We start from the raw sequence: 56,158 nt of genomic DNA on the forward strand, positions 1-56,158 counted from the left end.
CCCCGCGCCTTCCTGCGCTTCGCCGGCACCGACGGCAGCCCGCGCGGCGTCGTCACCGGCCTGAGCGCCAAGCGCGGCTCCGTGGCCGTCCGCGGCCGCGCAGTGGACACCGACGCGGAGACCAAGGGCGTGCAGATCCGCGTCAAGGTCACGCAGGGCCGTCGCACGTGGACCCGCACGGCCACCCGCACGAAGCTCGGCTTCTTCCACCGCTTCTCGGTGCCGGGCCTGCGCAAGGGCGCCGCGGTCGTCAAGGTCACCGCCCTCGACGCGCCCGGCACGCGCGGCACCACCCGCACCCTGCGGACCAGCCGCGTCACCGTGCGCTGAGCCCGCCGCGAGCGGCACGCAAGGGCGAACCTGCCACCAGTGCTGTCACAATCACGTGACGCACGCCACAATCAGTCCATGACCTTGCAGCGTGACGTCGACGTCCTCATCGTCGGAGCCGGCCTCTCCGGCATCAACATGGCCTACCGGATCCAGCAGGCCTGCCCCGGGCTGACCTACGCGATCGTCGAGCGACGCGACCGGATCGGCGGGACGTGGGACCTGTTCCGCTACCCCGGCGTCCGTTCCGACTCCGACTTCTTCACCCTCGCGTTCCCGTTCCGCCCGTGGCGCGGCAAGGACGCGATCGTCGACGGCGACCAGATCCTGGAGTACCTCGAGGACACGGCCCGCGAGGCCGGCATCGACCGCCACATCGCCTTCGGCCGGCGCGTGGACTCGGCCGACTGGTCGTCGGTGGACTCCCGCTGGAGCGTGGAGGCGAGCGGCCCCGAGGGCCCCGAAACCTGGTCGGCGCGGTTCGTCGTGGCGTGCACGGGCTACTACGACTACGACTCCCCCTACGATCCTGGCTTCGCCGGCGTGGAGGACTTCGACGGCACGCTGGTGCACCCGCAGTTCTGGCCCGAGGACCTCGACCACACCGGGAAGCGGGTCGTCGTGATCGGCAGCGGCGCGACCGCCGTGACGATCGTGCCCGCGATGGCCGAGACCGCCGAGCACGTCACGATGCTGCAGCGCACCCCGAGCTACCTCCTGGCCCAGCCGAAGGGCGACCCGATCGCCGACGTCGTGCGGAGGATCGCGCCCCCCACCGTGGCCCACCACGTGGTGCGCACCAAGAACATGCTGCTGCAGTGGGCGCTCTTCCAGGCGTGCCAGCGTGCGCCGAAGGCCATGCGCTCACTGCTGCTCAAGGGCGTCGCGCACGGCACCGGCTCGGCCGAGATCGCCGAGCAGCACTTCAACCCGCCGTACGACCCGTGGGACCAGCGCCTGTGCGTCACCCCGCAGGGCGACATCTTCGCCGCCATCAAGGCCGGCCGGGCGTCGGTGACCACCGCGCGGATCGACCGCTTCGTCCCCGAGGGCGTCCGGCTCGAGGACGGCACGGTGCTCCCGGCCGACATCGTGGTCACCGCGACGGGCCTGTCCATCAAGATCCTCGGCGGCGCGAAGGTGAGCGTCGACGGTGAGCCGCGCGACCCCTCCGACTCGTTCGCCTACCACGGCACGATGCTCACCGGGCTGCCGAACCTGGCCTTCTGCGTGGGCTACATCAACCTGTCGTGGACGATGCGGTCGGACCTGACGTCCCGCCTCGTCGCCAAGGTGCTGCGGCGCCTCGTCGACTCCGGGGCGAGCTCGGTGGTGCCGGAGTTCACCGGCTCGGGCCCGACGGCGCCACTGATGGACATGCAGTCGGGCTACCTGCAGCGCGGCGCCCACCTGATGCCCCGGGCGACGGACTCCTACCCGTGGTCGTTCCGCCAGAACTTCCTCGTCGACTCCTGGTCGACGAACCGCGCCGACCTCGACGACGGGCTGGTGTGGACCGCCCCCGACCGCGCGGAGGCCCCGGCGTGAAGGCGGTCAGCGTCCACGAGGGCGAGCTGACGGTCGTCGACCTGCCGACCCCCGAGCCCGGACCCGGGCAGGTGCTCGTGGCCGTGACGCGCTCGGGGATCTGCGGCTCCGACCTGCACGCGCGCGTCCATGCCGACGCGAGCGCCGACGTGGCCGTCGAGGTCGACTACGACCGCTTCATGCGGCGCGCGCACCACGTCGTGATGGGTCACGAGTTCACCGGCACGGTGGTCGCCTACGGGCCGAAGTGCCGCAAGCGCTGGCCCGTCGGCACGCCCGTGGTGGCGCTGCCCGTCCTCAAGCGCGACGGGCAGGTCGACATGACCGGACTGTCCGAGCAGGCGCCCGGCGGGTACGCCGAGTACGTCCTCGCGCAGGAGGCGATGACCTTCGAGGTCCCGGCCGGTGCCGACCCCGACCAGGTCGCCATGACCGAGCCGCTCGCGGTGGCCCACCACGCCGTGAACCGCAGCGAGATCCGCAAGCGTGAGGTCGCGCTGGTGATCGGCTGCGGCCCGATCGGCCTGGCGGTGATCCTCATGCTGAAGGCCGCTGGCGTGAGGACCGTCGTCGCGAGCGACTACTCACCGGGCCGCCGCGCCCTCGCGCAGCGCTGCGGCGCCGACGTCGTCGTGGACCCGGCGGTCCAGTCGCCGTGGGAGGCCTACTCCCGCCCGGCGACCCACCTGAGCTCCGCCCCCGACTACTTCGGCCAGGGCATCGACGCGATGCGGATGCTGCGCCGCGTCCGCCTCGTGCCGTGGAAGCGCGTGATGAAGGTGGCCGAGCGCGCGGGCCAGACGCCGCGCGGCCCGGTGGTCTTCGAGTGCGTCGGCGTGCCCGGCGTGATCGAGGACCTCGTCACCCACGCGCCGATCCGCTCGCGCATCATCGTCGTGGGTGTCTGCATGGAGCCCGACACGTTCCGCCCGACGATGGCCGTCAACAAGGAGCTCGATCTGCGGTTCGTGTTCTGCTACCAGCCGCACGAGTTCCACGAGACGCTCGAGATGATCACCGACGGCCGCGTCGACCCCACCCCGCTGCACACCGGCACGGTCGGCCTCGACGGCGTCGCGCAGGCCTTCGACGACCTCGCCGACCCCGAGCGGCACGCGAAGATCCTCATCGATCCGACGAGGTGACCGATTTCCCGTCACGACCGGCCGCGCACCGACGGAGACGGCGCTCGAGTGGCTCGCTGAGGAAGATCCCGACGCTCGTGCAGACCAGCAGCGCATCGGAGAGGAGTTCGGCGCCCAAGATGTCCGCGGTCACGACCATGAGGAGCAACGCCCCCAGGACGGCGCGGAGGCTCCACGCCAAGGCTTCCTCGCCGCGGTTGGGACGGAGCGCGATCGCCAGCAGGACCGCCATCACGGCGATCGCCCAAGCCGTCTGGTCGAGCCACACCAGGAACCCGGCCGTCAGCCCGAGGGACACGAGCAGCGCGGTCAGTCCCCACTCCCGCACGGATGTGCGGGAACTCCCGCCGACCGACTGCTCCACGCATGCAGGATCGCAGCGCGAGTGACCCTGTGTCAGGCCTATCCGAGGACTGGGCTCAGCGGCCCATGAAGCCGGCGGCGGGGGTGGCGCCGGTGAGGGCGTCGTGGGCGAGCAGGGCGGTGCCGGCGGTCCAGGTGGACTGCTCGACGGGCCAGCGCTTGCCGTCGTTGTAGACCAGGCCGGTCCACCAGGCGCCGTCGGGATCGCGCAGGTGCTGGATGTCGTCGTAGAGCGACGTGGCCGCGTCGAGGCGGCCGGCGCGCACGAGGGCCAGGACCAGCTCGAGCGTCTCGCCGCCGGTGACCCACGGGTTCACGGTGACACAGCGCGTGCCGAACTCGGGCACGACGAACTCGTCCCAGCGCTCGTCGATCCGGGCCGCCGCGGCCGCGCCGTCGAGGACGCCCGTCATCACCGGGTAGTACCAGTCCATCGAGAAGCGCGGCTTGGGCGTGAACAGCTCGGGCCGGTGGGTGAGGGCGTCGGCGATGCCGTCGGCGGCATGCTCCCAGTGCGGGCGCGGGTGGCCCCAGCGCTCGGCGAGCCGGGCGGCGCACCGCAGGCTGAACACGATGCTGGCGTTGCCGGTGACGAGGCACTCGCCGGCGACCTTGCCGTCGATGCCGCGCGCCCAGGCCACCGGACCGTTCCCGACCTGGAGCTCGAGCACCACGTCGACCGCGCGCTCGAGCATCTCGAAGAAGCCACGACCATCGACGCCCAGCAGCTCGAGGTGCCACAGTCCGGTGGCCACGTACGCGCAGTAGTTCGCGTCGGTCTCGGGCTCCTCGACGCCGTCGTCGTCGGCGCCGGGCCAGTACTTGCGGCCCCAGGAGCCGTCAGGTCGCTGCGCGTGCCGAAGCCAGTCGTAGCCCGCGACGGCCTCGTCGACGAGGCCCGCCGTGGCCAGCCCCATCGCGGCCTGCACGTGGTCCCACGGGTCGAGGTGACCGCCCTCGAACCACGGGATCGCACCGCTGGTGAGCTGGACGGACGCGATCCACTTCCCGGTCTGCTCGGCCTCGGTGGGCGTCACCGCGCCACCACGACGCCGAGTGGCGCATTCCGGGTCGCGAGTGGGGCGCGCGCTGCGGCGGCGTGCATCAGAACGGCTTCTGGAAGTACAGCGCGACGCTCTTGCCGAGCACCGGGTTGAGGGCCTTCTCGGCCCACCGCGTGGTGCGCGGGGCTTTCATCATGTCCCACACCAGCAGCTGGTGGTAGCCGCGCACGAGGGGGTGCTGGTCGCGCTCGACGCCGACCGCGCACTTGATCCACCAGTACGGCGCGTGCAGGGCGTGCGCGTGGTGCTGGTGCGTGAACGTCAGCCCCGTCGCCTCGACCTTGCCGCGCAGCTCGTCGGCCTTGTAGATCCGGATGTGGCCACCCTCGTTGGCGTGGTACTCGTCCGAGAGCGCCCAGCAGACCGCCTCGGGCATCCAGCGCGGCACGGTGACGGCGAGGATGCCGCCGGGCGCAAGGATGCGCTCAAGCTCGCTGATGGCCTGCACGTCCTCGGGCACGTGCTCGAGGATCTCCGAGGCCAGGACGACGTCGAACGAGCCGTCCTCGTAGGGCATGTCCAGGATCGTGCCGACCTTGATCTCGCCGCTGCCGCCGGGTGGGACCTCGCCCTCGAGCGCCATCGCGCCGAACATGTCCTCGACGCCCTTCAGCTCGACCTCGTCCATGTCGAAGGCGGTGACGTGCGCGCCGCGGCGCAGCGCCTCGTAGGAGTGACGGCCGGCGCCCGCGCCCACGTCGATGAATCGCGTGCCGCGACCCACCCGGAGTCGGTCGAAGTCAACGGTCAGCATGGGGGTTCCTTCCGTCCCGGGACTGGCGAGCACGGTGATCGCCGATCACCTTCTCATAGGCCTGTGTGGTGGCTCGGGCCACCGCGAGCCAGCTGAAGCGCTCGATCGCCCGGCGGCGGGCGACCGAGGAGAGTCGCTCGCGCTCGGCGGGGTCGTCCAGCAGCCGGCCGATCTGCGTCACGAGCTGCTCGACGTCGCCCGGCTCGACGAGCACGCCCGCGTCGCCGACCACCTCGGGCAGGGCGCCGGCGGCACTGGCCACGAGCGGCGTGCCGCACGACATGGCCTCGACCGCGGGCAGGCTGAAGCCCTCGTAGAGCGAGGGCACGACCATGACCTGCGCCGAGGAGATCAGCGCGGCCAGCTCCTCGTCGGAGATGCCGCTGTGCACCGTGACGGTGCCGGCGAGGTCGCCGCGGTGGATGCGGTGGTACGCGGTGCCCTCCGGATCGAGGTTGGACACCAGCTGCACGTCGATGTCGCGATCGGTGCTGAGCTTCGCGGCCGCGTCGAGGAAGTGCGAGAGGCCCTTCAGCGGGGAGTCGGCGCTGGCGACCACGACGAGCCGCCCGGGCACCCGCTCGTCCGACGGGCTGAACAGGTCGGTGTCGACGCCGAGCGGCACGACGGTCATCTGCTCGGGCCGCAGCCGGAAGTCGGCCACGGTGTCGCCGGCGGAGGCCGACGAGACGCCCAGGATCGTGCGGATCCGGCGCGCCACGAACGCCTGCATCCGCACGAACGCGTACCAGCGGCGCGTCGTGATCTGCTTGCGCAGCGGGGCGGCGGCGATGTCGAGCGCGCGGTCGCGGCTGATCGGGTGGTGGATCGTGGCCAGGAACGGCTGACGCCGGTTGATCGAGAGCAGCCCGAAGCCGAGCGACTGGTTGTCGTGCACGACGTCGAAGCCCGACAGGTCGAGGCGGCGCGCGCGGAGGCTGAAGGTGAGCGGCTCGGGGAACGCCGCCGTGAGCATCTGCAGGTACTCGAGGACGTCGATCCAGTCGCGGAACTCGCGCAGCCTCGGCGTCCGGAAAGGGTCGTCGTCACGGTAGAGGTCGAGGCTCGGCACCTTCTCCAGGCGCACGGACTGGTGCAGGTCCTCCGGGTACGGCTGGCCCGAGAAGATCGTCACCTCGTGCCCGAGGTCGGCCAGTCCGGCGCTGAGGTTGCGCACGTAGACGCCCTGCCCACCGCTGTGCTGCTTGCTGCGGTACGACAACAGTGCAATCCGCACGCGGCCTCCTCGGGTACTCGTGGGTAACCCATTGTGCCGGGTCGGACGGCGGTCGGCTCAGGGGGCGCTGATCTGCACGCTGCGCAGCTCCACCTCGCGCGCCGCGCGGAGCGTGGCGTGGACCTCCGCGAGGAGGTCCGTCTCGCGCACCAGGTCCGCCACCAGACCCGCATTCGCCCGGGACCGCACGTGCACCTCGTAGGTGAGGTCGCGGGCGGGCTCGCCGCGGCCGCCGTACTCGGACTCGACCACCACCTCGACCGTCCCGATCTCGATGCCACGCCGCCCGGCCTCGCGGTGGAGGTCGTTGAGGAAGCACGTCGCGAGCGCCGCGGCGAGCAGCTCGCCGCCGTTCACGGCCGAGCCCGGACCGCCGTCGCGAGCCGGCAGGTCGAGTGTCGTGGTCCGTCCGTCGGTCGCGACGGTCACCTCGTGACGACCCGGCTCGTGGTGCACGGTCGCGGTGATCCTCACCCTTCGATCGTGCGCCCGCCGCGGGTCACCTGACAACCCCGGCGGCCGGGGTCAGTACCCCAGGAAGTGATCGCGCTTGATCCGCCGCACCTTGCCCCGCAGGCTCCGCGAGACGGCGTCGACGAAGTCCGGTCGGCCGGACACCAGCGCCGTGCGCGCGGACAGGTCGGGGACGAGCTCGGCGATGGCGTCCCCGTCGACCTGCTCCACCGGCAGCCGCACGACCCGGGCGCCCGAGGCCTCGAGCTCGGCGACGTAGGGCTGGTCCTCACGCTCCCCCAGGACGACGACCACGTCGCGGCTGGGGTGGGCGGCGAGCTGGCTCAGGAACGGCGTGACGCCGATGCCCGCACCGACCAGGAGGACCGGACCGGACGCCGGCCACACGAAGTCGCCGTGGACCGCGGTCACGCGCATCCGGTCGCCGGGGGTCGCGGCGGCCAGCGCGCGCTTGAACGAGGAGCCGGGCTCGGGATGCCGCGTCGCGACCACGACCTCGGATCCGGGGGCGGACACCACGCTGAACATGCGGCGCCGGCCTCGGGTGTCGACGCGTCCGTGCGGCACGTCGAGCTCGACGTACTGGCCCGGCCGGAACCGCAGCGGGCGATCGGCCGCGAAGACGTACTCCACGACGTCGTCCCCGAGGCGCCGGCGCTCACGCAGGGTCAGGGTCCGCGAGCCCTGCCGCAGTGCGAAGGCCACGAGTCCGGTGACGACGAGCGTCAGCTCGTACGTGCTGGTGAAGGGCTCGGTCGTCCACGGCTCGCCGAAGATCCGCGAGGTGAGCAGGGGCCACGTGAAGAGGAAGCCGGCGAGGGCGGCGACGCCGAGCTGCTGCCGCCGACGCGGCGGCAGGGTGAGCGGCTCGCTGAGCATGAAGCCGCCGAAGAACACGATGGGCGTCGAGTAGAGCGTGAACCGGACGGCCTCCTCGAGGCCGGCGCCGACGCCGACCTGCCACCAGATCGTGACGGCCACGGCGACCACGGCGAAGACGGCACCGAGCGCGAGCCGGCGGGTTCGGTACAGCACCACGACCGCACCCACCAGGACGAACCAGAACAGCGACTCGCTGGCCACCCACCAGCCCGTGAACGGGATCGGCCAGTCCGTGAACCAGCCGAGCAGGACCGACAGCACCACGCCGGCGGCGGCCGGGTTCACGAGGTGACGCCCCCGCCAGGCGATGAGGTACTTCGACACCTGCGCCAGCGCGGCGACGAGCGCGAGCCAGGCGAGCTGCTCGGCGTGGGTGGAGGGCCAGTACAGGAACCACAGGATCAGCGCGGTGACGACCGACGACTCGAGATGGGGCTGGGCGCCGACGAGCCGTCCGACGACGAGGTTCACCACCACCGACGTCGCCACCATCACCGCCAGGGTGAGCAGCAGCGCGTCGACCGGGAAGATGTCGGAGTCGAGCACGCCGAGGGCCGACTGCACCACGGCGACGACGGCCAGCGCGAGCAGCACGACGGTGACGAGCCGGTACATCGTGAACCGGCCCAGCTGGCGATCCAGGAACGTCATGCGAACACCTCTCCGGGCAGCCCGTGGGCCACCAGTCGCCGGTCACGGTCGAGGGCCGCCCACCAGTGCCCGGTGCCGGACAGGTCGGAGGCGAAGAAGGCGGCGGTGGCCAGCCCGTCGGCCCACGCCGCGTCGGGCCCGCCGGCCCAGGCCGCCACCACGTCGCGGGTCGGCGTTCCGGACCGGGCGTCGAGCACGTGGTGCAGGTCGTCGGACCAGCGCCTCCGGTTGCTGGCCGATCCGCAGATCGAGTCGCCGTCCGGCACCTCCACGACGGCGATCGCGAGCTCGGCGTCGTCGGGGTCCTCCAGCGCCACGCGCAGCACCCCTCCCGACCGGTTCACCAGGTCGCCGCTGGCGTCAACGACGCACGGCTGGTCGATCATCCCAGCGATCTCGCCGGCGATCCAGCCCTTGCCGACGGCGCCGATGTCGAGGACGACCGGGCCGGGTACGCGCAGCACCGTGCCGACGAGCTCGCAGTCGGCCCACGAGGGCACGCGCACCGGGTCGCCGGAGGGAGTCAGGGTGTAGCCGGCGCCGTAGCCGAGCTGCTCCAGCGCCCCGCCGACGAGCTCGCAGTCGGCCCACGAGGGCACGCGCACCGGGTCGCCGGAGGGAGTCAGGGTGTAGCCGGCGCCGTAGCCGAGCTGCTCCAGCGCCCCGCCGACGAGCGGGCTGACGGCACCTGAGGTCAGCGCGAACAGGCGGTCGTAGACGGCCAGGATGGCCGGGGCGTCGGGGCCGAGGTCGACCTCGCGTTCGGTGCGCAGGGCGTTGGCGGCCGAACCGACGCGGAACCGCGACCACGTCCGATCGAACGAGTCGATGCGGGCCGTGATCGCGGTTCGCAGTCCGGGGGCGATCGGGTCGGGGGTCCCGATCGACCACGCGGTTCCGATGGCGTCGAAACGCCAGTCGGAGTTCATGGGGTCAGGCCTGAGCCTGGCCGATGATCTGGTCGATGGCGTCGTTGAAGCCGCCGCTGGTCAGCGACGATCCGGACACCTTGTCGACGTCCAGATCGGTGATCTTGCGGCCCTCGACCTGGGCGTCGATGCCGCTCTCGAACTTGCCCTGGAACTGCTCGGAGTTGCCGCCCTCGGCGTTGCCGTCGGCGTCGAGCTCGGTGATCGTGCCGTCGGCGGCGAGGGTGACCTCGACGTCGATCGACTGGGTCTGGCCGTCAGGGGTCGTGTAGGAGCCCGTGGCCTCGTACTCGCCCGGCGTGAAGGCGGCGGCGCCGGCCGGGGCCGACGCGGCGGGCTCGGATGCGGACGGCGTGGTGGCCGAGGGAGTCTTGCTGCTCGAGGACGCGTCGTCCTCGGCGGCGTCGCTGCCACAGGCGGCGAGGGTCAGCAGGGCGGTGGAGGCGGCGAGGGCGGCGTACGTGCGTCGCTTCGTCGGGTTCATGGGGCTCCTGGGTCGGTACACGAAATGGTTTCTCGTTCAACCGTCGTGCGTCCAACGTAGGCGAACCCGTCGCGGATCACTACCTCCGGGGGGCTCCCGTGGACGACCCACAGGGACTTCTCAGGTGGGCACCGGCCTAGTCGAGGCAGAACTCGTTGCCCTCGGGGTCGCGCATGACGAGGAAGCCCGCCTCCATCGGCGGCTCGGGCTCGAACCGCCGCACGCGCTCGGCCCCCCGGGCCACGAGCCGCTCGGCGGCGGCCTCCAGCGCCGCCATCCGCTCGTCGCCCTGCAGGCCCGGTGCGGCGCGGACGTCGAGGTGGACCCGGTTCTTGGCGGTCTTGCCCTCGGGCACCTGCTGGAAGAACACGCGGGGCCGCGAGCCGTCAGGGTCCTCGATGGCCGCCCGGGCACGGCGCTGGTCCTCGGGCACGCCGACCCGCTCGAGGAAGTCGTCCCACGCGGCCCAGGGATCGTCGCCGGGCTCGAGCTGGGCGTCGGGCGGACCCGGCACCTCGTAGCCGAGTGCGTCGGCCCAGAACTCGGCCAGGAGACGGGTGTCGCGGGCGTCGAAGGTGATCTGCACGTCGAGGCTCATGAGGGGCTCCGTTCCGGTGGTCCTGCTCCCATCCTGTCCCCGCCGGGCGACAGAATCGACCCCGTGACGCTCTTCCATCTCGTTCCCGCCGCGCACTGGCTCCCGGCCGAGGGCCGCCGGGTGTACGAGCCCGCCTCGCTGGCCTCCGAGGGGTTCGTGCACCTGTCCACCGGCGACCAGGTCGCCGGCACCGCCGCACGGTCCTTCCCCGGCGTCCCCGACCTGCTGCTGCTCGAGGTCGAGATCCCGCAGGACGACCCGCGCCTGCGGTGGGAACCGAGCGCCGGCCCCCGCGGCGTGGAGGAGTTCCCGCACTATCACGGCGCGCTGCCGCTGGCCTACGTCACGGGCTGGTCCAGATGGCGGTCGGGTGCGGAACCGTTGGGCCCGGAGTCTTAGGCTTGCCTCATGACTGTGGACAGGAAGGTGCGCGTCGCCGTCGTCGGCGCCGGCCCCGCTGGCGTGTACGCGGCCGACATCCTCACCAAGACCGAGGGCCTCGACGTGACCGTCGACATCCTCGACCGCGACCCGACCCCGTTCGGCCTGATTCGCTACGGCGTGGCACCCGACCACCCGCGGATCAAGGAGATCATCAAGGCGCTCAAGCGCGTGATGGCGAACGAGGACATCCGGTTCTTCGGCAACGTGAACTTCGGCACCGACATCAAGCTCGAGGACCTCAAGGGGTTCTACGACGCCGTCGTGTTCGCCACCGGCGCGCGCCGCGACCGTGAGCTCTCGATCCCGGGTGTCGACCTCGACGGCTCCTACGGTGCCGCCGACTTCGTCTACTGGTACGACGGCCACCCCGACGCCCCGCGCGACTGGGACTTCCAGCCGCACGCCAAGCAGGTCGCCGTCCTCGGCGTCGGCAACGTCGGCCTCGACGTCGCGCGCATCCTGGCCAAGACGGCCGACGAGCTGCTCGTCACCGAGATCCCCGACAACGTCTACGAGGGCCTCAAGAACAACGCCACCACCGACGTGCACGTGTTCGCGCGTCGCGGCCCGGCCCAGGTGAAGTTCACGCCGATGGAGCTGCGCGAGCTGAGCCACTCCCCCACGATCGACGTCGTCGTGCACCCCGAGGGCTACGAGTTCGACCACGGCTCGATGGAGGCGCTCGCCGCCGCGAAGAGCCAGAAGCTCGTCGTGAAGGTGCTGGGCGACTACCTGGCTAAGGAGCCGTCGGGCGCGCCCCACCGGATCCACATCCACTTCTGCCAGAACCCGGTCGAGATCCTCGGCGAGGACGGCCGCGTCGTCGGCCTGCGCACCGAGATCACCGAGCTCGACGGCACCGGCAACGTGCGCGGCACCGGCGAGTTCAAGGACTGGCCCGTCCAGGCCGTGTACCGCGCGATCGGCTACTACTCCGACAACCTGCCGGGCCTGCCGTTCGACTCGAACGGCGGCGTCCTGCCGAACGACGGCGGCCACGTGCTCGACATCGACGGCTCGCCGATCGAGGGCGTCTACGCCACCGGCTGGATCAAGCGCGGCCCCGTCGGCCTGATCGGCCACACGAAGTCCGACGCCGCCCAGACGGTCAAGATGCTCGTCGAGGACCTGCCGCAGCTGCCCGCGCCGGAGTTCGCCGACCGCGAGGCCTTCGACCGCCACCTCGACAGCCGCGGCGTGGAGTACACGACGTGGGAGGGCTGGGAGAAGCTCGACGCCCACGAGATGTCCCTCGGCGAGGGCGACACCCACCCGCGCGAGCGCAAGAAGGTCGTCCCGCGCGACGAGATGGTCGGCATCGCGCGCGGTTGAGGTTCGACGTCGAGATCACGTGGTCTCGATACGCCGCTCGCTGCGCTCGCGAGCTACTCGACCACCGGGCCGGCTCGGTGATCGAGTGCCGCGGCGAGCGCCAGCGAGCTCGCGGTCTATCGAGATCAGGATGACCGGGCTCGGTGATCGAGTGCCGCGGCGAGCGCCAGCGAGCTCGCGTGGGGGCACCTCCCGCTTGCGGGGGAGTATCGAGATCACACGCTCCTAGACTCGGACCATGAGCCGACTGCTGCTGATGCGCCACGGCAAGGCCGCGTTCCCCGACGGGGTCGAGGACTTCGAGCGACCCCTGGCCGACCGCGGGCGGCGGGAGGCGGCGCTGGCGGGCGAGTGGATCCGTGAGCACGTGGGCACGGTCGACGTCGTGCTGTGCTCCACCTCCACCCGCACGCGCGAGACCCTCGCCGCCACCGGGCTCGAGGCCCCCGCGCGCTTCCTCGACGAGATCTACGAGGGCTGGACCAGGAGCCTGCTCGAGGCGATCCAGTCCGTCGACGACGCCGCGTCCACCGTGCTGCTGGTGGGCCACGCCCCCGGCACCCCGGGCCTGGCCGCGCGGCTCGCGGGCGAGGACTCCGACCCGGATGCCCTGCACACCGTGCGTGCCGGCTTCCCCACCTCGGCCATCGCCGTCCTCGACGTCGCAGGTCCCTGGGCCGCGCTCGAGGTCGGCACCGCCACGCTGACCGACGTCGTCATCCCGCGCTGACGGCGGCCTGCGCGGCCAGGGCTTCGGCCAGCATCGACCGGCCGAACCAGTCGGGCACGACGGCACGGGTGTCACGGGGCGCCTCGATCTCGACCTGCCGCGCCCGCATCGCCTGCTCCCACGAGACGTCGCCGCGCCACACGTGCGTCAGCGTGCGCAGCGTCGCCCGCACCGTGGCCGAGACCTCGTAGCCCGGGTCGTAGTCGCAGGCGTCCACCACACCGCCCGACACGACGAGCCACCACCGGCGCGCCCGCTCCAGGTCGGTGAACTCCACCGCCACGCACGTGCGCCCGGGCGGCCAGGCGGCACTCGGGACCGTGCGGCGGACGTCCCACATCAGCAGGTGCGGGTCGAGGTCCTCGTCGCCGAAGTCCTCGATCCACCGCAGCCCCCACACGCCCAGGCTCATCACGGCCGTGTGCAGGTCGCGGCCGCACTCGGTCAGCCGGTAGCCGGACGCGTCGTGCTCGATGATCCCGTGGCGCTCGAGCGCCTGGAGCCGCTTGGACAGCAGCGCCGGGGACATCCGCGGCACCCCACGCCGCAGCTCGTTGAAGCGCGTGCTGCCCAGCAGGAGCTCGCGCACGATCAGGATCGTCCAGCGCTCGTCGAGGATCTCCATCGCCTTCGCGAGTGGGCAGAACTGGCCGTAGGAGGTCGCCATGGGTCTTCCCCTTCGTCCCGACCATCGTGCGCCTCGCCGGCCTCCCGGCGCCACCGCCCGATCGGACGGTACAGAAACGGAACTGGTATCACCGCGGGGCCCGGGCGGACTCTGGGTGGAGGAACACCACACGAAGGAAGATCCATGGGAACCACCGACACCACCGCCACCGACGCGGTGCAGCAGGACACCGAGCTGAAGAACAAGCACCGCCGCATGTGGGGGCTGGGCGACTACCCGCGGGTCGCACGCGAGATCGTCTCGCCGCTGGGCGCCGTTCTCGTGGACGCGCTGGACGTGAATCCCGTCGAGCGGGTCCTCGACGTCGCCGCCGGCACCGGGAGCGCCGCGGTCCGCGCGGCACGGCGGGGCGCGACCGTGGTCGCCTCCGACCTCACCCCCGGCCTGCTCGAGGCAGGCCGGACCGAGCACCCCGACGTCGACCTCACGTGGGACGTGGCGGACGCCGAGGCACTGCCCTACGGGGACGACGCCTTCGACGTCGTCATGTCGTGCATCGGCGTGATGTTCGCGCCGCACCACCAGCAGGCCGCCGACGAGCTGGTGCGCACGTGCCGCCCGGGCGGCCGCATCGGCATCGTCTCCTGGACGCCGGAGGGCACGATCGGCCAGCTCTTCGCCACGATGAAGCAGTACGTGCCGCCGCCCCCGCCCGGCGCCTCACCGCCGCCGCTGTGGGGGAACGAGGAGCACGTGCGGGCACTGCTCGGCGACCGGGTCGGCGACGTGCAGGTGCGCCGGCAGACGCTGCCGGTCATCCACTTCGGGGACGGCGAGCAGTTCCGTGACTACTTTGCGGCCCACTACGGCCCGACCATCGCGGCCTTCGCCGCCCACACCGACGACCCGGAGCGGACCGCCGCCCTGGAGCGCGACCTGGCCGCCCTGGGCGAACGCGAGGGCTCCCGCTCGGAGGAGGGCTTCACGATGCAGTGGGAGTACCTGCTCCTCACGGCCGAGGTGCGCTGAGCTCGGACGGCGCACCCGGACAGAGGACGGCCCCAGGATCTCCCTCCGATCCTGGGGCCGCCCGGCCTGTCCCCCTTGCCTCAGCGCACTCGCAGCACGAACGCGCGGCTTGCCGGCGAGGTCAGCGACGTGCCGCTGAACCGCGCCGTCAGGCGCACCGAGGACTTCTGGCGCGGCAGGGTCACGGTGACCTTGCCGCCCTTGACGTTGCCCGACGCGAGCAGCTTCGAGCCCCGGTAGATCCGGACCTTCCCGGAGCTCTCGACGAAGCCCGGCGTACGGACCACGACGCGCACCTTGGCGCGCGTCCGCTCCGTGACCTTGCCGTTCAGCACCTTCGCCGACACGGTGGCCCTCGCCTTCGCGATCGCCACGTCGACCGAGGTGCGGCTCGGCTCATGAGCACGGTCACCGGCGTAGAAGACGGTCACCGCCGTGGTGCCCGGCCGCAGGGCCGTGCCCGGCACGTTGATCGTCGCCTTGCCGCTGCGCATGATCGCCGAGGCGATGATCCGACCTCCGGCCGTGGCGTAGACCAGGCCGCCGGCGTCGGGCGCGCCCGTCACCGCGATCGCGGTGAGCCTGCCGTAGGTGCCGCGTGCCGCCGTGGCGGTGATCGCCGAGTCGGCACGGACGTCGACCGTGACGGTGCCGGCCGAGTCGGCGTAGCGACCCTCACCCGCGAACGCGACGTCGAGCATGTGACGACCCGCCCGCAGCGAGCCCGCCGGAACCGTGACCGTGGCCCTGCCATCGGCGACCGCGGCCGTGCCGAGCACCTCGTCGCCCAGCGACACGGTGGCCCTGCCACGGGGCGAGCCCGTGCCCGAGGCGACCGTGACCGCGACGTCGAACGCCTCGTCTGCCCACACGACGGACGGCACCTTCGCCGTGGTCGTCGTGGCGACCTCGGCGGCCGCGCCGGGGTCGAAGCCGACGATCACGGGGTCGTGGTCGCTGGCCCGGAACGGCGTGGACGCGTCGAACAGGTTCGTCACGTTGTTGTTGAACCGGCTGTACTCGCGGCCGATCGACTCGGGCGCGTTGATGGTCCACACGTCGGCGCCGGTGACCCGCGCGAACGCGGCCGAGGAGGCGAACACGTGGTCGAGCGAGCCGTGCATGCCCTCGAACTGGTAGGTCTCCTCGTCGGTGAGGCGCTGGTCGACGTTCACGAAGCCGGCGTCCTCGATGATCGCCAGCGGGTCCTCCTTGGCGTAGGAGTTGAAGTCGCCGAGCAGGAACACCCGGTCGGTGTCGGTCTGGTCCTCCAGCGAGGACACGAAGTCGACGAGCGCCTCGGCCTGACCGACGCGAGCGCGGTTCGACGCACCCTGGCCGTCGCCCTGGTCGGCGTTCACGCCGTCGCCTGAGCCCTTCGACTTGAAGTGGTTGACGATCGCCAGGAAGTCCTGGCCGGCGTCGCCGTCGACCGGGCGGAACTCCTGCGCCAGCGGGGCGCGGGCGTTGGCGAACGCGGGCGAGTCGAGGATGACCGACGGCCCGACCGGCTCGACCACGTCGCGCTGGTAGATGAACGCGGTGCGGATGACGTCGCGACCCGAGGTCGGGATCGTCGACGGCGACAGGACCGCCGCCCAGCGCTGCGAGCCGGCGTCGGCGTTGAGCGCCGCGACGAGCGTCGTGAGGGCCTCGTCGCGATCGGCGCCGCCGAGCGATCCGGTGTCCTCGATCTCCTCGAGCGACAGCACGTCGGCGTCGAGCGTGTTGATCGCCCGGACGATCTTCGCCTGCTGGCGGGCGAGGCTCACGTCGTTGGCGGCACCGCGCGGACCGTTGTTCGTGCAGGTGTTCACGGTGATGCGGTTGCCGTCGCGGTCGGTGTAGAAGGTGCAGGTGCCGCGGCTCGAGGACACCCAGTCCTCACCGGTGGTGGTGAAGTAGTTCAGGACGTTGAACGAGGCCAGCTTGACCGCTCCGCCGACGTCCTTCGGTGCCGTCTCCCGGGTGCTCTGCGGCGCGATCGTGGCGGACTCGCCACCGGCCGCGAAGGGCTGCGTGGGCTGGAGCTTCCACGTGCTGTTGCGCCAGTCCATGACCAGCGGCTCGTCGATCGTGACCGACGCGCCCGTGCGGACCTCGTTGGTCGGCGTCAGCCACGGACCCGGGATCGCGCGGTTGGCGCCCGAGGTGAAGTTGATGCTCTTGCCGTCGTCGAGCGTGATCATGCGGGCCGCGTTCCGGGCCACGAGGGCGTCGTAGGCGGACGTGCGCGGACGGACCTCGTTGGTCGGCTGCGGCAGCACGGTGTCACCCGAGGCCAGGCCGATCTCGCCGAAGGTGTTCGTGCCGTAGTTGTTCGTGAGCGTGAACGTGCCCGCCGTGGCGTCGACGAGCATGCCCTCGAGGGCCTCACGCTGCGCCTCGGTCATGGGGAAGGTGACGGGGGTCGGCGTGACGGTGCCGGCGGTGGTGGCGTCCTGCCACGTCGCCGCGGTGATCTGGGTCAGGCCGTTGAACTCCGACACGGCGCCGGTGACGTCGATCGTGTCGCCGAGGTCGACCGACTGCGCGAACGCGGTGGACGAGCCGAAGACGAACAGTCCGTGCGACGCGGGACCGGGCGTGCCGCCGGTGCCGGGCGTCTGGAGGTACGCGCCGTTGAAGCCGCCCGACGCGTAGAGCGCCGTGACGACGCCGGTGGTGGTGACCGTCTGGCCGACGCGCGGGCTGGCCGCACCCGTGCCCTGGATCTGCGCGATCGTGACGGCCTCGGAGGGCTCGGGCTCCTCGGGCTCGGCGTCGCCGGGGCCGGCGCAGGTGGCGCCGCACGCCACGGGGGTGGGCGCCGCGGTGGTGAAGTCGGTGGAGTTCACGTCGGTGTCCGCGCCGGCTGCGCGGGTCACCGAGGCGGTCACCGTGTAGCCGTCGGCCTTCGCCGTGCCCTCGTAGGTGTTCGAGAGGCCGTAGCCGATGAGGTCGACCAGGGACGCGTTGGCACGGACGGTGGCCAGGTCTCCGGTGAGCGCGGTCTCGGACGAGACGAGCGCGATCGTGCCGCCGTTCGAGTTGCCCGAGAAGCCGGTCGTGCTGGCCACGTCGGGGGTGGGCAGCGCCGCGCCGTTGGCGGCGTTCGAGTTGCCGCTCACGAGCAGCGTTCCGCCGGGCTCGAGGTGGCGGTCGCCGAGGGGGATCACGGCGGAGAAGTTCGCGGTGCCGTTGTACGCGCGATACTGCACCGACCAGCCGTTGACGCTGATGTCCTCGTCCGTCGGGTTGTGGAGCTCGACGAACTTGTTGAGGTAGGTGGCCCCCGCGGAGCCGCCGTTCAGGTAGACCTCGTTGATCACGAGGCCGGAGCCGTCGGGAGCGGCGGTGGCCGCGGGCGGCACCGCGACGGCCGCACCGGCCGCCACGGCGAGCGCGGTCAGACCGCGAAGGACAGGACGAGACATCGGGATTCCCCTCGAGTGGTGCTGATGGAGTGAGCCGAGGCGGCCCGCGTGCGGACCGCCCCGGCTCAGGTCACTACTTGACGAACGTCTTCGCGGACGTCGTGGAGCCGTTCGCGACGGAACTGCCCTTGTAGAACACCCGCAGCGTCGCCTTGCCGCGCGGGAGCTTGGCCAGCTTCACGCGGGCCACGCCGTCCTTGACCGTGGCCTTGCCCACGACCTTGGTGCCGCGCTTGACCACGACCGTGCCGGTGGGCGTGAAGCCCTTGGCCGAGACGCGGGCCTTCAGGACCGCGCCCTTGGACTTGATCTTCGAGGCGACCACGGCGCGCACCGAGGTGTCGGCCTTGGTGACCTTCACGGTCGCCGTGGCGTCGGCCGGCTCGTACGAGGCGCTGCCGTTGAAGAACAGGCCGTAGGTGTACGAGCCCGGCTTGAGCGCCGTGCCGCCGAAGCGGAACGTGCCCTTGCCGTCGGACAGGAAGGCCGTGCCGACCTGCATGCCCAGCTGGTTCGCGACGTAGACGATGCCGCTGGTGCCGGGGGCGGCCGTCAGCGTGATGGTCGCGCCCGTGCCGTACGGCGTGGTCGAGCCCTGCGCGGTGAACGGCGTCTCGCCCTTGATGACCTCGACCGAGACGGTGGTCTCGGAGCCGGCCACCGTGCCGGAGCCCTGGTAGGCCGCGGTCAGCGTGCGCTGGCCGAGCCGCAGGTCGGAGGCCTGGACCTCGACCGTCCCGGAGCCGTCGGTCACGGTGCCGGTGCCGACCTCGGTGGCCCCGTCGCGGACGACGACCGTGCCGTCGAGGTCGCCCGCCGCCGCGGTGACGTCGACCGAGACGTCGAACGCCTCACCCTTCGTGACCTGGGCGGGAGCCGTGGCGGTGGTGGTGGAGGCGGCCTTCTCGACCGACAGCGGGATGGTGGCCACGGTGCCGCTCGGCGACGCCTCGGCGCGGATCGTGCCGCCCTCGATCGCGCCGGCGGGCACGGTGAAGGAGAACTGGCCGGAGGCGCCGTTGGTGACCGGCTGCGAGCCGAGGTCGAGCGTCTGGCCGTCGCCGTACTCCAGGGTGGCCTCGACCGACGTGTTCGCCGGGCTGCCCAGCGAGGTCAGGTTCAGCTTCGGCAGCGAGAACGTCGCCGTCTCGCCGACCTCGTAGGAGCTCGCGAGGCCCGACACGGCCACCGAGCGGCGGCCGAAGTCGGGGGTCACCGGGGACTTGGCGCCCAGGTACTCGATCCAGCCCTCGTAGTCGACGACACCGGTGTCGACGTAGGTGCCCTCGGCGAAGGCGCGGAAGTTGTCGCCGCCGGTGGCCAGGAACGACGGGACGATGACCTTGTAGGACTTCGCCGGGTCGAGCAGCTGGTCGTCGATCCAGACGCTGGTGATGCGGTCGCCCTCGGCGCGGGTCGCGTCGTACGTGTAGCGGACGTTGTCGGACACGCCCAGCTGCAGGTACGGGCGGCTCGGCACCGTGTTGTCGGGGTTGCGCTGCCACTGCTGCTCGAAGACCTTCTTCAGCGACTCGCCCGTGAGGGTGACCGTGAAGAGGTTGTTGGTGAACGGCAGCACGGCGTTGGCCTCGGCGAACGTCACCGAGCCGTCGGTGTTGTTCGGGCCGCCGGTGGTGGTGTTACCGGCGAAGAACAGCTCGTCGCGCAGGCCGCCGGGGTTGTTGATCGACAGGTCGGCCGGTGCGTTCGTCGCCTTGGACTGGGCGAGCATCGCGTCGGGCACGAGGTTGCCGATCGTGGACTCGCTCGCACGGTCGTCGCGACCGGTCTTGGGTGCGGCCGGGTTCGACGGCGTGTAGACGCCGCCGACGTAGCTGCCGCCGGTGTAGGCGGTGGTGATGTCGGCCGTGATGTCGGCGACCTTCTCGTTGCCGATCGTGGCGGCGTACGCGAGGGCGTTGTCGACGATGGTCTTGACCGCGGCGACGCGGGGCAGCTGCTCGTTCGCGGTGGCGACGCGCGGGACGTTCGCGACCGTGTGCGAGGCGACGTCGCCGGTGTCGGGATCGACCGACAGCGTGACCTTGCCGATGTTCTCGCCGTAGCTGCCCGTCTGGATGATCGGGCGGGTCTTGGCGGCCTGGCCGGGGATCGGGGCGTCCCACGCGTAGGCCTTGTGCGTGTGGCCGGTGAAGATCGCGTCCACCGAGGCGTCGGTGTTGTTCACGATGTCGGCGAAGGCGCCGCCGTGGGCGACCTCCTCGGCCAGGCTCGAGCCGTCGGGGGTGCCGGCGCCGGCGCCCTCGTGGAACGCCGCGACGATGACGTCGGGCCGGTCGACCTCCGGCAGCGCCTCCAGGCGGTCGACCTCGGTGTTGACGGCCTCGACCGGGTCGGTGAACGTCAGGGTCGAGATGCCCGAGGGCGTCACGAGCGACGGGGTCTCGTCGGTGACCGCACCGATGACGGCGACCTCGAGGCCGCCGACGGTGAAGGTGGCCGACGCGGGCAGTGCCGCGGCGCCGGTGGCCCGGAGCTTCACGTTCGCACCGAGGTACGGGAAGTCGGCCCGGTCGGTGACGCGGCCCACGAGGTCGTCGAAGCCGCGGTCGAACTCGTGGTTGCCCACGGACGAGACGTCGAGGTCGAGCGCGTTGAGGACGTCGATCGTCGGCTCGTCCTGCTGCGTCGAGGAGGCGAACGGCGAGGCGCCGATGCTGTCACCGACGGAGAGGAAGAGCGTGTTCGCCTCTCCCGCCGTCTGTCGGATCTGCTCCACCGTCGTCGCGAACTTCGTGGTGTTCGAGTCGATGCGGCCGTGGAAGTCGTTGATGTCGACGAGGGTGATGTCGACGGGGTCGGCCGCGGTGGCCGACGGGGCCACGACGATCGGTGCGCTCAGCAGCGCTCCGATCGCAACAGCCGAGAGGGAACGTCGGGACTTCAAGGTCTGTGTCCTTTGTCGCAGGGGAACCGGTTTGGCACACCGTAACCCTGAGAATCAGCCAAGAGACCGGACGGACCATGACATTTTGGTTAAGACGCGGCAAAAGGTCGGGGGCGCCTCGTGGGCGCCGCGGCGTCAGAGGGAGATGACCGCCCGGAGCCGGCACGGGCCCTCGGGCGCGGCGACGATCGGGTCCATCGTGAACGGCACGCTGGCGCCCGCCCGCACCCGGTCGAGCTCCACGACGCGCGCCGGTCCGGTCTGCTGCCCGATGAACGCCGTGACGCTGTAGTCGCGGGCCTGCTTGCCGGTGTTCTCGAGCGTGCCCTGCACCTTCCAGACGCCCTTGGCGTTCCGGCGGCAGACGTACGAGGTGATCGCCAGCGGATCGACCGTGCCCGAGGCCTCGGTGGCGACCTTCCCGGGGGTGGTGGAGGCCGAGCTCGCCGACGGGGTCGGGGCATCATCGCTCCCGCCGCAGCCGGCCAGGGCGAGGACGAGCACCACCGGGAGCCACGCACGCATGGGGCCATCCCATCACGCCTCCTCGAAGCGCTTGCGGAGGCTCACCCGGCGACCGTTACGATCGAAGGTGAGGAATCCATCATCTTTACCGGGAGGTCGCGTGACCATCGAACGCATCGGAGTCGTCGGAGGTGGCCTCATGGGCTCCGGCATCGCAGAGGTGAACGCGCGCGCCGGCATCTCGGTCGTCGTCGTCGAGGTCACCGAGGAGGCCGCAGCCGCCGCGCACGGCCGGATCGAGACCTCGCTGCAGCGTGCCGTCGACCGCGGCAAGCTCACCGAGCAGGACCGCGACGTGACCCTCGAGGCGATCAAGGTCACGACCGACCTCGACGATCTCGCCGACCGCCAGCTGGTGGTCGAGGCGGCGAGCGAGAAGGAGTCGATCAAGCTCGACCTCTTCACCCGCATCGGGAAGATCCTGCAGGACCCCGACGCGATCCTGGCCTCCAACACGTCGTCGATCCCCATCGTGAAGCTGGGCGCCGCGTCCGGCCGCGCCGACCGCGTCATGGGCGTGCACTTCTTCAACCCGGCGCCCGTCATGAAGCTCGTCGAGCTCATCCCGTCGCTGACGACCTCGGACAAGACGCTCGACCGCATGCGCTCCTACGTCTCGGAGACGCTCGGCAAGCAGCCCATCGACGCGACCGACCGCGCGGGCTTCATCGTCAACTCGCTCCTGGTGCCGTACCTGCTGTCGGCGATCCGGATGTACGAGGCCGGGTACGCCTCGGCGAAGGACATCGACAACGGCATGGTGCTGGGCTGTGGCCACCCGATGGGGCCGCTCGCGCTGAGCGACCTCATCGGGCTGGACACGATCAAGGCGATCGGCGAGTCGATGTACGAGGAGTTCAAGGAGCCCCTCTACTCGCCGCCGCCGCTGCTCGACCGCATGGTCGACGCGGGCCTGATGGGCAAGAAATCGGGCCAGGGCTTCTACCCCTACCCCTGACCCTCAGCCGGTGGTGCGCTTGCCGAGGCCCTGGTCGGGCAGCAGGCGCAGGAACAGGCCCTCGGCCTCGGCGCACACGACGTCGCCGTGGCGGATCTCGCCGCGGATGAACCACTTGCGGCCCTCGACCCGGTCGATCCACGCGATCGTCTCGAGCTCGGTGTCGATCGGGGTGAGGGCGCGGTAGTCGGTGTGGAGGTAGGCGGTGCGAGTGATGCCGCCCGCCGCGAGCGACGCGATGATGCCGAGCACCTCGTCGAACAGCAGGCTGACGGCTCCGCCGTGCACGGCCATCCCGCCGCCCATGAACCAACGGCCGAAGCGCACGGTCCCCTCGACGCGGTCGGTGGTGCGCGAGGTGACGTCCAGCTCAGGCAGCATCGCGTGGCCGCGCACGGGCAGCTCGGCGACGCGACCGTTCACCTGGTGCTGCTCGTCGGTGACCGACGGCTCGAGGCGCTCGCGCCACCGCGCGAGGTCGGCGGCGAGTCCGTCGATCGCCTCGCGGTCCATCGACATCGCGGCCAGCGCGTCCTGCACCGCGTGCAGGTTCCGCACCAGCTCGCCGTAGGCGCGGACGTCGTCCGCGGCGAAGTCGCCCCTGAACATCTCTTCCCAGCTCACCGGGCCGAGGCTACCCAGCGCGCCGGGTGACGCCCTCCACCGCTCCCCCGGCTCCCCCTCGCCACTTTTGGAACGGGATCAACGCCTCGGCCCGGAATCGAGGTTGATCCCGTTCCAAAAGTGGACGGGGGGTGGGCCGACGTGCTCGAGCCCACCGCTCGTCGGGAGGCGCCGACCGCTGGTCGCTCGCGACCGGGCTCGGGGTGCACGGCGCCACCGGGAGTCGACACAATGGCAGCGTGACGTGACCCACACGCACCGTTCGACCCCGCCGGAGGCCCCATGATCGTCCCGCTCACCCTGCGCGACTTCCTCGACCGCGCCCGCACCGTCTACCCCGACCGCGTCGCCGTGGTCGACGAGCCGAACCAGGTGGCGGACTCGTGGGGCGAGGTGACCTACGCCCAGCTGTACGCGAGGGCGCGCAGCCAGGCCGCGACGCTCGACGAGCTCGGCGTGCCGCAGGGCGCGCGGGTCGCAATGGTCTCGCACAACGCGGCGCGGCTGCTGGCCTCGTTCTACGGCGTGGCCAACTGGGGCCGCGTCTTCGTGCCGGTGAACTTCCGGCTGGCGCCGGCCGAGGTCCAGTACATCGTGGAGCACTGCGGCGCCGAGGTGGTCATGCTCGATCCCGAGCTGGAGCACCTCGCGGAGTCCTGCTCGTCGGCCAAGCACGTGTTCGTCCTGGGCCGCGACGACGACCGGATCTGGGCGTCGAAGGCCGAGCCGGCCGAGTGGGAGCCCGACGAGAACGCCACCGCCACGATCAACTACACCTCGGGCACGACCGCCCGGCCCAAGGGCGTGCAGCAGACCCACCGCGCCCGCTGGGTCAACGCCACCACCTTCGGCTGGCACGCCACGCTCACCGACCGCGACGTCTACCTGCACACGCTGCCGATGTTCCACTGCGACGGCTGGGGGCTGCTCTACTCGGCCACGGGCGTCGGCGCGAAGCAGGTCGTGATCCGCCAGATCGACGGCACCGAGATCCTGAGGCGCATCGAGGAGCACGGTGTCACGGTGCTGGCGTGCGCTCCCGCGGTGCTCAACGCCACGCTCGACGCGCTCGATGGCTGGACGGGCGACACGGGCCGCGACCGGGTGCGCTGCATCGTGGCCGGCGCTCCCCCGCCGACCCGCACCATCCAGCGGGTCCGCGAGGAGCTCGGCTGGGAGTTCATCCAGATCTACGGCCTCACCGAGACCTCGCCGCTGCTCACGATGAGCCGCATGCGCGAGGAGTGGGACGACCTCGAGGGCGAGGAGCAGGCGCGCCTGCTGGCCCGCGCCGGCGCCCCCACGATCGGCACGCGCGTGATGATCGACGACCAGGGCGAGATCCTCGTGCGCAGCAACACCGTGCTCGAGTCGTACTGGGAGAACCCGGAGGCCACCGAGGACGCGCTGGCGGGCGGCTGGTTCCACACCGGCGACGGCGGCGTCTACGAGGACGGCTACGTCACGATCGCCGACCGCAAGAAGGACGTCATCGTCTCCGGCGGCGAGAACGTGTCGTCGATCGAGGTCGAGGACGTGCTGGCCTCGCACCCGGCCGTGCGCGAGGTCGCGGTGATCGGCATCCCCGACGACAAGTGGGGCGAGCTCGTCCTGGCCCTCGTGGTGGTCGACGGCGACGTCACCGAGGACGACCTGCGCGCCCACGCGCGCGAGCGCCTCGCGGGCTACAAGGTGCCGAAGCGCGTCGAGTTCCGCGAGGAGCTGGCCCGCACCGCCACCGGCAAGCTGCAGAAGTTCAAGCTCCGCGAGGCCTACTGGGAGGGCCGCGACCGCCAGGTCAACTGATCTCGATACACGGGCTCCTTCCTCGCCCCGCTACTCGATCACCGGGTCGGTGATCGAGTAGCTCGCGACGGAGTCGCGGCGTATCGAGATCCTGCTCAGCCGGTGTTGCGCAGGCCGTTGGCGATGCCGTTGACGGTCTGGAGCAGCGCGGCGCGCATGTCCTCGTCGACGGCGTCGGGGTCCTCGCGGTAGCGGGCCAGCAGGTCGACCTGGGCGAACGAGATCGGCTGGAGGTACGCATCGCGGACCTCCAGCGTGCGGCGCAGGCCGGGTTGGTCGTCGAGCACGTGGCGCTCGCCGGTGACCCGCAGCACCTCCTCCACCGTGACCGCGTGCTCGGCGCGGATCCGGTCGAAGATCGGGCGCAGGTCGGCCGGCACGAGCGTGTTCACGTAGTGCCCGGCGACGTCGAGGTCGGTCTTCGCGAGCGTCATCTCCACGTTCGAGATGAACGTGCGGAAGAAGTGCCACTGGTCGAGCATGTCGGCCAGCACGTCGCCCTTCCCGGCGAGGCGCGCGGCGCGCAGGCCGCTGCCGACACCGAACCAGCCCGGCACGATCTGGCGACTCTGGGTCCAGCCGAACACCCAGGGGATCGCGCGCAGGCCGTCGATGCCGCCCCCGGTCTCGGGGCGGCGCGACGGGCGCGAGCCGATGTTGAGGTCGCCGAGCTGGTCGACGGGGGTCGAGGCGAGGAAGTACTCGAAGAGCCCCGGCGCGTCGATCAGGCGGCGGTAGGCGGCGTAGGCGGCGTCGCTGACCTGGGTCATCGTGTCGTCCCACTGCTGCATCGACTCGGCGGGCGTGCGGGCCTCCAGGTGCAGCGTGGACGCCTCCAGCACCGCCGCGAACGACAGCTCGAGGTTCTCGTGGCCGAGGCGCGGCAGCGAGTACTTGTCGCTGATGACCTCGCCCTGCTCGGTGAACTTGATGTCACCCGTGAGCACGCCGTACGGCTGGGCCAGGATCGCGTCGTAGGTGGGTCCGCCGCCACGGCCCACCGTGCCGCCGCGGCCGTGGAACAGCCGCAGGGTGACGCCGTGCTTCTGCGCCACGTCGCGCAGCGCCCGCTGCGCGCGGTGCAGCTCCCACTGCGAGGTAGTGATGCCGCCGGCCTTGTTGGAGTCGGAGTAGCCGAGCATGACCTCCTGGCGGTCGTCGCGCAGGCGCACCAACGAGCGGTAGTGGTCGTCCGACAGCAGCTCGTCGAGGACGTCGCCGGCCCGGCGGATCTCTTCGACCGTCTCCAGCAGCGGCACGAAGCCGAGGCGGGCGAACGGCGGCGTCTCCTCGCTGCCGACGAGGTCGACCAGCCCGGCCTGGCGCGCGAGCACGACCGGCGCGAGCAGGTCGTCACCGCTGACGGTCATCGAGACGATGTAGGACTCGATGACGTCCTCGCCGAAGGCCTCCTTCAGCTCGCGGACCGCGGCGAAGACGCCGTAGGTGCGCGCGCCCCACTCGTCGAGCGACGGCGGGTCGGCGGCCAGCGGCCGCAGCCGGCCGAGCTCGCGCGAGAGCAGGGCGAACCGCTCGTCGCGACTGAGGTCGGCGTAGGAGGTCTCCGACTCGTCGAGGCGGTCGAAGAGGAGCCCGAGCGCGTGGTGGTGCGCCTCGGCGTGCTCGCGGATGTCCATCGTGGCCAGGTGGAGGCCGACCGACGAGATGGCGCGGATCCCCCGCGCCAGCATCCGGTCGGCGATGAGCTCGCCGCCGTGCTCGCGCAGCGATGCGTCGACCACGGCCAGGTCGGCCAGCAGCTCGTCGCGGTTCGCGTAGTCGCGGCCCGGGACGTGAGGGGTGCCCTCGGCGACACGGGCCGCCGAGTTGGCGACCTTGAGCTTCACGCACGACAGCTTGAGCCGGTAGGGCTCGTGCGCGTTGACGTTCAGCAGCCGCGGGTCGAGGTCGGGCAGCGCCACGAGGTCGGCCTGCAGCGACTTGGTCAGCTCGGCACTGACCTCGACCAGCTCGTCGGACGACGACAGCTCGCGGATCAGCAGGTCGAGGTTGGTGTCGACGATGCGCGTGGCGATGCGGTTCTGCAGCTGCAGGATGCTGAGCGTGACCTCGGGCGTGACGTTCGGGTTGCCGTCGCGGTCACCGCCGATCCAGGTGCCGAACGACAGCGGCCGCCGGGCGGGGTCGAGCGCGATGCCGTGCTCGGCGAGCCGGTCCGCGAGGTCGGTGCCGATGTCGGGCAGCGCCTCCTCGAGGATCTGCTGGAGGAAGAACACGAGGTGGCGCGCCTCGTCGAGCGGCGTGGGGCGCGTGCGACGGACCGCGTCGGTCTGCCAGATGAGGTCGATCAGTTGCGCCAGGTCGCGGTCCTGCGCGGCGCGGCGGCGGGTGCCGGGCTCCGCGGAGTCGACGAGGATGTCGGCGATCCGGCGCAGCTTCGTCAGCACGGTGCGGCGGCTGACCTCGGTGGGGTGGGCGGTGAAGATCGCACGGACGTCGATCCGCTCCACGCCCTCGCGCAGCGCGTCGACGCCCTGCTCGGAGACGATGTCGTCGATCGCGCGGGCCAGCCAGCCCTGGTCGTCGGGGCGGGCCTCGATGCCGCGCACGCGGGCGACCTGCTCGGCCACGTTCGCGAGGTTGAAGTAGACGCTGAACGCCCGCACGAGCTTGCCCACGGTGGGGGCGTCGAGGTCGGCGAGCAGCGCACGGATCCGCGAGGCGGCCTCGTGGCGCTCGTCGGGGTCGTCGGACTCCTCGATGACCTTGCCCTGGGCGCGCACGAGCTCGACCTGGTCGAAGAGGTGCTGGCCCTCCAGGCGCCGCAGCGTCTGGCCCAGCAGGTCGCCGACGCGGCGCACGTCCGTGCGCAGCGACTCGTCCTTGGATCGGGCGATGGCATCGAACTCGGAGTCGGTCATGGAGCTCCCCTCGGCTGGCGAAAGTCGTGGGGCGCCGTTGCCCGCGACCAGCCTAGTCAGATCCGCGGCGGCGTGGGAGTGACGCGCGGCTCAGGGCGCGTGGTGCACGACGGCGTCGACGAGCTCGCGCCACGGGCCGTCGACCTGGCGCTCGGGCAGGGTGGCCTCGCGGTCGTTGGCCTGCAGCTCGTAGACGAAGCCGTCGGGGTAGCCGTCGCCGGGAGTGGCGTCCCACGGGCACGCCTCGACGAGCGGCCACCAGGCCTGCGCCTCGTCCTCGGACGTGGCCTCGACCTCCCACTGCCGGCGCAGCCCGGCGAAGCCGCCGGTGCGGGTCACCCGGACGACGAGGAGGGGCTGGTCGATTCCGTCCATACCCCCACAGACTGCCACGCGGAGCGCACCACGTCAGCAGCGTCGTGGTTCTCGGCGACCGCCACCGTGGCCCGGGCGAACTGCTCGAACGTGGCGCGCGGGGACAGGTCGCCGAGCAGGGTCTCGTACCAGATCCGGCCGGCGACCTCCCAGGCGTTGCCACCGAGCCCGGTGGCGACGAGGTGGAACGCCTTGTTGGGGATCCCGGAGTTGAGGTGCACGCCGCCGCTGTCCTGCGTGGTCTCGACGAAGTCGTCCATGTGGGCCGGCTGCGGGTCCTTGCCCAGGACGTCGTCGTCGTAGGCGGTGCCCGGCGCGCTCATCGACCGCAGGGCCCGGCCCTGGACCGCCTCGGTGAACAGGCCCTCGCCGATGAGCCATGACGCCTCGGCGGCGCTCTGCCCGGCGGCATGCTGCTCGACCAGGGCGCCGAAGACGTCGGCGACGGACTCGTTGAGCGCCCCGGACTGGTCGCGGTAGACCAGCCCGGCCGTGTACTCGACCACCCCGTGCGCCAGCTCGTGGCCGATCACCGAGAGGGAGGCCGTGAAGCGCCCGAAGATCTCACCGTCGCCGTCGCCGAAGACCATCTGGGAGCCGTCCCAGAAGGCGTTGTCGTAGGCGACGCCGTAGTGCACGGTGCCCGCCAGCGTGAGCCCGGCGTCGTCGATCGACTGACGCCCGTAGACCGAGCGCAGCAGCCCGTCGGTGGCTCCGAAGCCGTCGTAGGCCTCGTCGACGGCGACGTCGCCCGTGGGCGGATCACCTTCGGAGCGGACCACGCGCCCCGGCAGCTCGGTGCGGTTCTCGGCATCGCTCACCCGGCGCCGCAGGGGCGTCTCGGCCGCCGGCGGGCGCGCCGACGGGTGCCTGTGGCCGCCGTGCCCGGGCCGCTCGGACAGCGCGTGCTGGGCCGCGCGGGCGGCCGTGGCGTAGCGGTCGTCCTCGAGTGAGGCGATCTGACGGAGCAGGTAGGGCGGGACGATCCCCCGAATCGTTTCCATGCCCCGACCGTAGGGCCAGGCACCGACATCGCGCGCGGCGACGACTGCCACGTGAGACGAGGCGCGCCATCCGGCCACCGGAAGTAGCCGTTCGGTCGTCCCGACGACGCCGGCTCGCCGGTTAGCGTGCCGTCATGCCCTCCTGGACCCTGCGCGACCGCGGTCGCGACCTGGCCGTGCACGAGGACGCCGACCACACCGTGACGCTTACCGTCGACGGCACCGAGGTGGGATCCAGGACGCTCGGCACCCTCGACGATGTGAAGTTCGACCTGCCCGGCGACGGCGACCCCACCGAGCACGTGAAGATCGAGAACGGACTGAAGCGCCTGCGCGCCGTCACCCTCGTGGAGCAGCGCGACCTGAGTCCCGTCCGGGTGCCGTTCGTCCCACCGCCCGACACTCGCGCCCGCCGGCTGTACGAGCTGAAGGAGTCCCACCCGAAGCTCTACGCGGCACGGCACGTGGTGTTCACGCTGGTCGGCTTCCTGGGCATCGGCGCGGCCGTGTCGGCGATCCTCGGCCGGCTGCTACCCGCCGTGGACTGGTCGTGGCTGCCCGACATCGACCTGCCGGACATCGATCCGCCGGACTGGCTCCGGTACCTCAATCCGTTCTACTGGCTGCGGCGGATCACCCCGGACTGGGACCTGGGCTGGTTCGCCGACCTGCCGTGGGGCATCATCGTCCCGCTCGTCGTGGCCAGCGGCATCGCGTGGGGCGAGTACGAGAAGCACCGCGCCCGCAAGGAGCGCGAGGAGCGCACCGACGACGAGTGAGGGGCGGCCTCGGCGTCGACTGACGTCGAGTGGCGCAAACCGGGGTCGCGAGTGGCGCAAGAACGCCCGCCACTCGGCGAGTGGCGGGCGATTCTGCGCCACTCGGCGAACCGGGGCGGACGGCGAGGGGATTGGGTCAGGGCTGGCGGCGCCAGATGGTGACCTGACGGCCGCCGTAGAGCGCGGGCAGGTTCTGCGGCGTGCGCGCCTGCACCAGCTCGGCCTGCAGCTCGGCGACCTTCGCCTGCAGTGCCGCCACCTGGTTCTCCAGGGCGATGACGCGCTTGACGCCCTCGAGGCCCAGGCCCTCGGCGGTCAGGTGCGCGACCATCCGGAGCAGCTCGACGTCGCGCAGCGAGTAGCGGCGGCCCCCGCCGGAGGTGCGACCGGCCTCGACCAGGCCCATCCGGTCGTACGTGCGCAGGGTCTGCGGGTGCAGTCCCGACAGCTCGGCGGCGACGCTGATCACGAAGACCTTCGCCTCCGGGCCCGGGGGGACGAACTCGTTCATCAGGCGCTCCCCGTTCTCGCGGCGCGGAACGCCTCCACCGCGGCCCGTTCCTCGGGCGACGGCTCGTGGGGCACCTGCACCTCGACCGTGATCAGCAGGTCGCCGCGCGACCCGTCGCGCCGCGTGCCGCCCTTGCCGCGCGCGCGGAACGTACGGCCGTTGGGCGTGCCCGGCGGCACCTTGAGCTTGACCGACGGACCGTCGATCGTGGGCGCGCTGACCTCGCCACCGAGCACCGCGTCGTCGAACGGCAGCGGCACGGTGACCGTGAGGTCGTCGCCCTTGCGCCCGAAGCGCTCGTCACCCTCGACGTGCACCAGCAGGAACAGGTCGCCCGCGGGAGCTCCGGTGTCGCCCTTCGCGCCCTTGCCGCGGATCTTGATCCGCTGGCCGTCCTTGACGCCGGCCGGCACCTTGACGTTGATGGTGCGGCTCGACGGCGCGCGGCCGGTCCCCGTGCAGACCTCGCACGGGTGCTCGACGATCAGCCCGCGACCTCGGCACTGCGCGCAGGGCTCGGTCATCGCGAAGACGCCGCCCGAGGCACTGGTCTGCATGCCGCTGCCCTGGCAGTTGCCGCACACCTTCGGGACGGTGCCGGGCTTCGCGCCCGTGCCGTGGCACATCGTGCACGGCTCGTCGCTGGTCAGTCGCAGCGGGAGCGTGACGCCCTCGACGGCCTGCCGAAAGGTGATCGTCGCCTCGGTCTCGAGGTCGTCACCACGGCGCGGCTGGGGCGCGCGGCGGCGACCGCCGCGGGCGTTGCCGCCGAAGATGCCGCCGAGGATGTCGCTGAGGTCGAAGTCGACCCCGCCGTTGGGGTACGAGCCGCCGCCACCGCCGGGCGGGAACCCGCCCTTGAACTGGCCGAACAGCGAGCGCTGCTCGTCGTACTGCTTGCGCTTCTCGGCGTTGCCGACCACCCCGTAGGCCTCGGAGATCGCCTTGAAGCGCTCCTCGGCCTGGGTGTTGCCGGGGTTGGAGTCGGGGTGGTTGTCCCGCGCCAGCTTGCGGTACGCCTTCTTGATCTCGTCGGCCGAGGCATCCTTCTTGACGCCCAGGACCGCGTAGAAGTCCTTCGTCGCCCAGTCAGTCGGTGCGCTCATTCACCCCTCCTCCCTCTCGTGTTCCTTCGTGATCTCGATACGCCGCTCGCTGCGCTCACGAGCTACTCGATCACCGGACGGCCCGCCCGGCGAGCGGCGTATCGAGATCATGCTTCAGTCCTGCGTGGTCGGCTGCTCGGTGGCCTCGGCGGCGGCACCGGGGTCGACGACGCCGACCACGGCCGGCCGCAGGACGCGGTCGCCGACGCGGTAGCCGGTGCGCATCACCTGCGCGATGCTCTGCACCGCCACGTTCGGGTCCTCGCCCGCGTGGAAGACGGCCTCGTGCAGGTTCGGGTCGAACGGCTCGCCGGCCTCGCCGAACGAGACCAGGTCGAACTTGCCCACCGTGGCGCGCAGCTGGTCGGCCACGGCCTTGAAGCCGCCGGTCAGCTCACCGTGCTCCTCGGCGCGGCCGAGGTCGTCGAGCACCGTCAGCAGCTCCGTGAGGACCTTCTGCTTGCCCGTCTCGACCGCGCGGACGCGATCGTCCTCGACCCGTCGCTTGTAGTTGATGAACTCCGCCTGCTTGCGCTGGAGGTCGTTCGTCAGCTCGGCGACCTTCGCCTCGAGCTCGGCGACCGGGTCGGGAGCGACCTCCTCCTCGGAGGCCTGCTCCTGCTCCGCGCCGGCGGCGGGCGCCTCCCCCTCGGGGGAGGTCGCCTCGTCGTCGAACGGCTTCTCGGTCACTTCTGCTCACCCTCGTCGTCGACGATCTCGGCCTCGACGACGTCGTCGTCATCGGCCGGGGCGTCGCCGGTCGGGGCCGCGCCCTCGGCGCCGGCCTCGGCCGCGGCGGCGGCGTACATCGCCTCGCCCATCTTCGAGCTGGACGTGCCGAGCTTCGTGACGGCCGCCTGGATGGCGTCGGTGTCGTCGCCCTCGAGGGCCGACTTCAGCGCGTCGACGTCGCCCTGGACCTCGGTCTTGACGTCGTCGCCGACCTTGTCGCCGTTCTCGGCCAGGAACTTCTCGGTCGAGTGGACGAGCGTCTCGGCCTGGTTGCGGACCTCGACGGACTCGCGGCGCTTGCGGTCCTCCTCGGCGTACTGCTCGGCGTCCTTGACCATCTTGTCGATGTCGTCCTTCGACAGCGCGGAGCCGCCGGTGATCGTCATCGACTGCTCCTTGCCGGTGCCGCGGTCCTTCGCCGAGACGTTCACGATGCCGTTGGCGTCGATGTCGAACGTGACCTCGATCTGCGGGACGCCGCGGGGCGCCGGCGGCAGGCCGGTGAGCTCGAACGTGGCCAGCAGCTGGTTGCCGGCGGCCATCTCGCGCTCGCCCTGGTAGACCTGGATCGCCACGGAGGGCTGGTTGTCGTCGGCCGTCGTGAAGACCTCGGAGCGCTTGGTCGGGATCGTCGTGTTGCGCTCGATGAGCTTCGTCATGACGCCGCCCTTCGTCTCGATGCCCAGCGACAGCGGGGTCACGTCGAGCAGCAGGACGTCCTTGACCTCACCCTTCAGCACGCCGGCCTGCAGGCTGGCGCCGATGGCGACGACCTCGTCGGGGTTGACGCCCTTGTTGGGCTCCTGTCCACCGGTGAGGCTCTTCACGAGCTCGGAGACCGCGGGCATGCGGGTGGAGCCGCCCACCAGCACGACGTGGTCGATCTCCTTGACGGTGACGCCCGCGTCACGGATGACGTTGTTGAACGGCGCCTTCGTGCGCTCGAGCAGGTCGGCGGTGATCTTCTCGAACTCGGCGCGGGTCAGCGTCTCGTCGAGGAAGACGGGGTTGCCGTCGACGACCGTGATGTAGGGCAGGTTGATCGACGTCGAGGACGAGCTGGAGAGCTCGATCTTCGCGCGCTCGGCGGCCTCGCGGATGCGGGGCATCGCCATCTTGTCCTTGGTCAGGTCGACGCCGGTGGACGCCTTGAACTTGTTGACCAGCCAGTCGACGACCGCGTTGTCCCAGTCGTCGCCGCCGAGGTGGTTGTCACCGCTGGTGGCCTTGACCTCGATGACGCCGTCGCCGATCTCGAGCAGGGACACGTCGAACGTGCCGCCGCCGAGGTCGAACACCAGGATCGTCTGGTCGTCGCCCTTGTCGAGGCCGTAGGCCAGCGCGGCCGCGGTGGGCTCGTTGATGATGCGGCTGACGTTGAGGCCCGCGATCTCGCCGGCCTCCTTGGTGGCCTGGCGCTGGTGGTCGTTGAAGTACGCCGGCACGGTGATGACCGCGTCGGTGACCGGCTCGCCCAGGTAGGCCTCGGCGTCGCGCTTGAGCTTCTGCAGCACGAACGCGCTGATTTGCTGGGGGTTGAACTTCTTGTCGTCGATCTCCACCGACCAGTCCGTGCCCATGTGGCGCTTGACCGAGCGGATGGTGCGGTCGACGTTGGTGACGCCCTGACGCTTGGCGACCTCGCCGGTCAGGACCTCACCGTCCTTCGCGAACGCGACGACGGACGGGGTGGTGCGAGCGCCTTCGGCGTTCGCGATGACGGTGGGCTCTCCACCTTCGAGCACGGCCACGACGGAGTTCGTCGTGCCGAGGTCGATGCCGACTGCACGGGCCATGGTTCCTCCTGGGGATCGCAGTGTCTCTGCTTGAGATCTGTGCCTTGAAAACTGTGGGTCAAAAGACTTGAGTCATACGTTATCAACTTCGATCAAGGCCGTTCCATTCCCCCTCCCGCCATCGATCTGCAGGACCAGACCCTGGTCTGACGACGCGCGTCCGGGGCGCCCCTAGGCTCGGGCCCATGGAGGACAGCCGGATCGCACCCGCGGGGCCGTGGCGCCTGGGCCCGCGCGCGACGCGGCTCTTCGACCTCGCCCTCGCCTCGGCGCTGGTGCTGCCGTCCTTCCCGTTCGCCGTGCTGGCGGGGCAGTCGCTGTGGGCGCTGACGCTCTCGCTGCTGCAGACCGTGCCACTGTTCTGGCGCCGGCGGCACTCCGCGCTCGTGTTCGGGCTCGTCGCCGCGGCCAGCGTGCTGCAGGCCGCGACCTACGACATCCCGACGTGGGGACAGGTGGCGTTTCCCGCCGCGCTGTACGCCCTCGCGCGGTACAGCTCGGGCCGGGCGGCCCTCGTGGGCCTCGGCGTGGGCATCTGTGGAGCGGCCGCCGCCTCCTGGGTGTGGACCTCCTCGTCGATCGCCGCGTACCCGCCGGGCCTCGAGTACGTCGACTACGACATCGGCCTCGACGACCTGTCGCCCTACTTCTTCAGCATCGCCGCGATCGTCCTGGCCGCGTGGGCGCTCGGCAGCCAGGCACGGATCCGGCGGGCCTATGAGGCGAGCCTGGTGGAGCGTGGGCGGCAGCTGGCGCTTGAGGCCGAGCAGCGCGCGGTGCTGGCCGCCGCCGAGGAGCGCACCCGGATCGCCCGCGAGATGCACGACGTCGTCGCGCACGGCCTCTCCGTGGTGATCGTGCAGGCCGACGGCGCGCGCTACGCGGCGGCGAAGGACCCGCAGGTCGCGGTCGAGACGCTCGGCGCCGTCGCGTCGGTCGGCCGCGACGCGCTCACCGAGATGAGGCGGCTGCTCGGCCTCCTGCGTGGCACCGAGGACCCCGCGCTCACGCCGCAGCCCCGGCTCGAGGACATCCCCTCGCTCGTCACGGCGGACGACCGCGTCCAGCTCGACCTCCCCGACCCCGTCCCGTCGGTCCCGGCCGGCGTCGCGCTGACCGCCTACCGCCTCGTGCAGGAGTCCCTCACCAACGTCCGGAAGCACGCAGGCCCGCAGGCGCGTGCGGTGGTGCGCCTCGCGGCGAGCGACGACGCCCTGGACATCGAGGTCGTCGACGACGGCCGCGGCTCCTCCGCCGACGGCTCCGGCGGCCTCGGCCTGCTGGGCATGCGCGAGCGGGTGGAGGTCCACGACGGCACGCTCGAGGTCGGGCCCGCGCCCGGCGGCGGATGGGCCGTGCGTGCGAGGATCCCCACGTGATCCGGGTGGCGCTCGTCGACGACCAGCAGATGGTGCGCGCCGGGTTCCGCATGCTCGTGGAGAGCCAGGACGACCTCACGGTGGTGGGTGAGGCCGGCGACGGCGAGGAGGCGCTGCGGCTGCTCGCCGAGGTGGAGGCCGACGTCGTCCTGATGGACGTGCGCATGCCCCGCCTCGACGGCGTGGAGGCCACGCGCCGGATCGCGCCCGGTGACGACGGCCCCCGCGTCATCGTGCTGACCACCTTCGACCTCGACGAGTACGCGTTCGCCGCGCTGCGCGCCGGCGCCTCGGCCTTCCTGCTGAAGGACGCCGCTCCCCCGGACCTGCTCGCGGCGATCCGCGCCGTGCACGCCGGCGACGCCGTGGTCGCCCCGTCGACCACTCGGCGACTGCTCGACCACTTCCTCGCGGCACCGTCCGCCCCACGGGCCTCGGCCGCCGCCGACCGGCGCCTGTCCGGCGTCACGGAGCGCGAGCGCGAGGTCCTCGGCCTGATCGCCCGCGGCCTGAGCAACCCCGAGATCGCCACGACGCTCGTCGTCTCGGAAGCCACGGTCAAGACGCACGTGAGCCGACTGCTCGCGAAGACCGGGTCGCGCGACCGCGTGCACCTCGTGCTGCTGGCATTCGAGGCCGGCCTCGTCGGCTGACCGTGCGGGGCTTCCCGCCCCGCGTCATACCGTGGGCGGACGCCGAAGATCCGCCCGTGAGGCGACGCCCCGGGCCCCGGCCCGGAAATAGCGTCGAGGCATGACTTCGACCTCCCTTCCCGGCGCCGCCACCGAGCGCGGCATCATGCCCGCCGCGTCCGTGCGCGGCCTGTCCAAGACCTACGGCCACGGCGACACCACGGTGCACGCGCTGCGCTCGGTCGACCTCGACCTGGCGCCCGGCCGGTTCACCGCGATCATGGGCCCGTCCGGCTCGGGCAAGTCGACGCTGATGCACTGCCTCGCGGGTCTCGACCGCCCCATCGAGGGCACGGTCGCGATCGCGGGCACCGACATCACCGCGCTCGACGACGACCGGCTGACGCACTTCCGCCGCGACCACCTCGGCTTCGTGTTCCAGGCGTTCAACCTGCTGCCGATGCTGACGGCGCGGCAGAACATCATGCTGCCGTTCGAGCTGGCCGGCCGCCGCCTCGAGCCGGGTGCCACCGAGCGGATCGAGCAGGTCATCGACGTCCTCGGGCTGCGCGACCGACTCGACCACCGCCCCGGCGAGCTCTCGGGCGGTCAGCAGCAGCGCGTCGCGATCGCCCGGGCGCTCGCCGCGAACGCCGACGTGGTCTTCGCCGACGAGCCCACCGGCAACCTCGACAGCACCGCGTCCTCCGAGGTGCTGTCCTACCTGCGCCGCAGCGTCATCGAGATGGGCCACACGGTCGTCATGGTCACGCACGAGCTCGACGCAGCCGCCTACGCCGACGACGTGGTCGTGCTGGCCGACGGTCGCGTCCGGGCCCACCTCGACACCCCGTCGCGCGACGAGATCGTCCACGCCCTCGAGGGCGGTGCCCGATGAGGACCGTCCTGTTCGCGTCGCTGCGGACTCACACGCGGCGCTACGTCTCGGCGCTCGTCGCCGTCGCGATCGCGGTGGCGTTCGTCGTCGTGATCGACGCCATCGGCTCGGGTGCTCGCAGCGGCATCGCCGCGAGCGTGGAGGCGGCCTACCCGGAGGCCGAACTCGTCGTGGGCGAGGAGTACGGGATCGCCGAGTCCGATCCCGACCGCGTCCTGCGGGTGGCCGAGAGCCGGGGCGACCGGGCCGCCGTGATCGCCTCCACGTGGACCACGGTGGAAGGGCCCGACGGGGCGATCGGGGACGACGTCCGGGTCGGCACCGTCGCGCTCGATCCGCAGCTGCGCTCGCAGGAGATCGCGAGCGGCCGCGCCCCGAGCTCCGACCGCGAGGCGCTCGTCTCCACCGACACCGCGAAGGCGGAAGGCATCGCCCTCGGCGACACCCTGACCGTGGGGGTCGGCCGCGAGACGGTGGACGTCACCGTCGTCGGCCTCGCAGGATCCTCGAGCTACCTCGACGCGGACGTCGACATCACGTGGCCAGCCATGGCCGCGGTCGGCCTGGCGATCCCCGACGCCGTCGCCTACGACGCGCGCGACGACGTGGCCGGGGCGCAGGAGGCGCTCACCGCGGTGACCGAGTCGCCGGTGCAGACCCGCGACGAGTACGTGCAGGCCCGCATCGTGCTGATGAACCAGGGCGCCGACGTCCTGTCCTACCTGCTGCTGCTCTTCGCGGCGATCGCCGGCTTCGTCGCCGTGCTCGTCATCGCGAACACCTTCACGATCCTGTTCGCCCAGCGCAGCCGCGACTTCGCCCTGCTGCGGTGCGTCGGCGCCACGGGCCGTCAGGTCCTGAGGTCGGTGCGCGCCGAGGCGCTCGTGCTGGCGCTCGTCGCCGGGGCGACCGGCGTCGCGGCGGGCATCGTCACGGGGCAGGTGCTCGGCTGGGTGATCCGCGCCTTCGCCGGAGAGGAGGCCTTCGGGCCCGTCAGCCACTCCCCGACCTGGCTCGTGGCCGCGTTCGTCGGCGGCGTGCTCACGACGATCGTCGCGGCGTGGCTGCCGACGCGCGCCGTGGTGCGCGTCAGTCCGCTCGCGGCCCTGCGGCCCGCCGCCGACCCGACCGCCCGCACGACCGCGGGCCGGGTCCGCATCGCCGTCGGCGTCCTGACGACGCTCGCGGGATTCGCGGCGCTCGGCCTGGCCGCGTGGGCGTCCTCGATGCCGCTGATGCTGGCCGGCGGGATGGCCTCCTTCATCGGCGTGCTGCTGCTCGGACCCGTCGTCGTGCCGCGGCTGCTGCGGCTCTTCGGACGGGTCGGCCGCGCCGGCGGACCGTTCCGGGTCGCCGCGGCCAACGCCGTGCGCCACCCGCGCCGCAGTGCCGCGACCACGGCGTCGCTGCTCGTCGGCGTCACGCTGGCCACGGCGATCCTCACCGGCATGGCCAGCGCTCGCGACGCCGTGACGACCGAGATGGACGCGGAGTACCCCGTCGACTTCGCCGTCAGCGGAACCCGCGCCTTCGATCCCGCCCTGGTCGAGGCGGTCGGTGGGATCCCCGACGTGGCCGACGTCCGGGGCGTGAAGGGTGCGACGGTCGCGTCGGAGGCCGGACGGCTCACGGTGATCGCCGCGAGCGAGGCCGACCGGGCCGCGACGCTGGACCCGGCCGCCATCAGCCCGAAGGGCGACGAGGTGCTCATCCCCGCCGCGGTGGCCCAGGAGTTCGCCGACGGCGTGCCCGAGGAGCTCACCCTGCGGACCGGCGACGGCGCGGTCACCCTCGCGACCCGCGTCGTCGGCTCCGAGTGGGGTCAGGCGGCGATTGTCCCGACTGACGCCCTCGAGCAGGTGGCACCGGACGCCGCCGTGCGCGTGCTCTGGGTCCTGGCCGAGGACGGCGCCGACGCGGACGACCTCGCCGGGGCGCTCGGCGCGCTCACCCGCGACGCCGACGGCGAGGTGGCCAACAACCTGAAGGACCAGCAGTGGGTCGCGACGCAGCTGGACGTGCTGGTGTGGGCGGTCCTCGGCCTGCTGGGCGTCGGCATCCTCATCGCCCTGGTGGGGATCGCGAACACGGTCGGGCTCTCCATCCTGGAGCGGTCCCGCGAGCACGCCCTGATGCGTGCCCTCGGGCTGACCCGCCGCGGCCTGAGCCGCGTGCTGGCCGCCGAGGGGATGCTGCTGGCGCTCGTCGCGTCGGTCATGGGGGTCGTGCTCGGCACGGTCTACGCGACGTTCGGCGTGGCCACGGTGGTGGCCGACGTCATGCCCGACGCGCGCCTCGTGGTGCCGTGGGGCCAGCTGGCCGCCGTGCTGGTCGTCGCGACGGCCGCCGGGCTGGCCGCGGCCACCCTCCCGGCCCGCCGGGGCGCGCGGGTCATGCCGGCCGAGGGGCTGACGCTCGACTGAGCCGCGCCCGCCACTCCCCCGGTTCGGCGAGTGGCGCAGATTCGCCCGCCACTCGCCGAGTGGCGGGCGTCTTTGCGCCACTCGCGACCCCCTTTTGCGCCACTCGGCGTCACGGACTGTTGACAGGTTGCCAATAGGCCGCCGAGACTGGCTCATGACCTCCGCGGCACGCACCCGCCTTGCCCCCGACTTCCGGCGCCGGTCGATCCTCGACGCCGCGGCCGTGCTCTACGCCTCCCGCCCCTATGACCAGGTCTCGACCACCGAGCTGGCCCGCGCGGCGGGCGTGACGCGCGGCCTCGTCCACCACTACTTCGGCAGCAAGCGCGCGCTGTTCCTGGCGGTCATGCGCGAGTCGGTGCAGATGCCCGAGGCCGCGCTCCCCGACCTCTCCGGCCTGCCGCTGCCCGAGCGCGTGAGCCGCACGATCGACTGGATCCTGGACGCGGCGACCACCTACGGGCAGGCGTGGGTCGCGGCCTCGGGAGCGGCGAACCTCCACGGCCCCTCCGACGTCCAGGCGATCGTCGACGAGGCCGACGACCGCGCTGCCCGCCTCGTGCTCGACGCGCTGGCGCTGCCCGACGACGCCGCCCTGCGCGCGCGGCTCCGCCCCGTGGCGGCCTACGTGAAGGCGCTGTGCCGCGAGTGGCTGGTGCAGGGCACGCTCGAGCGCGAGGACGTCCACGCCGACGTGTGCGCGGCCGTCCTCACGGTGACGGCGACATGACGTCGATCGGGATCATCGGCACCGGCTTCGGCGGCATCGGCACGGCGGTCGAGCTGCTCACGCACGGGTACGACGACGTGCGGCTGTGGGAGCGGGCCGACGAGCTCGGCGGCGTGTGGCGCGACAACACCTACCCGGGCTCGGGCTGCGACGTGCCGGCCCCGCTCTACTCCTTCTCCTTCGCGCCGAGCGACCGGTGGTCGCGCCGCTACCCCGTGCAGGCCGAGATCCTCGCCTACCTGCGCGACGTCGCCGACCGGTTCGGCGTCGCCCCACGGTGCCGCTTCGGCGCGCGGGTCGTGTCCGCGCACCGGGACGCGAGCGGCTGGCGGGTCACGTTCGACGACGGCACCGCCGAGACCGTCGACGTCCTCGTGAGCGCGGTGGGCCAGCTGTCCGAGCCGAGTGCGCCCCAGGTCCCGGGCTGGGAGTCCTTCGCCGGACCGGTGCTGCACGCCGGCTCGTGGGACGCCTCGGTGGACCTCACCGGCCGGCGCGTGGCCGTGGTGGGCACGGGCGCGTCCGCCGTGCAACTGGTGCCGCGGCTGGCCGAGGTCGCGCGCGAGCTCGTCGTGGTGCAGCGGTCCGCCCAGCACGTGCTGCCGAAGCTCGACGGCGCCTACCCGGCCTGGTACCGCGACCTCGCCGCCCGCGAACGGCGGCCGATCGACTGGATCACCCAGCAGTTCTCGCGCGGGCTCGATCCGGAGTCGGGGATCGCCACGTTCATCGAGCGCCTGGCCGCCACGCACCGCCGCGTGCAGGTGCGCGACGCGGGCCTGCGGCGCGACCTCGTCCCGCGCCATCAGGTGGGCTGCAAGCGGATCCTGTTCTCCAACGAGTACTACCCCGCTCTGACGCGCGACCACGTGCGCCTCGTGCCGCACGCGCTCACCGAGGTGCGCCCGGAGTCGGTCCGCACCGCCGACGGCACCTGGCACGCCGTGGACGCGATCTGCTTCGCCACCGGTTTCGACACGCAGGACTTCCTGCACGGGATCGAGGTCACCGGTCCGGGTGGCAGTCTCCACGAGCAGTGGCGCGACGGCGCTCGCGCGCACCTCGGGATCCACGTGCCCGGCTTCCCGAACCTCTTCCTGGCGTACGGCCCCAACACCAACCTCGGCGGCGGGTCGATCATCACGATGCTCGAGGCGCAGTCGCGTCACATCCGCGCCACGCTCGACCGGATGCGGGACCGCGGAGCGCACGAGGTCCAGGCCCGGCCCGAGGCGGAGCAGCGGTGGGACGCGCGGGTGCAGGACCAGCTCGCGCGGTCGGCCTGGGCGTCGTGCTCCAGCTGGTACCGCCATCCCGAGACCGGTCGCATCACCTCGAACTGGCCCGGCGGCACGTGGGCGTACGAGAGCGTGGTCTCGCAGGTGCACGACGAGGACTTCGCGTGGGCCTGAGCCGCCCTCCGGGAGGTTGAGCCGGGCGGGGACAATGGAGGCATGTCCCCCCGCCGCCTGTTCCGCACCGTCGCCGTCGCCGAGGCCATCACTTGGGCCCTGCTGCTGACGGGCATGTTCCTCAAGTACGTCACCGAGACCACCGAGCTGGGGGTGCGGATCGGCGGCATGCTGCACGGCGTCGTCTTCGTGGCCTACGTGGTCACCACCGTGGTCGTCGCGATCGACGCGCAGTGGAGCCTCAAGCGCTCGGCGCTCGGCCTGCTCGCCGCCGTGCCGCCGTTCTTCACGATCTGGTTCGACGTCGTCAGCGAGCGCCAGGGCGCGCTGCCCGAGCGGTGGCGCCTGACGACCGGCGAGCCGGCCGGCACCCTTGACCGCCTCGTCGCGTGGCTCGTGCGCAAGCCCCTGCAGGGCCTGGCCGTCGGCGTGCTGGCCGTCGTGGCCCTCACCGGCGCGGCCCTCGTGGTGGGCCCGCCCACCAGCTGACCCCCGCGGACCCGCGCACGCGCCCCACTTTTGTGACGGGAGTCGGCCGGATCGAGGCTCAGAAGCCGAAGGGCGTCACAAAAGTCGGGCGTGCGGTTCTTCGGCTCAGGTCAGCGCGCGCGTGATCGGGTCGATCGCGAAGTAGACGACGAACAGCGCGGCGATGATCCACAGCAGCACGTGGACCTCGCGGATGCGGCCCATCACGACCTTGAGCACGACGTAGGCCAGGAAGCCCGCGCCGATGCCGGCCGTGATCGAGTACGTGAACGGCATGAAGGCGATCGTCAGGAACGCCGGGATCGCGATCTCGGGGTCCTTCCAGTCGATCTCGGTCACCTGCGTCATCATCAGGAAGCCCACGAGCACGAGCGCGGCCACGGCGGCCTCGTTCGGGATGATCTGCACGACGGGCGTGAAGATCGTGGCCAGCAGGAAGCACAGGCCCGTGACCACACTGGCCAGGCCGGTGCGCGCGCCGTCGGCGACGCCGGCCGTGGACTCCACGTAGGACGTGTTGCTCGAGACGCCGGCGGCACCGCCCACGGCGGCGGCGACGGAGTCGACGATGAGGATGCGCTGCGCGCCCTCGGGCGCGCCGTCCTCGTCGTTCAGGCCGGCCTCGGCGCCGACGGCCGTCATCGTGCCCATCGTGTCGAAGAAGTCCGCGAGCATGAGGGTGAAGACGAGGAGAACCGCCGCGACGACGCCGACGCGGTCGAACGAGCCGAGCAGGTTGAAGTCGCCGAGCAGCGAGAGGTCGGGCGTCTCGACGATCTTGTCGGGCCACGCGGGGACGTTGAGGTTCCAGCCCTTCGACGTCGGGTCGCCGCCCGAGCCTGGGGTGTCGGTGATCGCCTGCACGATGATCGCCACGATCGTGGTGACGACGATGCCGATGAGGATCGCTCCGGGAACCCGGCGCGTGTGCAGGCTGATCATCAGCAGCAGGCCGAAGCAGAACACCAGCACGGGCCAGCCCGACAGCTCGCCGCCGATGCCCATGCCGATCGGCGGGGCGGCGTTGCCGGTGGCACGCACGAAGCCCGCGTCGATCAGGCCGATCAGGGTCAGGAAGAGGCCGATGCCCACCGCGATCGCGGTCTTCAGCTGCCCGGGCACCGCGTCGAAGACCGCCTTGCGGAAGCCGGTCAGCACCAGCACGAGGATCACGATGCCCTCGAGCACGACCAGGCCCATCGCGTCGGCCCACGTCATCTGGGTGGCCACGGAGAACGCGACGAAGGCGTTCAGGCCCAGGCCGGTCGCCAGCGCGATCGGGAAGTTCGCGACCACGCCCATCAGGATCGTCAGCACGCCGGCCACGAGCGCGGTGCAGGCCGCGATCGTCGCGAAGCCCGAGCCCGGCTCGGTGCCTCCGCCGAGGAACTTGCCGTCCGCGTCGGCCACGCCGCTGAGGATGATCGGGTTGAGGACGATGATGTACGCCATCGTCAGGAAGGTCACGACGCCGCCGCGGACCTCCTGTCCGACCGATGAGCCGCGCTGCGAGATCTTGAAGTAGCGATCGAGGGTAGTCGTCACGGGTCCCCATCCTGCCAAGCGCGAGGGCGCCTCAGCACGGCGGGCTCTACGGAGGCTCTCAGGAAACGGACAGGTACGCTCGGCAGACTGTCCGGGCGACTCCCTCGACGAAATGAGAACCATGCGGAACCTGAAGACCCTGCCCCTCGTCCTGCTGCTGTCCGTGGCGCCCCTCGCGGCCTGCGGCTCCGGCGACGACGACGCGAAGGACTCGAAGAAGGAGAGCTGCACGGACTACCCCTCGGGCGCCTCCAGCGACGCCGTGAAGGTCTCGGGCGAATTCGGCGAGACCGGCCCCAAGGCCACCTTCACCGCGCCGCTGGCCGCAAAGGCCGACGACCTGCAGCGCACCGTCGTCGACGACGGTGACGGCGACGACACCTCGAAGGGCGACCAGGTCGAGGCCGTCATCACCGTCTTCAACGGTCGCGACGGCAAGCAGGCGCTCAGCGAGCAGGCCACCCTGACCGCCGGCGACGACAAGACCTTCGAGGCCTTCCGCGCCGGCATCGAGTGCGTCCCCACCGGCTCGCGCGTCGTCACCACGGTGGCCGCGTCCGACGTCTACGGCGCCGAGGGCTACGCCGACCTCAACATCAAGGCCACCGACTCGCTCGTGATCGTGACCGACGTCGTCGACGTGCGCGAGGAGGTCAAGGCCAAGGACTGGAAGAAGGACGTCCCGAAGGTGAGCCTCGAGGGCGACCAGCCGAAGGTCACGCTGCCGAAGACCGACCCGCCGAAGGACGTCCTGGTCAAGGTCCTCGAGGAGGGTGACGGCAAGACCGTCAAGGCGGGCGACGCCCTCACCGTGAACTACCAGGGCAGCACCTGGGAGGACAAGGGCAAGGTCTTCCAGCAGACGTTCGGCAAGGACGGCCAGCCCGCCCAGCTCTCCACCGACCAGGTCGTCCAGGGCTTCAAGGCCGGCGTCGTGGGCCAGAAGGAGGGCTCCACGGTGCTGATCAACATCCCCGCCGAGTACGGCTACGGCACCGAGGCCTCCGAGGGCAACGAGCTCGGCGGCAAGACGCTGCTGTTCGTGGTGGAGATCGTCTCGATCGACTCCTGACGCTCCGCACCACCAACCCACTTGTGGAACGGGATCCACGCCGAACACGCTTCGGGACGTGGATCCCGTTCCACGTGTGGCGAGGGGGTGCGTCAGAACGAGCCGGCGGGCGCCGTCACCACGGCGCCTGACCCGCGGAACGGCTCGGCGGCCGCGGTGATCCGCTCGTTCAGGGCGGCCCACCAGGCCGCGTCCCGCTCGCTGCGCGACTCGTCCCACGCGTCGCCCTGGCCGTCGAGGCCCTCACGCAGGATCTCCAGGTGCCCGGCGTGCTGCGCCGTCTCCGACACCATGTGAACCAGGAGGTAGTCGAAGCTCGTGTCCGGCTCGCTCCACCACGGAACCTTCGCAGGCGCGTCCTCGGGCAGCTCCGCGCAGGCACGCGCGGTGTGATCGCCCACGGCGACGTAGAGGTCGACCACCGACTGGGCGCTCTCGTCGGCCGTCAGCCACAGGTCCGAGTTGTCCTCCTCGCCCGTGGTGGTCTCCCACGGCGTCCCGAGGTCGCTCCGGAAGCCGGCGCAGCTCGCGACGTACTCGAGCTCGACGATGGCCAGGTGCTTGACCAGGCCCAGCAGGTTCGTCCCCGTCGGCGTCAACGGCCGCCGCGCGTCGTACTCGTCCACGCCGTGCACGGCACGGAGCACGGCGCGGTGGCCCCGCTGCAGGTAGTGCAGGCTGGTCTCCCGGCCGCTCATCGGCTCGCCCTCCACTCGGGGTCGCGACCGATGAAGCCCATCAGCCTGAGCACCCCGTCGGCGTCGGGCGGCACCGGGACAGCCGGCCCGTACTGACCGGAGTCGCGCAGTATCTGCTCGTGCAGGCTCATCCCCTGCAGCAGGTGCTCGCACTCCTGCGGGTCCAGGCCCGACAGCACGCCGGCCGACTCGGCCAGGTCCCACGTGTGCATGAGGACGTCGGTCGAGTAGAACCGGTCGATGATGCCGCCCAGCGGCTCGGTGCCCAGCTGCGGGTGCGTGAAGTCGTCCTCGGCCGCCGGCGAGTCGAGCAGCTCCTGGATCTCGGCGGCGTGGGTGCGCCACGCCGCGGCGGGATCCGCGAGGTCGACCTCGCGACGGAGGTGGACCCGCCCGGAGCCGAGGAAGCCCTGCGACCACGTGACCAGGTGCTCCACGACGTCGCGCGCCGCCCACTCGGGTACCGGCGTGGGCGCGTCCCAGTCCTGGACGCGATCGACGACCGCCGTGAACCCGTCGGTGACGCGGGCATGGCGTTCGGCCAGGGGCTGCGACGCCCCGGGATGAGATGCGGACACGGATCCTCCGACGGTCGACGACACGAGGCTCCCAGTCGACCGCTCCCCCTCCGCGGCGTCAAGGGCGGCGAGGACCCGGGTTGTCGAACCACCCGCGTGCACGAGACGGTGGCGGGGTGACCGCACTGCACGAGCTGGACGCCCACGACCTCGCTGCCACGATCGCCGCCCGCGAGGTGTCGTGCGTCGAGGTGACGCGCCACTTCCTCGACCGCGTCGAGGCCGACCACCTGGGCGCGTTCGTCACCGTGACGCCCGAGCGCGCGCTCGCCCGCGCCGCCGAGCTGGACTCCCTCGACGAGCGCCCGCCCTTCGCCGGCGTTCCTACCGCCTTCAAGGACCTCACGCCCACCGCGGGCGTCCGCACCACGATAGGCTCGCGCCTGCTGGCCGACCAGGTCCCCGACCACAGCGCCGACCTGGTCGACCTCGTCGAGGAGGCCGGATTCATCAGCCTCGGCAAGACGAACACGCCCGAGTTCGGCCTGAGCTCCTACACCGACAACGACGTCGTCGGGCCCACGGGGACGCCGGCCGATCCGGCGCTCAACGCCGGCGGCTCCAGCGGTGGCGCCGCCGCGGCCGTGGCCGCGCAGCTGCTGCCCCTCGCTCCGGGCAGCGACGGCGGCGGCTCGATCCGGATCCCGGCGTCGTGCTGCGGTGTGCTCGGGTTCAAGCCCTCGCGCGGGCGCGTCGGGGCCGGACCGGACTCCCCCACCTGGAGCGGTCTTGCTACCGACGGAGTGCTGGCGCGATCGGTCCGCGACGTCGCCGCGGTCCTCGACCTGCTCGCCCGTCCGGTCCCCGGCTCGTCGCGTGTGTGGCCGGCGCCGGCGACACCGTTCGCCGAGGAGATCCGCCGCGAGACCGGCCGGCTACGGATCGCCACCTGGACCGACCCGTACCTCGACTTCGTCGACGCGTCGCCCGGCTCGGTGGCCGCGGTCGCCGCCGCGCGCGAGGCCCTCGCCGGGCTGGGTCACGAGGTGGTCGAGATCGCGAACCCGTGGCCGGCCGAGCTTGAGCCGCAGTTCAACGTGGTCTGGTCGGCGGGCATGGCCTCGGTGCCGCTGCCCCCGGAGGCGATCGGGACGCTGCGGCCGACCACGCGCTACTGGTACGAGCGCGGCGGGCAGGCGTCCGCCCCGGCGCTCGCCGCGGCGCTGACGTTCCTCGAGCTGACCACGGCGGCGGTCAACGCCTCACTGGCGTCGTTCGACCTGTTCCTCACGCCGACCCTGGCCCTGCCGCCGCAGCCCCACGCGTGGTTCACGGAGTCGGGCGACCCCACCGAGGACCACCGGCGCGAGCTGCTCTTCACGCCCTACACGGCGCTCATGAACATGAGCGGCCAGCCGGCCGCGAGCGTGCCGGGGCACGTGCACGACGGCTTGCCCGTGGGCGTCATGCTGGCCGGTCACGTGGGCGCCGACGCCCTCGTCCTGCGCGCCGTCGATCAGCTGATGGAGGTCAGCGGGCGGTCATGACGATGGGGTCACCATCGGTGATGGCGATGGTGTGCTCGCTGTGGGCGCCGCGGGAGCCGTCGGCGCTGCGGATCGTCCAGCCGTCGTCGTCCATGCGGATCTCGTCGGTCGAGGCCAGCAGCCACGGCTCGATCGCGATGACCAGGCCGGGCTTGAGCGGGAAGCCGCGGCCCGCCACGCCGTCGTTCGAGATGTGCGGGTCGCCGTGCATCGTGCGGCCGACGCCGTGGCCGCCGAACTGCGTGTTGACCGTGTAGCCGTACTCACGGGCGGTCTCGCCGATGGTGGCGCTGATGTCGCCGATCTTCCCGCCGGGACGGGCCACCTCGATCGCGCGTGCGAGGGCCACCTCGGTGGCCTCGATGAGGCGCAGGTCCTCGTCGCGCGGCGTGCCGACGACGACGCTGAGGGCCGAGTCGCACACCCACCCATCGACGCTGACCGCGAAGTCGAGGCTGACGAGGTCGCCGTCGCGCAGCTTGTACCGGTGCGGGAGGCCGTGCAGCACCGCGTCGTTGACGCTCGTGCACAGCACCTTGCCGAACGGGCCACGGCCGAACGAGGGCGCGTAGTCGATGTAGCACGACTCGGCACCGCGGTCCTTGATCATCCGGTGGGCCAGGGCGTCGAGCTCGAGCAGGTCCATCCCGACGTCGGCCGTCTCGGCCAGGGTCGTGAGGACCTCCGCGACGAACCGGCCGGCCGGCCGCATCTCGTCGAGTTGGGTGGGGTTCAGCAGCTCGATCGCCATGCGGCCAGCCTACGGACCCGCGTCAGCGGCGGACCCGGAAGGTCGCGGTGTACGACCCGCTGACCTTGCCGGGGGCGACCAACGCCCCACGGCGCTGCGAGGCTCCCTTGGAGCGGCCGACCTTCCACTTCCAGCCCGCCGTCACGGCGGCGCGGTCGGAGGGAATCAGTGCGTCCAGCTGCTCGAGCAGGGCCGCGAACGTCCGGGGTCCCTCGTCGTCGCCACCGAACTCGGGGCAGTAGATCTCGCCGTCCTCGTCCTCCATGCACTCCGGCTTCGAGGCCGCACCCTTCGGCGCGTAGGTGACCTTGCCGCGACCCACCGCGTTCCTGCCGATCGTGAACTTCTTCGACGGGCCGGTGCGCAGGCCCTGCGGCTTGCCGTTCACGTACTCGCGGTAGACGGGACGCACGAGCACGCCGCGGCCGGCCTTGACCGACGAGCCGCCGAGCGTCACCCAGGCCTTGCCGTTCCACTTCTGGGCACCGCTGAACCGGTACTCGATCGCCTTCGCGCTGCGCAGCGTGAGGTGCGAGGTGACCGAGGTGATGGTCGCGTCGGCCAGGTCGGTGCCCACGATAGAGGCGACGTCGCCACCGATGTCACCGGCCAGCTGGTCGCCCAGCTCGCCGCGGTCGGAGTAGACCTGCTCGTTCGTCAGGGTGCCGGTACGGCCGTCGCGCAGGCGGTACGAGATCCGCCAGACGTGACGCGCCGTGCCGATGCCGAGGTTGTCGAGCGTGTCGACGGCGGCGAAGGCGGGCGCGTAGCTCGCGGCGAACGCCGCCATGTCGGGGTTGACGACCGTGCCGCTGTACGTGCGGATCCGCTGGGCGGACGCGTTGTAGACGTGGGTGGTCACGCCGAAGCCCTTGATCAGGCCGAGCTCGCCGCGGATGGCCGCGTAGCCGTCGTGCGTGATCGTGCCGATCTGCTGGCCGATCCGCGAGACCTGCTTGTACGAGCCGACCTCGCCCGTGGCGTCGGGGACGATGAGCGCCGCCGAGGCGTTGTGGATCGACAGCGAGGTCTCACCGGCGAAGTCCATCGGGTGGCCGAAGGCCCACACCGTGGAGCCGCAGATCGCCGTGACCGTGCCGACGCCACCGGAGAACAGGTCGCCGGTGGAGTAGCCGACCGCGATGTTGCCGCCGGGGACGAGCGGGTCGTCGATGACCGTGGGCGTCGCGACCGCCGCGAAGCCACCGGCGCGCGCCGAGCGGGCGGCCGGCGAGGCGCCCGGGACCCGGGCCAGCGTGCGGTTCGCGAGGCGGTTGGCCTTGGCGCCGCCCGCCACGACCTTGCGCGTCCTGAGCAGGGGCAGCGTCGCACCCGCGAGGTCCACCTCGGTGGCGGCCGAGACGCCGCTCAGGCCGCGGCGCGTGATCGGGACCGCCGCCGGGCCCAGGCGGTCGACGCCCGTGCGCTTCATGTGGTCGGCCGGGGTCACGCCCGCGATCGGGATGTTGTCGGCGTTGAGGCCGTACGCGACCGCACCGATGAGGCGGCCGTCCTGGGCGTAGACGGGCGAGCCCGACATGCCGGACCAGATGCCGGCCCTCGGGCTGCCCGTGTCGATCCCGGCGCCCGAGAGCTCGAAGAGCAGCATGTCGACGCCCTGGCCGAGCGCGTTCTCCAGGTGGCCGGTGTAGCGGCCCGTGAACTGCACGGGCTGCGTGCCCTTGACGACCGTGAGGCCCGTGACGGCGGTGTTCTCGTCGAACGTGTCGACCACCTCGCCCTGGGTGATCATCGGCACGCTGCCGTCGGAGCAGAACGCCGCGGGAGCGGCGACGGCGGGCGAGGCGGGGGCGACCAGCGCGGTCGCGGCCACGCTGCTGATGGCGGCGGCGGACAGCCAGCGCAGGGTCGGACGATGCATCGGGTACCCCCGGTTGAAGGACTTGAGTCGGATGATCGTATCCACAGAGTCCGTCACACCGGGGGTGATACCCGAATCAGCCTCCGAGCGACGTCCGGAAGCGCTGCATCCCCGACAGCCAGTGGTCGGTGTCCTGGGCCTTGCGGCCGTACATCGTGCCGACGGACTCGTGAGGGAGCGCGAGGAAGCGGCCCTCGTCGATGGCCTCGAGCAGGACCCGCGCGGCCTCACTCGGCGCCAGCGTCTCGCCCGCCGCCGCGACCGACGCGTGGGCCAGCCGCGCGTCGGGCTCGGTGGCCGTCTCGCCCGCCTCGGCCATCGGCGTCGCCACGCCCATGGGGCACAGCGCCGTGACCCGGACGCCACGGTCGCCGTACGTGGCGGCGAGCCACTCGGCGAAGCCCACGGCGGCCCGCTTGGAGACCGAGTAGGTCGGCGAGCCGAGCTGCGTCAGCAGGCCCGCCGCCGACGCGGTGACCGCGAAGACGCCGGGGTTCTCGACGCTCCACCGCGGCACGAGCGCGCGGGCCGCGCGCACGTGCGCCATGAGGTTGACGTCCAGCGACAGCGACCAGTCGAACTCGTCGGCGTCGAGACCGAAGCCGCGGAAGATGCCGGCGTTGGCGACGAAGACGTCGACGCCGCCGAGCTCCTCGTCCGCGCGGGCGATGAGGTCGGTGACGCCCGCCTCGGACGCCACGTCGCCGGCGAACCACGGCTGTCCGAGCCGCTCGCCGGCCTCGGACACGCGCTGCTCGTCGAGGTCGGCCAGCAGGACGCGGTCACCGCGCTCGACCAGGGCCTCCGCGATCGCCAGGCCGATGCCACCGGCCGCACCGGTGACCACGCAACGACGCCCGGTCATCGGGCTCCCTGCCTCTTCAGCTCGGCCTTCGCGAGCGAGTTCTTGTGCACCTCGTCGGGACCGTCGGCGAACCGCAGGGTACGGATGCCGGCGTACATCTCCGCGAGCGGGAAGTCCTGGCTGAGGCCTCCGCCGCCGTGGACCTGGATCGCCTTGTCGAGGATCCACTGCACGGTCTGCGGCGTGGCGATCTTGATCGCCTGGATCTCGGTGTGCGCGCCCTTGTTGCCGACGGTGTCCATCAGCCACGCGGTCTTCAGCACGAGGAGGCGCAGCTGTTCGATCCGCACGCGCGACTCGGCGATCCAGTCGCGCACGACGCCCTGGTCGGCCAGCGGCTTGCCGAACGCGGTGCGGTCCTGCGCGCGCTGGCACATCAGCTCGATGGCCCGCTCGGCGATGCCGATCGAGCGCATGCAGTGGTGGATCCGGCCCGGCCCGAGACGCGCCTGGGCGATCGCGAACCCGTCGCCCTCGCCGGCGATGAGGTTCGTGACGGGCACGCGCACGTCGGTGAACCGCAGCTCGGCGTGGCCGCCGTGGTCGCGGTCGTGGTAGCCGAACACGTGCATCCCGCGCACGATCTCCAGGCCCGGGGTGTCCCGCGGCACGAGGATCTGCGACTGCTGGCGGTGGCGGGCGGCCGTCGGATCGGTCTTGCCCATGACGATGAACACCTTGGCGTTCGGGTTCATCGCGCCGGTGATCCACCACTTGCGGCCGTTGATGACGTACTCGTCACCGTCGCGCGCGATCGAGGTCTCGATGTTCGTCGCGTCGCTGGAGGCCACGTCGGGCTCGGTCATCGCGAACGCCGAGCGGATCTCACCGGCCAGCAGCGGCTCGAGCCACTGCTTCTTCTGCTCGTCGGTGCCGAACTCGTTCAGCACCTCCATGTTGCCGGTGTCCGGGGCCGCGCAGTTCGTGGCCGGCGGGGCCAGCTGGATGCTGCGGCCCTGGATCTCGGCCAGCGGCGCGTACTGGAGGTTGGACAGCCCTGCTCCCCCCTCGCCGGGCAGGAACAGGTTCCACAGCCCGCGCTTCTTCGCCTCGACCTTCAGGTCCTCGATGACCGCGGGGATGTCCCACGAGTCGTTCGCGTAGTTGGCCTCGATCTGCTCGTGCGCGAGCGCCTCGGCCGGGTGGACGACCTCGTCCATGAAGGCGCGCATCTGCGCGATGAGGTCCTGGGTCCTGTCGTCGAAGGCGAAGTCCATCGGATCAGCCCTCGGCGATGACGTAGACGACGTCGGCGATGCAGGCCGGCTTCTCGACGCCGTCGATCTCGACGACGACGGTGAGCACGACCTGGGTGCCGATCGAGATGTCCTGCGTCTCCTTCAGCGTGGCGGTGGCGCGCACGCGGGAGTCGACGGGCACGGGGTGCGGGAAGCGCACCTTGTTGGCGCCGTAGTTGACGCCCATGACCGCGCTCTTGACGCTGTAGATCTGCGCGGTGAACACCGGCAGCAGGCTCAGCGTGAGGTACCCGTGGGCGATCGGCTTGCCGAAGGGGCCCTTCGCGGCCGCGTCGGGGTCGACGTGGATCCACTGGTGGTCGCCGGTGGCATCGGCGAAGAGGTTGATCTTCTCCTGGGTCACCGTGACCCAGTCGCTGGTGCCCAGCTCCTGGCCGGTGGCGGCCTTCAGGTCGGCGATCGTCTCGAACTCACGGGTCATCGGGGTCTCCTGGGGTGACTAAGCGCTTGCTTAGTCTGCACCGTACCGCGAGGACGAGGTCACCGGCAACGGTCCTGCTCGACCGGTGGCACGCGGGTTCGGCGGACTCGATTGTCGCGCCGCCGCGCAGATGTGACACTCGGTTACATGAACGCCCCCGTCGGCCCGCCGCGCCGCGAGCGCCCCGAGCTGAAGCCGACCCCGCAGCTGCGGCCGGCGCGCCTCGTGGCGAGCCTGCTCAGCCTCGTGCTGGTGATTGGGCTCGGCTGGGCCGCGTGGAACTACATCGGCACCAACATCGTCGCGAAGCAGCGCCAGGGCGAGATGGCGGTCGCGCTGGCCGACGACTGGAAGGGCAACCGCGAGGGCGACGCCACCCGCGACGAGATCCGCATGGGCCAGGTGTTCGCCGTGCTGCGCGCCCCGCGGTGGGGCGACGACTTCGAGGTGCCGGTGGTGGCCGGCATCGACGACACCGCGCTCACCTCGGGCGTGGGCTGGTTCACCGACACCCAGCGCCCGGGCCAGAAGGGCAACTTCGCCGTCGCCGGCCACCGCGTCACGAACGGCCAGCCGTTCAAGGACTTCCCGAAGCTGCGCGCCGGGGACCTCGTCGAGGTCGAGACGCGCACGCACGTCTACACGTACGAGCTGCAGAACTCCGGCACCGACACCATCGTCGACTTCACCGACATCTGGGTGGTCCAGCCCGTGCCCGAGAAGGCCCGGGAGTCGAAGGACCAGAGGACGAAGGCCCGCCCCACCGAGTCACTGCTGACCCTCACCACGTGCTCGGAGATCTTCCACACCGACAACCGCTCGGCGGTGTTCGGGACGCTCGTGAAGACCGAGCACGTCTGATCCCAGCGTCCGAGACCGCTCCACGACGCATGGTGTAACTCCGTGTTACTTTTCGCCCGTTCCATACCGATCGGGGAGAAGACATGAACCACCCACATCACCGGCTCGTGCTCGCGTCCGGCGCTGCGCTCGCACTCGGCCTCGCCGTCTCGACGTCTGGCGTCGCCCACGCCGCCGGCGCCCCCAGCACGCTGCGACAGCCGACCGACGACACCTTCCTCACCGCCGGAAGTGGTGTCGCGAACTCGTACACCGTCCTCGCCAGCGGAACCTCGACCCTGGTCACGTTCAAGGACGCGTCTGGGGCGCCCTTCTCCGTTCCGGCGGGCACTCCCCTCTGCGGCACGTCAGCGGACGTCACGCTGTGCCAGGTCACCAGTGGTTCGGTGATCATCGACGCGAGGGACGGGAACGACTCCGTCAGCGTGACGGTCTCGATGCCCGTGGTCCTCGCCGGCAATACCGGCGATGACCTCCTTCGTTCGGTGGGGACGAGCAAGTCCACCTTCATGGGCGGAGCCGGGAACGACACCGTGTCCTACGCCGGTGTGACGAAGTCCGTGTCGGCCGCCATCGGCAGCAGCGCAGGGATCAGCGGTGGCATGAGCGGCTCGATCAACGCGGACGTCGAGAACCTCCTCGGTGGGTCGGCGGCTGACGTCCTGATCGGCGGCGCCCACCCACTCGGCCGGGTCGACGGCGCCGCCGGCGACGACACGCTGGGCGGAGGCCCGAACGGCTCGGCGCTGGTCGGCGGCACCGGCAACGACCAGCTGCTCGCGCGCGGGCCCAACAACTACTTCGAGGGCGGACCGGGGAACGACCACCTCGTCGGCGGGTCGGGGGTGGACTGGTTCTTCGCCAAGGACGGAGCCGCCGGAGACCGCATCACGTGCGGAGGCGGCGACGACTGGGTGAGCGCCGACCCCGGCGACACGATCGTCGACCCGCAGAACTGCGAGACGATCTCGTAGGCACCCAGCGGCTGATCGGGGCGCCCCAGGGGCACCTCGATCAGCTGGTGGTGAGGTCGTCGACCAGCCAGTCGCCGTCGACCTGCTTCATCCGCACCACGATCGAGAGCGCCGCGGGCGAGGCGGGCTTCGTCGCGATGGTGCGGTTCTGGTCGACGAAGGCCAGCAGCCGGACCGAGGTGGTGGAGCACTCCTGACCGCACTCCAGGGCGGCGATCATGCGCACCGTCGCGGTCACGTCGATCTTGCGCTGCTGTGCCGTCGCGGTGAGCTGCGGCGTGAGCTCGGAGTACTTCTTGGCGAACCGCTTGGTCATGACCTCGGTGGCGTCGTCCAGGTCGGCCGCGATCGTGGCGTGCTCATAGCCCAGCATGCGCGGGATGGCCTCGGAAGCAGCGGCGGTGGCGGCGTCCTGGACGTCGAACTGCTCGACGGCCGACGCCTCCTCGCGCTGGATCACCAGCACCACCACGAGGGCGAACACGACAGCGGCAAGTGCCAGGCACACCAGTGCGGTGCGGCGCGCGGGGCGGCGGATCCTCACTGATCACTCCCGTCCTGGGCCGGCTCGTCCTCGACGGCGACGTCGGCGAAGCTGTCGACGAGCCACTCGCCGTCCTCGCGCACGAGCGACACGCGCCACCGCAGGCGTGGCTTGCCGTAGGCCACGTTCTCAGGCTTCGTGGTGACCGTGATCGCGGCGAGGGACTCGGCGCTGTCGGCGTCGATGCTGTCGATCGCGACCTGGTCGACGGTGCCCTTGGTGACGATCTTCGCCTCGGCGAAGCGGGCCAGCAGATCCTGCGTCGAGACCTCGAACTGCTCGGCGAGGTCGTCGGTCATGAGCGGGGTCATGCGCTCGACGTAGGGGTCGAGATCGGTGACGTCGTAGGTGTTGATCCCCGCGGCGAACCGCTCGGTCGCGGCCCGCACGTCCTGCCGGGCCGAGGTGTCGGCGTACGCGGGCACCTCGGCTCCCCGGGCCAGGACGGCGATGCCCGCCACGAGCCCGAGCACGGCGATGACGACCAGGGCGGCATCGAGGAGACGACCCCGCGTCACTGCGCCACCGCGGGCCCGAGCATCATCCATTTCCACGACTCCTCGCCGAGATCGAGCGCCTGAGGGATCGTCGACTGCGCGTCGCCCACCTCAAGCCGGTTGGTCGCCACATCGTACGTGCCCAGGACCAAGGGCTGGTCCGGCGTGGAGTTCGTGGACGCTCCCGAGACGCGGGCGGGCCCGGCCTTGGATCCACGCGGACTGGTCGCGGCGCAGGTCTTGGAGCGGTCCCACTTCTCGACCGTGCGATCGAAGGGGGTGCGCTGCCGGCCCGACGGGACGTAGCCGCTGAGGCACGGCGCGTTCTCGGGCTCGAGCGAGAGGCTGAGTCGGGCGGCGTACTGACCGGTGCGCGAGTCCTTCGCAATGATGGAGTAGGCGCTCTCGACGCCGTGGGGCGCGATCACCAGGACGCCACGGACACCGCCGAGATTCGCCTTCACGGTGGCGTTGAGGGTGATGGCGTCCTCCACGAGCGCCGAGATCTGGTCCGAGTTCTCGTCGACGACCGTGCGCAGCGTCGTGGCCGTGGGCGCTCCGACGTCGATCACCCGGCGCAGGTCGGCGTCGGAGGCCCGCACGGCTGTCGACAGCTCTCGCAGGTTGGTGGCGAAGGTGCGGATGTCGTCCTGCGAGTCGACCTGGGTCTGCAGCACGGTGGAGGAGCTGCGGATGAGCGCCGCGGTGACCTCGTAC

Annotated in this window: 53 protein-coding genes (2 of these 53 running past the window's edge); 21 read left to right on the forward strand and 32 right to left on the reverse strand. The window is 71.7% G+C overall.

The window, feature by feature from the left end; genetic code table 11:
- The 3 genes from B2363_RS11500 to B2363_RS11510 all read left to right on the forward strand — a co-directional run.
- On the forward strand, nt 1–330 hold the end of the coding sequence (locus B2363_RS11500) for a GDSL-type esterase/lipase family protein (protein WP_286930322.1). The gene continues 1,302 nt to the left of window position 1, outside the view; only the last 330 of its 1,632 coding nucleotides appear in the window; its start codon lies beyond the left edge, outside the window; the stop codon is at nt 328–330.
- 78 nt (nt 331–408) lie between these two features.
- Entirely contained in the window at nt 409–1,878 is a 1,470-nt protein-coding gene (locus B2363_RS11505; RefSeq protein ID WP_286930325.1) for a flavin-containing monooxygenase, read from the forward strand.
- Nucleotides 1,875–3,023, forward strand: coding sequence for a zinc-binding dehydrogenase (locus tag B2363_RS11510; RefSeq protein ID WP_181754097.1), 1,149 nt, complete (start codon nt 1,875–1,877; stop codon nt 3,021–3,023). The genes B2363_RS11505 and B2363_RS11510 overlap by 4 nt, the downstream gene beginning before the upstream one ends.
- Here the strand turns inward: B2363_RS11510 and B2363_RS11515 are convergent.
- The 9 genes from B2363_RS11515 to B2363_RS11555 all read right to left on the reverse strand — a co-directional run bounded on the left by B2363_RS11515 (nt 3,004) and on the right by B2363_RS11555 (nt 10,459).
- Nucleotides 3,004–3,387 (reverse strand): hypothetical protein, encoded by a 384-nt coding sequence (locus tag B2363_RS11515; protein WP_181754095.1) that lies wholly within the window; start codon nt 3,385–3,387, stop codon nt 3,004–3,006. The genes B2363_RS11510 and B2363_RS11515 overlap by 20 nt on opposite strands.
- A gap of 55 nt (nt 3,388–3,442) precedes the next feature.
- Entirely contained in the window at nt 3,443–4,423 is a 981-nt protein-coding gene (locus tag B2363_RS11520; protein WP_181754093.1) for a prenyltransferase, read from the reverse strand.
- Between the two features lie 67 nt (nt 4,424–4,490).
- Nucleotides 4,491–5,204, reverse strand: a complete 714-nt coding sequence (locus B2363_RS11525) for a class I SAM-dependent methyltransferase (protein WP_181754091.1) — start codon at nt 5,202–5,204, stop codon at nt 4,491–4,493.
- Nucleotides 5,191–6,441, reverse strand: coding sequence for a glycosyltransferase family 4 protein (locus B2363_RS11530; protein ID WP_286930331.1), 1,251 nt, complete (start codon nt 6,439–6,441; stop codon nt 5,191–5,193). The genes B2363_RS11525 and B2363_RS11530 overlap by 14 nt, the downstream gene beginning before the upstream one ends.
- A 57-nt stretch (nt 6,442–6,498) precedes the next feature.
- The gene (locus tag B2363_RS11535) at nt 6,499–6,915 is read right to left on the reverse strand and encodes an OsmC family protein (RefSeq protein WP_286930333.1); all 417 of its coding nucleotides are present in this window, start codon (nt 6,913–6,915) and stop codon (nt 6,499–6,501) included.
- 51 nt (nt 6,916–6,966) lie between these two features.
- Nucleotides 6,967–8,448, reverse strand: coding sequence for an FAD-dependent oxidoreductase (locus tag B2363_RS11540; RefSeq protein ID WP_286930335.1), 1,482 nt, complete (start codon nt 8,446–8,448; stop codon nt 6,967–6,969).
- On the reverse strand, nt 8,445–9,377 hold the full coding sequence (locus tag B2363_RS11545) for an FAD:protein FMN transferase (RefSeq protein ID WP_286930337.1): 933 nt from the start codon (nt 9,375–9,377) through the stop codon (nt 8,445–8,447). The genes B2363_RS11540 and B2363_RS11545 overlap by 4 nt, the downstream gene beginning before the upstream one ends.
- Nucleotides 9,378–9,381: 4 nt before the next feature.
- Nucleotides 9,382–9,861 carry an FMN-binding protein gene (locus B2363_RS11550; protein WP_181754077.1) on the reverse strand — a complete coding sequence of 160 codons (480 nt, stop codon included), beginning with the start codon at nt 9,859–9,861 and terminating at the stop codon, nt 9,382–9,384.
- Nucleotides 9,862–9,997: 136 nt separating this feature from the next.
- On the reverse strand, nt 9,998–10,459 hold the full coding sequence (locus B2363_RS11555) for a VOC family protein (protein ID WP_286930341.1): 462 nt from the start codon (nt 10,457–10,459) through the stop codon (nt 9,998–10,000).
- A gap of 63 nt (nt 10,460–10,522) precedes the next feature.
- Between B2363_RS11555 and B2363_RS11560 the strand changes: the two genes are divergently transcribed.
- The 3 genes from B2363_RS11560 (at nt 10,523) to B2363_RS11570 (ending at nt 12,965) form a co-directional block, all read left to right on the forward strand.
- The gene (locus B2363_RS11560) at nt 10,523–10,858 is read left to right on the forward strand and encodes a DUF952 domain-containing protein (protein WP_286930343.1); all 336 of its coding nucleotides are present in this window, start codon (nt 10,523–10,525) and stop codon (nt 10,856–10,858) included.
- 9 nt (nt 10,859–10,867) lie between these two features.
- Nucleotides 10,868–12,235: an FAD-dependent oxidoreductase gene (locus tag B2363_RS11565; protein ID WP_286930345.1), complete on the forward strand. Its 1,368-nt coding sequence runs from the start codon at nt 10,868–10,870 to the stop codon at nt 12,233–12,235.
- Nucleotides 12,236–12,473: 238 nt separating this feature from the next.
- Nucleotides 12,474–12,965 (forward strand): SixA phosphatase family protein, encoded by a 492-nt coding sequence (locus B2363_RS11570; RefSeq protein ID WP_286930348.1) that lies wholly within the window; start codon nt 12,474–12,476, stop codon nt 12,963–12,965.
- Here B2363_RS11570 and B2363_RS11575 read toward each other — a convergent pair.
- A complete protein-coding gene (locus tag B2363_RS11575) occupies nt 12,952–13,632 on the reverse strand; it encodes a winged helix-turn-helix transcriptional regulator (RefSeq protein ID WP_286930350.1) in 681 nt (226 codons plus the stop codon). The two genes, B2363_RS11570 and B2363_RS11575, sit on opposite strands and share 14 nt — an antisense overlap.
- Before the next feature lie 144 nt (nt 13,633–13,776).
- Between B2363_RS11575 and B2363_RS11580 the strand changes: the two genes are divergently transcribed.
- Nucleotides 13,777–14,622, forward strand: a complete 846-nt coding sequence (locus B2363_RS11580) for a class I SAM-dependent methyltransferase (protein ID WP_286930352.1) — start codon at nt 13,777–13,779, stop codon at nt 14,620–14,622.
- 80 nt (nt 14,623–14,702) lie between these two features.
- On the opposite strand, the gene B2363_RS11585 is transcribed toward B2363_RS11580, so the two are convergent.
- The 3 genes from B2363_RS11585 to B2363_RS11595 form a co-directional block, all read right to left on the reverse strand.
- A complete protein-coding gene (locus B2363_RS11585) occupies nt 14,703–18,038 on the reverse strand; it encodes an ExeM/NucH family extracellular endonuclease (RefSeq protein WP_286930354.1) in 3,336 nt (1,111 codons plus the stop codon).
- Nucleotides 18,039–18,111: 73 nt separating this feature from the next.
- Nucleotides 18,112–20,946 carry a 5'-nucleotidase C-terminal domain-containing protein gene (locus tag B2363_RS11590; protein ID WP_286930356.1) on the reverse strand — a complete coding sequence of 945 codons (2,835 nt, stop codon included), beginning with the start codon at nt 20,944–20,946 and terminating at the stop codon, nt 18,112–18,114.
- A 135-nt stretch (nt 20,947–21,081) separates the two neighbouring features.
- Nucleotides 21,082–21,471 carry a hypothetical protein gene (locus B2363_RS11595; protein WP_286930358.1) on the reverse strand — a complete coding sequence of 130 codons (390 nt, stop codon included), beginning with the start codon at nt 21,469–21,471 and terminating at the stop codon, nt 21,082–21,084.
- A 106-nt stretch (nt 21,472–21,577) separates the two neighbouring features.
- Here B2363_RS11595 and B2363_RS11600 point away from each other — a divergent pair, with 106 nt between their 5' ends.
- The gene (locus B2363_RS11600; protein WP_286931526.1) at nt 21,578–22,429 is read left to right on the forward strand and encodes a 3-hydroxybutyryl-CoA dehydrogenase; all 852 of its coding nucleotides are present in this window, start codon (nt 21,578–21,580) and stop codon (nt 22,427–22,429) included.
- 3 nt (nt 22,430–22,432) lie between these two features.
- Here the strand turns inward: B2363_RS11600 and B2363_RS11605 are convergent, their stop codons facing one another.
- On the reverse strand, nt 22,433–23,053 hold the full coding sequence (locus B2363_RS11605; protein WP_286930360.1) for a PaaI family thioesterase: 621 nt from the start codon (nt 23,051–23,053) through the stop codon (nt 22,433–22,435).
- A 282-nt stretch (nt 23,054–23,335) separates the two neighbouring features.
- Here B2363_RS11605 and B2363_RS11610 point away from each other — a divergent pair, with 282 nt between their 5' ends.
- On the forward strand, nt 23,336–24,859 hold the full coding sequence (locus tag B2363_RS11610; protein ID WP_286930362.1) for an AMP-binding protein: 1,524 nt from the start codon (nt 23,336–23,338) through the stop codon (nt 24,857–24,859).
- A gap of 95 nt (nt 24,860–24,954) precedes the next feature.
- Here the strand turns inward: B2363_RS11610 and ppc are convergent, their stop codons facing one another.
- The 3 genes from ppc to B2363_RS11625 form a co-directional block, all read right to left on the reverse strand.
- The gene (gene ppc / locus B2363_RS11615; protein WP_286930364.1) at nt 24,955–27,741 is read right to left on the reverse strand and encodes a phosphoenolpyruvate carboxylase; all 2,787 of its coding nucleotides are present in this window, start codon (nt 27,739–27,741) and stop codon (nt 24,955–24,957) included.
- A gap of 90 nt (nt 27,742–27,831) precedes the next feature.
- Nucleotides 27,832–28,116 carry a protealysin inhibitor emfourin gene (locus tag B2363_RS11620; protein WP_286930367.1) on the reverse strand — a complete coding sequence of 95 codons (285 nt, stop codon included), beginning with the start codon at nt 28,114–28,116 and terminating at the stop codon, nt 27,832–27,834.
- Nucleotides 28,077–29,120, reverse strand: a complete 1,044-nt coding sequence (locus B2363_RS11625; RefSeq protein WP_286930369.1) for a M4 family metallopeptidase — start codon at nt 29,118–29,120, stop codon at nt 28,077–28,079. The genes B2363_RS11620 and B2363_RS11625 overlap by 40 nt, the downstream gene beginning before the upstream one ends.
- A 134-nt stretch (nt 29,121–29,254) precedes the next feature.
- Here B2363_RS11625 and B2363_RS11630 point away from each other — a divergent pair, with 134 nt between their 5' ends.
- Nucleotides 29,255–29,899 (forward strand): hypothetical protein, encoded by a 645-nt coding sequence (locus tag B2363_RS11630; RefSeq protein WP_286930371.1) that lies wholly within the window; start codon nt 29,255–29,257, stop codon nt 29,897–29,899.
- A gap of 136 nt (nt 29,900–30,035) precedes the next feature.
- Here B2363_RS11630 and B2363_RS11635 read toward each other — a convergent pair whose 3' ends face one another.
- The 4 genes from B2363_RS11635 to dnaK form a co-directional block, all read right to left on the reverse strand.
- Nucleotides 30,036–30,410 (reverse strand): heat shock protein transcriptional repressor HspR, encoded by a 375-nt coding sequence (locus B2363_RS11635; RefSeq protein ID WP_286930374.1) that lies wholly within the window; start codon nt 30,408–30,410, stop codon nt 30,036–30,038.
- Complete coding sequence (dnaJ, locus tag B2363_RS11640) at nt 30,410–31,516, reverse strand: molecular chaperone DnaJ (protein WP_286930376.1); 1,107 nt, start codon at nt 31,514–31,516, stop codon at nt 30,410–30,412. The genes B2363_RS11635 and dnaJ overlap by 1 nt, the downstream gene beginning before the upstream one ends.
- A gap of 114 nt (nt 31,517–31,630) precedes the next feature.
- Nucleotides 31,631–32,206, reverse strand: a complete 576-nt coding sequence (locus B2363_RS11645) for a nucleotide exchange factor GrpE (protein ID WP_286930378.1) — start codon at nt 32,204–32,206, stop codon at nt 31,631–31,633.
- Nucleotides 32,203–34,044, reverse strand: a complete 1,842-nt coding sequence (gene dnaK / locus B2363_RS11650; protein ID WP_286930380.1) for a molecular chaperone DnaK — start codon at nt 34,042–34,044, stop codon at nt 32,203–32,205. Before dnaK ends, B2363_RS11645 begins: the two co-directional genes overlap by 4 nt.
- 185 nt (nt 34,045–34,229) lie before the next feature.
- Between dnaK and B2363_RS11655 the strand changes: the two genes are divergently transcribed.
- From B2363_RS11655 to B2363_RS11685, 7 genes are all read left to right on the forward strand, one after another.
- On the forward strand, nt 34,230–35,423 hold the full coding sequence (locus tag B2363_RS11655; protein WP_286930382.1) for a histidine kinase: 1,194 nt from the start codon (nt 34,230–34,232) through the stop codon (nt 35,421–35,423).
- Entirely contained in the window at nt 35,393–36,076 is a 684-nt protein-coding gene (locus B2363_RS11660; protein ID WP_286930384.1) for a response regulator, read from the forward strand. Before B2363_RS11655 ends, B2363_RS11660 begins: the two co-directional genes overlap by 31 nt.
- A gap of 100 nt (nt 36,077–36,176) precedes the next feature.
- On the forward strand, nt 36,177–36,953 hold the full coding sequence (locus B2363_RS11665; RefSeq protein ID WP_286930386.1) for an ABC transporter ATP-binding protein: 777 nt from the start codon (nt 36,177–36,179) through the stop codon (nt 36,951–36,953).
- Nucleotides 36,950–39,376, forward strand: coding sequence for an ABC transporter permease (locus B2363_RS11670; protein WP_286930388.1), 2,427 nt, complete (start codon nt 36,950–36,952; stop codon nt 39,374–39,376). The genes B2363_RS11665 and B2363_RS11670 overlap by 4 nt, the downstream gene beginning before the upstream one ends.
- 154 nt (nt 39,377–39,530) lie before the next feature.
- Nucleotides 39,531–40,106 (forward strand): TetR/AcrR family transcriptional regulator, encoded by a 576-nt coding sequence (locus B2363_RS11675; RefSeq protein WP_286930390.1) that lies wholly within the window; start codon nt 39,531–39,533, stop codon nt 40,104–40,106.
- Nucleotides 40,103–41,518 (forward strand): flavin-containing monooxygenase, encoded by a 1,416-nt coding sequence (locus B2363_RS11680; protein ID WP_286930392.1) that lies wholly within the window; start codon nt 40,103–40,105, stop codon nt 41,516–41,518. The genes B2363_RS11675 and B2363_RS11680 overlap by 4 nt, the downstream gene beginning before the upstream one ends.
- Before the next feature lie 42 nt (nt 41,519–41,560).
- Nucleotides 41,561–42,007, forward strand: a complete 447-nt coding sequence (locus B2363_RS11685; protein ID WP_181754008.1) for a DUF3817 domain-containing protein — start codon at nt 41,561–41,563, stop codon at nt 42,005–42,007.
- A 105-nt stretch (nt 42,008–42,112) separates the two neighbouring features.
- Here the strand turns inward: B2363_RS11685 and B2363_RS11690 are convergent, their stop codons facing one another.
- Nucleotides 42,113–43,552 carry an NCS2 family permease gene (locus tag B2363_RS11690; RefSeq protein ID WP_286930395.1) on the reverse strand — a complete coding sequence of 480 codons (1,440 nt, stop codon included), beginning with the start codon at nt 43,550–43,552 and terminating at the stop codon, nt 42,113–42,115.
- Nucleotides 43,553–43,673: 121 nt separating this feature from the next.
- Here B2363_RS11690 and B2363_RS11695 point away from each other — a divergent pair, with 121 nt between their 5' ends.
- Entirely contained in the window at nt 43,674–44,624 is a 951-nt protein-coding gene (locus B2363_RS11695) for an FKBP-type peptidyl-prolyl cis-trans isomerase (protein ID WP_286930397.1), read from the forward strand.
- Nucleotides 44,625–44,716: 92 nt separating this feature from the next.
- On the opposite strand, the gene B2363_RS11700 is transcribed toward B2363_RS11695, so the two are convergent.
- Nucleotides 44,717–45,322: a DinB family protein gene (locus B2363_RS11700; RefSeq protein WP_286930399.1), complete on the reverse strand. Its 606-nt coding sequence runs from the start codon at nt 45,320–45,322 to the stop codon at nt 44,717–44,719.
- Complete coding sequence (locus tag B2363_RS11705) at nt 45,319–45,900, reverse strand: maleylpyruvate isomerase N-terminal domain-containing protein (RefSeq protein WP_286930401.1); 582 nt, start codon at nt 45,898–45,900, stop codon at nt 45,319–45,321. Before B2363_RS11705 ends, B2363_RS11700 begins: the two co-directional genes overlap by 4 nt.
- Before the next feature lie 116 nt (nt 45,901–46,016).
- Between B2363_RS11705 and B2363_RS11710 the strand changes: the two genes are divergently transcribed.
- Nucleotides 46,017–47,387 (forward strand): amidase, encoded by a 1,371-nt coding sequence (locus B2363_RS11710; RefSeq protein WP_286930403.1) that lies wholly within the window; start codon nt 46,017–46,019, stop codon nt 47,385–47,387.
- Here the strand turns inward: B2363_RS11710 and map are convergent.
- The 5 genes from map to B2363_RS11735 form a co-directional block, all read right to left on the reverse strand.
- Nucleotides 47,371–48,138: a type I methionyl aminopeptidase gene (gene map / locus B2363_RS11715; protein WP_181753999.1), complete on the reverse strand. Its 768-nt coding sequence runs from the start codon at nt 48,136–48,138 to the stop codon at nt 47,371–47,373. The two genes, B2363_RS11710 and map, sit on opposite strands and share 17 nt — an antisense overlap.
- A 22-nt stretch (nt 48,139–48,160) precedes the next feature.
- Nucleotides 48,161–50,020 (reverse strand): hypothetical protein, encoded by a 1,860-nt coding sequence (locus B2363_RS11720; RefSeq protein WP_286930407.1) that lies wholly within the window; start codon nt 50,018–50,020, stop codon nt 48,161–48,163.
- Nucleotides 50,021–50,096: 76 nt separating this feature from the next.
- Complete coding sequence (locus tag B2363_RS11725) at nt 50,097–50,885, reverse strand: SDR family oxidoreductase (RefSeq protein ID WP_286930409.1); 789 nt, start codon at nt 50,883–50,885, stop codon at nt 50,097–50,099.
- Complete coding sequence (locus tag B2363_RS11730) at nt 50,882–52,102, reverse strand: acyl-CoA dehydrogenase family protein (protein ID WP_286930411.1); 1,221 nt, start codon at nt 52,100–52,102, stop codon at nt 50,882–50,884. Before B2363_RS11730 ends, B2363_RS11725 begins: the two co-directional genes overlap by 4 nt.
- A gap of 4 nt (nt 52,103–52,106) precedes the next feature.
- On the reverse strand, nt 52,107–52,565 hold the full coding sequence (locus B2363_RS11735; RefSeq protein WP_286930413.1) for a MaoC family dehydratase: 459 nt from the start codon (nt 52,563–52,565) through the stop codon (nt 52,107–52,109).
- A gap of 147 nt (nt 52,566–52,712) precedes the next feature.
- Here B2363_RS11735 and B2363_RS11740 point away from each other — a divergent pair, with 147 nt between their 5' ends.
- Together B2363_RS11740 and B2363_RS11745 are read left to right on the forward strand one after the other, a co-directional pair.
- The gene (locus B2363_RS11740; protein ID WP_286930415.1) at nt 52,713–53,426 is read left to right on the forward strand and encodes a class E sortase; all 714 of its coding nucleotides are present in this window, start codon (nt 52,713–52,715) and stop codon (nt 53,424–53,426) included.
- An 83-nt stretch (nt 53,427–53,509) separates the two neighbouring features.
- The gene (locus tag B2363_RS11745) at nt 53,510–54,400 is read left to right on the forward strand and encodes a calcium-binding protein (RefSeq protein WP_286930416.1); all 891 of its coding nucleotides are present in this window, start codon (nt 53,510–53,512) and stop codon (nt 54,398–54,400) included.
- Between the two features lie 40 nt (nt 54,401–54,440).
- On the opposite strand, the gene B2363_RS11750 is transcribed toward B2363_RS11745, so the two are convergent.
- The 3 genes in view from B2363_RS11750 to B2363_RS11760 are tightly spaced (each overlapping or abutting the next) and all read right to left on the reverse strand, a layout consistent with a single transcriptional unit that may run on beyond the window.
- Nucleotides 54,441–54,944: a hypothetical protein gene (locus B2363_RS11750; RefSeq protein ID WP_286930418.1), complete on the reverse strand. Its 504-nt coding sequence runs from the start codon at nt 54,942–54,944 to the stop codon at nt 54,441–54,443.
- A complete protein-coding gene (locus B2363_RS11755) occupies nt 54,941–55,462 on the reverse strand; it encodes a pilus assembly FimT family protein (RefSeq protein WP_181753982.1) in 522 nt (173 codons plus the stop codon). Before B2363_RS11755 ends, B2363_RS11750 begins: the two co-directional genes overlap by 4 nt.
- Nucleotides 55,459–56,158, reverse strand: partial view of an MCE family protein gene (locus tag B2363_RS11760; protein WP_181753980.1) — the 3' portion only. The gene runs 575 nt beyond the window's last position; 700 of the gene's 1,275 nt are visible here — the last part of the coding sequence; its start codon lies beyond the right edge, outside the window; its stop codon occupies nt 55,459–55,461. The genes B2363_RS11755 and B2363_RS11760 overlap by 4 nt, the downstream gene beginning before the upstream one ends.

It is taken from the genome of Aeromicrobium sp. UBA7512 (assembly GCF_002476985.1).
In the GTDB taxonomy this organism is placed as follows: Bacteria; Actinomycetota; Actinomycetes; order Propionibacteriales; family Nocardioidaceae; genus Aeromicrobium; species Aeromicrobium phoceense.

Bases quoted from the DNA above. Each gene is read 5' to 3' on its own strand.
- B2363_RS11505 (WP_286930325.1), top strand. From the start codon at position 409: ATGACCTTGCAGCGTGACGTCGACGTCCTCATCGTCGGAGCCGGCCTC.
- B2363_RS11525 (WP_181754091.1), bottom strand. From the start codon at position 5,204: ATGCTGACCGTTGACTTCGACCGACTCCGGGTGGGTCGCGGCACGCGA.
- B2363_RS11540 (WP_286930335.1), bottom strand. From the start codon at position 8,448: ATGACGTTCCTGGATCGCCAGCTGGGCCGGTTCACGATGTACCGGCTC.
- B2363_RS11545 (WP_286930337.1), bottom strand. From the start codon at position 9,377: ATGAACTCCGACTGGCGTTTCGACGCCATCGGAACCGCGTGGTCGATC.
- B2363_RS11550 (WP_181754077.1), bottom strand. From the start codon at position 9,861: ATGAACCCGACGAAGCGACGCACGTACGCCGCCCTCGCCGCCTCCACC.
- B2363_RS11555 (WP_286930341.1), bottom strand. From the start codon at position 10,459: ATGAGCCTCGACGTGCAGATCACCTTCGACGCCCGCGACACCCGTCTC.
- B2363_RS11565 (WP_286930345.1), top strand. From the start codon at position 10,868: ATGACTGTGGACAGGAAGGTGCGCGTCGCCGTCGTCGGCGCCGGCCCC.
- B2363_RS11570 (WP_286930348.1), top strand. From the start codon at position 12,474: ATGAGCCGACTGCTGCTGATGCGCCACGGCAAGGCCGCGTTCCCCGAC.
- B2363_RS11575 (WP_286930350.1), bottom strand. From the start codon at position 13,632: ATGGCGACCTCCTACGGCCAGTTCTGCCCACTCGCGAAGGCGATGGAG.
- B2363_RS11580 (WP_286930352.1), top strand. From the start codon at position 13,777: ATGGGAACCACCGACACCACCGCCACCGACGCGGTGCAGCAGGACACC.
- B2363_RS11585 (WP_286930354.1), bottom strand. From the start codon at position 18,038: ATGTCTCGTCCTGTCCTTCGCGGTCTGACCGCGCTCGCCGTGGCGGCC.
- B2363_RS11595 (WP_286930358.1), bottom strand. From the start codon at position 21,471: ATGCGTGCGTGGCTCCCGGTGGTGCTCGTCCTCGCCCTGGCCGGCTGC.
- B2363_RS11610 (WP_286930362.1), top strand. From the start codon at position 23,336: ATGATCGTCCCGCTCACCCTGCGCGACTTCCTCGACCGCGCCCGCACC.
- ppc (WP_286930364.1), bottom strand. From the start codon at position 27,741: ATGACCGACTCCGAGTTCGATGCCATCGCCCGATCCAAGGACGAGTCG.
- B2363_RS11620 (WP_286930367.1), bottom strand. From the start codon at position 28,116: ATGGACGGAATCGACCAGCCCCTCCTCGTCGTCCGGGTGACCCGCACC.
- B2363_RS11625 (WP_286930369.1), bottom strand. From the start codon at position 29,120: ATGGAAACGATTCGGGGGATCGTCCCGCCCTACCTGCTCCGTCAGATC.
- B2363_RS11630 (WP_286930371.1), top strand. From the start codon at position 29,255: ATGCCCTCCTGGACCCTGCGCGACCGCGGTCGCGACCTGGCCGTGCAC.
- B2363_RS11635 (WP_286930374.1), bottom strand. From the start codon at position 30,410: ATGAACGAGTTCGTCCCCCCGGGCCCGGAGGCGAAGGTCTTCGTGATC.
- dnaJ (WP_286930376.1), bottom strand. From the start codon at position 31,516: ATGAGCGCACCGACTGACTGGGCGACGAAGGACTTCTACGCGGTCCTG.
- dnaK (WP_286930380.1), bottom strand. From the start codon at position 34,044: ATGGCCCGTGCAGTCGGCATCGACCTCGGCACGACGAACTCCGTCGTG.
- B2363_RS11655 (WP_286930382.1), top strand. From the start codon at position 34,230: ATGGAGGACAGCCGGATCGCACCCGCGGGGCCGTGGCGCCTGGGCCCG.
- B2363_RS11660 (WP_286930384.1), top strand. From the start codon at position 35,393: ATGGGCCGTGCGTGCGAGGATCCCCACGTGATCCGGGTGGCGCTCGTC.
- B2363_RS11665 (WP_286930386.1), top strand. From the start codon at position 36,177: ATGACTTCGACCTCCCTTCCCGGCGCCGCCACCGAGCGCGGCATCATG.
- B2363_RS11670 (WP_286930388.1), top strand. From the start codon at position 36,950: ATGAGGACCGTCCTGTTCGCGTCGCTGCGGACTCACACGCGGCGCTAC.
- B2363_RS11675 (WP_286930390.1), top strand. From the start codon at position 39,531: ATGACCTCCGCGGCACGCACCCGCCTTGCCCCCGACTTCCGGCGCCGG.
- B2363_RS11680 (WP_286930392.1), top strand. From the start codon at position 40,103: ATGACGTCGATCGGGATCATCGGCACCGGCTTCGGCGGCATCGGCACG.
- B2363_RS11685 (WP_181754008.1), top strand. From the start codon at position 41,561: ATGTCCCCCCGCCGCCTGTTCCGCACCGTCGCCGTCGCCGAGGCCATC.
- B2363_RS11695 (WP_286930397.1), top strand. From the start codon at position 43,674: ATGCGGAACCTGAAGACCCTGCCCCTCGTCCTGCTGCTGTCCGTGGCG.
- B2363_RS11700 (WP_286930399.1), bottom strand. From the start codon at position 45,322: ATGAGCGGCCGGGAGACCAGCCTGCACTACCTGCAGCGGGGCCACCGC.
- map (WP_181753999.1), bottom strand. From the start codon at position 48,138: ATGGCGATCGAGCTGCTGAACCCCACCCAACTCGACGAGATGCGGCCG.
- B2363_RS11720 (WP_286930407.1), bottom strand. From the start codon at position 50,020: ATGCATCGTCCGACCCTGCGCTGGCTGTCCGCCGCCGCCATCAGCAGC.
- B2363_RS11725 (WP_286930409.1), bottom strand. From the start codon at position 50,885: ATGACCGGGCGTCGTTGCGTGGTCACCGGTGCGGCCGGTGGCATCGGC.
- B2363_RS11730 (WP_286930411.1), bottom strand. From the start codon at position 52,102: ATGGACTTCGCCTTCGACGACAGGACCCAGGACCTCATCGCGCAGATG.
- B2363_RS11735 (WP_286930413.1), bottom strand. From the start codon at position 52,565: ATGACCCGTGAGTTCGAGACGATCGCCGACCTGAAGGCCGCCACCGGC.
- B2363_RS11740 (WP_286930415.1), top strand. From the start codon at position 52,713: ATGAACGCCCCCGTCGGCCCGCCGCGCCGCGAGCGCCCCGAGCTGAAG.
- B2363_RS11745 (WP_286930416.1), top strand. From the start codon at position 53,510: ATGAACCACCCACATCACCGGCTCGTGCTCGCGTCCGGCGCTGCGCTC.